47 protein-coding genes (2 of these 47 only partly in view) are annotated in these 57,671 nt (G+C 70.3%); 22 read left to right on the top strand and 25 right to left on the bottom strand.

Features of this window, described 5'->3' with window-relative positions; genetic code table 11:
- Positions 1 to 887, bottom strand: the 5' portion of a protein-coding gene (locus AB0B61_RS26010; protein WP_358436616.1) for a hypothetical protein. 328 nt of this gene lie to the left of the window's left edge; 887 of the gene's 1,215 nt are visible here — the first part of the coding sequence; it begins with the start codon at positions 885 to 887; the stop codon falls past the left edge of the window.
- 67 nt (positions 888 to 954) lie between these two features.
- Here AB0B61_RS26010 and AB0B61_RS26005 point away from each other — a divergent pair, with 67 nt between their 5' ends.
- Positions 955 to 2,238 (top strand): citrate synthase, encoded by a 1,284-nt coding sequence (locus tag AB0B61_RS26005; RefSeq protein WP_358436613.1) that lies wholly within the window; start codon positions 955 to 957, stop codon positions 2,236 to 2,238.
- A 181-nt stretch (positions 2,239 to 2,419) separates the two neighbouring features.
- Here AB0B61_RS26005 and AB0B61_RS26000 read toward each other — a convergent pair whose 3' ends face one another.
- The 3 genes from AB0B61_RS26000 to AB0B61_RS25990 form a co-directional block, all read right to left on the bottom strand.
- On the bottom strand, positions 2,420 to 5,695 hold the full coding sequence (locus AB0B61_RS26000; RefSeq protein WP_358436610.1) for a chromosome partitioning protein ParA: 3,276 nt from the start codon (positions 5,693 to 5,695) through the stop codon (positions 2,420 to 2,422).
- Between the two features lie 273 nt (positions 5,696 to 5,968).
- Positions 5,969 to 7,330: a hypothetical protein gene (locus AB0B61_RS25995; protein ID WP_358436607.1), complete on the bottom strand. Its 1,362-nt coding sequence runs from the start codon at positions 7,328 to 7,330 to the stop codon at positions 5,969 to 5,971.
- 311 nt (positions 7,331 to 7,641) lie between these two features.
- A complete protein-coding gene (locus tag AB0B61_RS25990) occupies positions 7,642 to 8,838 on the bottom strand; it encodes a hypothetical protein (protein WP_358436604.1) in 1,197 nt (398 codons plus the stop codon).
- A 244-nt stretch (positions 8,839 to 9,082) separates the two neighbouring features.
- On the opposite strand from AB0B61_RS25990, the gene AB0B61_RS25985 reads away from it, so the two are divergent.
- From AB0B61_RS25985 to AB0B61_RS25970, 4 genes are read left to right on the top strand one after another with little or no spacing between them, the layout of a single operon-like run.
- A complete protein-coding gene (locus tag AB0B61_RS25985; RefSeq protein WP_358436601.1) occupies positions 9,083 to 11,197 on the top strand; it encodes a hypothetical protein in 2,115 nt (704 codons plus the stop codon).
- Positions 11,198 to 11,212: 15 nt separating this feature from the next.
- On the top strand, positions 11,213 to 12,190 hold the full coding sequence (locus AB0B61_RS25980; protein ID WP_358436598.1) for a MoxR family ATPase: 978 nt from the start codon (positions 11,213 to 11,215) through the stop codon (positions 12,188 to 12,190).
- Position 12,191: 1 nt separating this feature from the next.
- On the top strand, positions 12,192 to 13,268 hold the full coding sequence (locus AB0B61_RS25975; RefSeq protein ID WP_358436595.1) for a DUF58 domain-containing protein: 1,077 nt from the start codon (positions 12,192 to 12,194) through the stop codon (positions 13,266 to 13,268).
- Between the two features lie 56 nt (positions 13,269 to 13,324).
- Entirely contained in the window at positions 13,325 to 15,424 is a 2,100-nt protein-coding gene (locus AB0B61_RS25970; protein WP_358436592.1) for a DUF3488 and transglutaminase-like domain-containing protein, read from the top strand.
- 90 nt (positions 15,425 to 15,514) lie between these two features.
- On the opposite strand, the gene AB0B61_RS25965 is transcribed toward AB0B61_RS25970, so the two are convergent.
- A complete protein-coding gene (locus AB0B61_RS25965) occupies positions 15,515 to 15,763 on the bottom strand; it encodes a hypothetical protein (RefSeq protein ID WP_358436590.1) in 249 nt (82 codons plus the stop codon).
- Between the two features lie 118 nt (positions 15,764 to 15,881).
- Between AB0B61_RS25965 and AB0B61_RS25960 the strand changes: the two genes are divergently transcribed.
- Genes AB0B61_RS25960 through AB0B61_RS25940 form a run of 5 tightly spaced genes read left to right on the top strand, consistent with a single transcriptional unit; the run spans position 15,882 to position 19,368 of the window.
- Positions 15,882 to 17,429, top strand: a complete 1,548-nt coding sequence (locus tag AB0B61_RS25960; protein WP_358436587.1) for an aromatic/alkene/methane monooxygenase hydroxylase/oxygenase subunit alpha — start codon at positions 15,882 to 15,884, stop codon at positions 17,427 to 17,429.
- The gene (locus AB0B61_RS25955; RefSeq protein WP_358436585.1) at positions 17,429 to 17,680 is read left to right on the top strand and encodes a toluene-4-monooxygenase system B family protein; all 252 of its coding nucleotides are present in this window, start codon (positions 17,429 to 17,431) and stop codon (positions 17,678 to 17,680) included. Before AB0B61_RS25960 ends, AB0B61_RS25955 begins: the two co-directional genes overlap by 1 nt.
- Positions 17,670 to 18,029, top strand: coding sequence for a Rieske 2Fe-2S domain-containing protein (locus AB0B61_RS25950; RefSeq protein WP_358436582.1), 360 nt, complete (start codon positions 17,670 to 17,672; stop codon positions 18,027 to 18,029). Before AB0B61_RS25955 ends, AB0B61_RS25950 begins: the two co-directional genes overlap by 11 nt.
- An 11-nt stretch (positions 18,030 to 18,040) precedes the next feature.
- Positions 18,041 to 18,361 carry an MmoB/DmpM family protein gene (locus AB0B61_RS25945; protein WP_358436579.1) on the top strand — a complete coding sequence of 107 codons (321 nt, stop codon included), beginning with the start codon at positions 18,041 to 18,043 and terminating at the stop codon, positions 18,359 to 18,361.
- Between the two features lie 2 nt (positions 18,362 to 18,363).
- Positions 18,364 to 19,368 carry an aromatic/alkene monooxygenase hydroxylase subunit beta gene (locus tag AB0B61_RS25940; protein ID WP_358436576.1) on the top strand — a complete coding sequence of 335 codons (1,005 nt, stop codon included), beginning with the start codon at positions 18,364 to 18,366 and terminating at the stop codon, positions 19,366 to 19,368.
- Positions 19,369 to 19,374: 6 nt separating this feature from the next.
- On the opposite strand, the gene AB0B61_RS25935 is transcribed toward AB0B61_RS25940, so the two are convergent.
- Positions 19,375 to 21,213 (bottom strand): protein kinase, encoded by a 1,839-nt coding sequence (locus AB0B61_RS25935; RefSeq protein WP_358436573.1) that lies wholly within the window; start codon positions 21,211 to 21,213, stop codon positions 19,375 to 19,377.
- 45 nt (positions 21,214 to 21,258) lie between these two features.
- Positions 21,259 to 21,957, bottom strand: a complete 699-nt coding sequence (locus AB0B61_RS25930) for a M50 family metallopeptidase (RefSeq protein ID WP_358436570.1) — start codon at positions 21,955 to 21,957, stop codon at positions 21,259 to 21,261.
- A 249-nt stretch (positions 21,958 to 22,206) separates the two neighbouring features.
- Here AB0B61_RS25930 and AB0B61_RS25925 point away from each other — a divergent pair, with 249 nt between their 5' ends.
- Positions 22,207 to 22,683 (top strand): nuclear transport factor 2 family protein, encoded by a 477-nt coding sequence (locus tag AB0B61_RS25925; protein ID WP_358436567.1) that lies wholly within the window; start codon positions 22,207 to 22,209, stop codon positions 22,681 to 22,683.
- Positions 22,684 to 22,736: 53 nt separating this feature from the next.
- The gene (gene corA, locus AB0B61_RS25920; protein ID WP_358436564.1) at positions 22,737 to 23,855 is read left to right on the top strand and encodes a magnesium/cobalt transporter CorA; all 1,119 of its coding nucleotides are present in this window, start codon (positions 22,737 to 22,739) and stop codon (positions 23,853 to 23,855) included.
- A 24-nt stretch (positions 23,856 to 23,879) separates the two neighbouring features.
- Here the strand turns inward: corA and AB0B61_RS25915 are convergent, their stop codons facing one another.
- From AB0B61_RS25915 to AB0B61_RS25880, 8 genes are all read right to left on the bottom strand, one after another.
- On the bottom strand, positions 23,880 to 24,350 hold the full coding sequence (locus tag AB0B61_RS25915) for a nuclear transport factor 2 family protein (protein WP_358436561.1): 471 nt from the start codon (positions 24,348 to 24,350) through the stop codon (positions 23,880 to 23,882).
- 59 nt (positions 24,351 to 24,409) lie between these two features.
- Positions 24,410 to 25,567: an SGNH/GDSL hydrolase family protein gene (locus AB0B61_RS25910; RefSeq protein WP_358436559.1), complete on the bottom strand. Its 1,158-nt coding sequence runs from the start codon at positions 25,565 to 25,567 to the stop codon at positions 24,410 to 24,412.
- On the bottom strand, positions 25,564 to 26,352 hold the full coding sequence (locus AB0B61_RS25905; RefSeq protein ID WP_358436556.1) for an SDR family NAD(P)-dependent oxidoreductase: 789 nt from the start codon (positions 26,350 to 26,352) through the stop codon (positions 25,564 to 25,566). Before AB0B61_RS25905 ends, AB0B61_RS25910 begins: the two co-directional genes overlap by 4 nt.
- Positions 26,353 to 26,472: 120 nt before the next feature.
- The gene (locus tag AB0B61_RS25900; protein WP_358436553.1) at positions 26,473 to 28,056 is read right to left on the bottom strand and encodes a heparinase II/III family protein; all 1,584 of its coding nucleotides are present in this window, start codon (positions 28,054 to 28,056) and stop codon (positions 26,473 to 26,475) included.
- Positions 28,057 to 28,162: 106 nt separating this feature from the next.
- The gene (locus AB0B61_RS25895) at positions 28,163 to 29,020 is read right to left on the bottom strand and encodes a CU044_5270 family protein (RefSeq protein WP_358436550.1); all 858 of its coding nucleotides are present in this window, start codon (positions 29,018 to 29,020) and stop codon (positions 28,163 to 28,165) included.
- Positions 29,013 to 29,633, bottom strand: a complete 621-nt coding sequence (locus AB0B61_RS25890; protein ID WP_358436547.1) for an RNA polymerase sigma factor — start codon at positions 29,631 to 29,633, stop codon at positions 29,013 to 29,015. The genes AB0B61_RS25895 and AB0B61_RS25890 overlap by 8 nt, the downstream gene beginning before the upstream one ends.
- A 402-nt stretch (positions 29,634 to 30,035) precedes the next feature.
- Positions 30,036 to 32,375, bottom strand: a complete 2,340-nt coding sequence (locus AB0B61_RS25885; RefSeq protein ID WP_358436544.1) for an endonuclease/exonuclease/phosphatase family protein — start codon at positions 32,373 to 32,375, stop codon at positions 30,036 to 30,038.
- A gap of 591 nt (positions 32,376 to 32,966) precedes the next feature.
- Positions 32,967 to 33,656 (bottom strand): winged helix-turn-helix domain-containing protein, encoded by a 690-nt coding sequence (locus AB0B61_RS25880; RefSeq protein WP_358436541.1) that lies wholly within the window; start codon positions 33,654 to 33,656, stop codon positions 32,967 to 32,969.
- A gap of 117 nt (positions 33,657 to 33,773) precedes the next feature.
- Here AB0B61_RS25880 and AB0B61_RS25875 point away from each other — a divergent pair, with 117 nt between their 5' ends.
- Both AB0B61_RS25875 and AB0B61_RS25870 read left to right on the top strand, forming a co-directional pair.
- Entirely contained in the window at positions 33,774 to 34,445 is a 672-nt protein-coding gene (locus AB0B61_RS25875; RefSeq protein ID WP_358436538.1) for an MFS transporter, read from the top strand.
- Positions 34,446 to 34,460: 15 nt separating this feature from the next.
- Positions 34,461 to 36,122, top strand: coding sequence for an LLM class flavin-dependent oxidoreductase (locus AB0B61_RS25870; protein WP_358436535.1), 1,662 nt, complete (start codon positions 34,461 to 34,463; stop codon positions 36,120 to 36,122).
- A 1-nt stretch (position 36,123) separates the two neighbouring features.
- Here the strand turns inward: AB0B61_RS25870 and AB0B61_RS25865 are convergent, their stop codons facing one another.
- Positions 36,124 to 38,343, bottom strand: a complete 2,220-nt coding sequence (locus AB0B61_RS25865; protein ID WP_358436532.1) for a thiamine pyrophosphate-dependent enzyme — start codon at positions 38,341 to 38,343, stop codon at positions 36,124 to 36,126.
- A 198-nt stretch (positions 38,344 to 38,541) separates the two neighbouring features.
- On the opposite strand from AB0B61_RS25865, the gene AB0B61_RS25860 reads away from it, so the two are divergent.
- Positions 38,542 to 39,891, top strand: a complete 1,350-nt coding sequence (locus AB0B61_RS25860) for a hypothetical protein (RefSeq protein ID WP_358436530.1) — start codon at positions 38,542 to 38,544, stop codon at positions 39,889 to 39,891.
- A gap of 63 nt (positions 39,892 to 39,954) precedes the next feature.
- On the opposite strand, the gene AB0B61_RS25855 is transcribed toward AB0B61_RS25860, so the two are convergent.
- From AB0B61_RS25855 to AB0B61_RS25835, 5 genes are all read right to left on the bottom strand, one after another.
- The gene (locus AB0B61_RS25855) at positions 39,955 to 40,446 is read right to left on the bottom strand and encodes a hypothetical protein (protein WP_358436527.1); all 492 of its coding nucleotides are present in this window, start codon (positions 40,444 to 40,446) and stop codon (positions 39,955 to 39,957) included.
- Positions 40,447 to 40,622: 176 nt separating this feature from the next.
- Positions 40,623 to 41,477: an ABC transporter permease gene (locus tag AB0B61_RS25850; RefSeq protein ID WP_358436525.1), complete on the bottom strand. Its 855-nt coding sequence runs from the start codon at positions 41,475 to 41,477 to the stop codon at positions 40,623 to 40,625.
- Between the two features lie 74 nt (positions 41,478 to 41,551).
- Entirely contained in the window at positions 41,552 to 42,532 is a 981-nt protein-coding gene (locus AB0B61_RS25845) for an ATP-binding cassette domain-containing protein (protein ID WP_358436522.1), read from the bottom strand.
- 3 nt (positions 42,533 to 42,535) lie between these two features.
- Positions 42,536 to 42,973 carry a PadR family transcriptional regulator gene (locus tag AB0B61_RS25840; RefSeq protein WP_358436520.1) on the bottom strand — a complete coding sequence of 146 codons (438 nt, stop codon included), beginning with the start codon at positions 42,971 to 42,973 and terminating at the stop codon, positions 42,536 to 42,538.
- A 201-nt stretch (positions 42,974 to 43,174) separates the two neighbouring features.
- A complete protein-coding gene (locus AB0B61_RS25835) occupies positions 43,175 to 43,759 on the bottom strand; it encodes a TetR/AcrR family transcriptional regulator (RefSeq protein WP_358436517.1) in 585 nt (194 codons plus the stop codon).
- A gap of 64 nt (positions 43,760 to 43,823) precedes the next feature.
- Here AB0B61_RS25835 and AB0B61_RS25830 point away from each other — a divergent pair, with 64 nt between their 5' ends.
- From AB0B61_RS25830 to AB0B61_RS25815, 4 genes are read left to right on the top strand one after another with little or no spacing between them, the layout of a single operon-like run.
- A complete protein-coding gene (locus AB0B61_RS25830; protein ID WP_358436514.1) occupies positions 43,824 to 45,392 on the top strand; it encodes a carboxyl transferase domain-containing protein in 1,569 nt (522 codons plus the stop codon).
- A 20-nt stretch (positions 45,393 to 45,412) separates the two neighbouring features.
- Positions 45,413 to 47,419 (top strand): biotin carboxylase N-terminal domain-containing protein, encoded by a 2,007-nt coding sequence (locus tag AB0B61_RS25825; RefSeq protein WP_358437069.1) that lies wholly within the window; start codon positions 45,413 to 45,415, stop codon positions 47,417 to 47,419.
- A complete protein-coding gene (locus AB0B61_RS25820) occupies positions 47,419 to 48,330 on the top strand; it encodes a hydroxymethylglutaryl-CoA lyase (protein ID WP_357642855.1) in 912 nt (303 codons plus the stop codon). The genes AB0B61_RS25825 and AB0B61_RS25820 overlap by 1 nt, the downstream gene beginning before the upstream one ends.
- Positions 48,331 to 48,336: 6 nt before the next feature.
- On the top strand, positions 48,337 to 49,473 hold the full coding sequence (locus AB0B61_RS25815; protein ID WP_358436511.1) for an acyl-CoA dehydrogenase family protein: 1,137 nt from the start codon (positions 48,337 to 48,339) through the stop codon (positions 49,471 to 49,473).
- Here AB0B61_RS25815 and AB0B61_RS25810 read toward each other — a convergent pair.
- Genes AB0B61_RS25810 through AB0B61_RS25795 form a run of 4 tightly spaced genes read right to left on the bottom strand, consistent with a single transcriptional unit; the run spans position 49,470 to position 54,997 of the window.
- Positions 49,470 to 50,240: a hypothetical protein gene (locus tag AB0B61_RS25810; RefSeq protein WP_358436509.1), complete on the bottom strand. Its 771-nt coding sequence runs from the start codon at positions 50,238 to 50,240 to the stop codon at positions 49,470 to 49,472. The genes AB0B61_RS25815 and AB0B61_RS25810 overlap by 4 nt on opposite strands.
- The gene (locus AB0B61_RS25805) at positions 50,237 to 51,802 is read right to left on the bottom strand and encodes a serine/threonine-protein kinase (RefSeq protein WP_358436507.1); all 1,566 of its coding nucleotides are present in this window, start codon (positions 51,800 to 51,802) and stop codon (positions 50,237 to 50,239) included. The genes AB0B61_RS25810 and AB0B61_RS25805 overlap by 4 nt, the downstream gene beginning before the upstream one ends.
- Before the next feature lie 2 nt (positions 51,803 to 51,804).
- A complete protein-coding gene (locus AB0B61_RS25800; RefSeq protein ID WP_358436505.1) occupies positions 51,805 to 53,406 on the bottom strand; it encodes a serine/threonine-protein kinase in 1,602 nt (533 codons plus the stop codon).
- A gap of 4 nt (positions 53,407 to 53,410) precedes the next feature.
- The gene (locus AB0B61_RS25795; protein WP_358436502.1) at positions 53,411 to 54,997 is read right to left on the bottom strand and encodes a serine/threonine-protein kinase; all 1,587 of its coding nucleotides are present in this window, start codon (positions 54,995 to 54,997) and stop codon (positions 53,411 to 53,413) included.
- An 87-nt stretch (positions 54,998 to 55,084) separates the two neighbouring features.
- On the opposite strand from AB0B61_RS25795, the gene AB0B61_RS25790 reads away from it, so the two are divergent.
- The 3 genes from AB0B61_RS25790 to AB0B61_RS25780 all read left to right on the top strand — a co-directional run.
- Complete coding sequence (locus AB0B61_RS25790; RefSeq protein WP_358436499.1) at positions 55,085 to 56,002, top strand: hypothetical protein; 918 nt, start codon at positions 55,085 to 55,087, stop codon at positions 56,000 to 56,002.
- Between the two features lie 109 nt (positions 56,003 to 56,111).
- Entirely contained in the window at positions 56,112 to 56,546 is a 435-nt protein-coding gene (locus tag AB0B61_RS25785; RefSeq protein ID WP_225289643.1) for a GNAT family N-acetyltransferase, read from the top strand.
- A 136-nt stretch (positions 56,547 to 56,682) separates the two neighbouring features.
- Positions 56,683 to 57,671 carry the 5' portion of a carboxylesterase family protein gene (locus tag AB0B61_RS25780; protein WP_358436497.1) on the top strand. Its footprint extends 742 nt past the window's final position, so the window shows 989 of its 1,731 coding nt (coding positions 1-989); it begins with the start codon at positions 56,683 to 56,685; its stop codon lies beyond the right edge, outside the window.

The following is a 57,671-nucleotide window of genomic DNA, read 5'->3' as shown; positions in this document are numbered from 1 at the left end:
GCGTTGCGTCCCACCCCCACCTGGTTGTACGGCAGGGGCTGCCCGAGCGCGTAACTCGCCCACAGCCCGAACCTGCGCGCCCATGACAGGTCGATGGCGTCCCCGATCTCCGCCTCCAGTCCGAAGCCGTGCTCGAAGGCGAGGATCGTGGACAGCAGGTCGGCGTTGCCGGAACGCTCGCCGATGCCGTTCACGCAGGTGTTGATCCACGCGTCCTGCCCGGCCTCCAGATCGCCGAGCGCGCCCGAGATGGAGTTGGCCACGGCCAGGCCGAGGTCGTTGTGGCAGTGCGTCTCGACGGGCATCCCGACGGCCGAGGCCAGCTTGGCGAAGCGTTCGCGGATCCGGTCGGGGGTGTCGCCGCCGATCGTGTCGCAGTAGCGGACCCGGTCGGCGCCCGCCTCCTTGGCCGCCAGCGCGAACTCCAGCAAGAACCCGTCATCCGTCCGCGACCCGTCCTCCGCGTTGACGCCCACGGTCAGCGCGCCCGCCGCCTTGGCCGCCCGCACGGCCGCCGTCATCTCGCGCATGATCGCGCCGCGGTCGAGGCGGCCGCGGAACTTGTTCTGGATCATGTAGTCCGATGTGGAGATGGACAGGTTGTAGTGCTTCAGGCCGAGCGGCGCCGCCTTCTCCACGTCCTCCGACACGCCGCGGCACCAGCCCGACAGCCGCAGCTCGCCGAACGCGCCCGCCTCGGCCAGCGCCGTCTGCGCCCGTACGTAGGGCACCTCATGGAACAGGAAGGGGAAACCGATCTCGGACTGAGCCACCCCGAGCTTGGCCAGATAGAAGTTGACCATGGTCTTGCCGAACTTCGACAGGCCGGTGCGCGCGGTCTGCACGCCGTCTCGGTTGGTCACATCAAGGAAGTGAACTTTGGGCATGTCCACACGTTGACATGTTCGCTCAATGTGTATCAATATTGATTTTCATCAATATAGGAGGCTTGGCGTGGAGTGGATCGACGCGGCGACGGCAGCCGAACGGCTCGGCGTGAAGCCCGCCACCCTCTACGCGTATGTGAGCCGGGGCGTGCTCAAGCGACGTCACAGCGAGGACCGGCGCAGCCTGTTCGACGCGGCGGAGATCGAGCAGCTGGCCCGTCGCGGACGGCCACGCAGCCAGCCGCCGGAGCTGGTCATCGAGTCCGGCATCACCGCGCTCGGCCTCGACCGCCCGTACTACCGCGGCCGCGACGCCCTCACCCTGGCCCGAACCGCCGACTTCGAAACGGTGGCCGAGTGGCTGTGGACGGGCGACCCTGACGTCTTCGCCTCGGTCCGGGGAGCGCGGGGGCGGGTGCGCGGTCCGGGGACGTCGGGCGGCGCGGTGGGGGATCGGGTGCGTGATTCCGAGGCGTCGGGCGGCGCGGCGCGGGGTTGGGCGCGTGATCCGGAGACGTCACAGGCCGCAATCGCGGCTCAGCGCAGCCTCCCCGAGGGTCTGCCGCTCCTGGACCGCCTTCAGGTGATCACCACGGTCCTCGGCGCCGCCGACTCCCTCCGCTACCAGCTCGATCCCGCCTCAGTCGCCGCCACCGGCCGTCGCCTCATCTCCGGCCTTGTCGACGCCCTGCCGGCGCTCCACACCCCCGGCGGCGAGTCGATCGCCGAGCGGCTCTGGTCCCATCTGTGCCCGGAGCCCGCGACCCCCGCCCTCCTGGCCGCGCTGCGGGCCGCGCTCGTGCTGCTCGCCGACCACGAGCTGGCCCCCTCCACGCTGGCCGCCCGGGTCGCCGCCTCCGCCCGCGCCGACCCGTACGCCGTGGTGCTGACCGGCCTGGGCGTGCTCGGCGGCCCCCTGCACGGCGGCGCGTCAAACGCGGCCGAACGGCTCCTGGCCGAGGTGCACGAACCCGGCCAGGCCCCGCGCGCGATCGCCGATCGGGTACGCCGGGGCGAGCGCATCCCCGGCTTCGGCCACAGCGTCTACAAGAACGGCGACGCCCGCGGCAGCCTCCTGCTCGACCTGGTGAAGCAGGCCGCGCCGGACCACGAACGCATCGCCGTGGTCCTGGCCGTACTGACTGAAGTCCGTCGGCGCCGCCTGCCCGAGCAGAACGTCGACTTCGCGCTCGCCACCCTCGCCGCAGTCGCCGGGATGGTGCCCGGATCCGGCGAGGCGATCTTCGCGGTGGCCAGAACCGCCGGGTGGCTGGCCCACGCGATGGAGGAATACGCCAAGGGCTCCCTGCTCCGCCTCCGCGCCTCGTACGTCGGCCCGCTGATCAGCTGACAGCCCCCCGCGGACGGGGCCTGTCCGCTGATCAGGTAACGGCCCGCGCATATGGGGCGCGTCCGCTGATCAAGTCCGGTCCGCACGCATGGGGCGCTCCCGTATCGGCCGCAACATGACCCGTACGGGAGCTGATGCAGACCCGGATGGGGCGGCTCGCACCCATGGGCGGGTCCGCCGATCAGGCGCTCCTGTCCACGTAGGCGGCCAATGCCCGCACGCGTTCCGCATGCTCGTCGTGCCCGACGATCACCGGTGGCTCGTTGTACGGCATCGCGTCCGACGAGCGCCTGAGCTTGATGTACTGCCCGCAGGCGTCGATCGCGTACGGCTCCATGTCGTCCTGGAGCGCCCCGATCACCGTGATCCCGTACGTCTCGCCGATCCGCCGGAACAGCGCCACCGCCTCCCGCCGGTGCTCCTTGCCCAGGTTGCGGCCCAGCTCGTCGAGCACCAGGCACAGATGCCCGCCCCCGGACGACGCGATCGCCGCCGCGCACACCAGCTTGACCGCCTTCTCGTCCATGAGCGCGGTGTTGGCCCGCCGGTTGTACGGGACGAAGCCCTGGCCCTCGCCGCGCCGCCACTTGGGCGTGACGCGCCATTGCCAGCGCTGCTCCGGATCCGCGGGCGCCGGTGGCACCGGGAACTCCAGCGTCGCCCCGTACCCTCCGTAGGACGTGTCGAGCTGCTCGAACTCCTCGGCGACCCGCGTGAGCCGGGACTTGATCGCCGCCGTCAGCGCCGCCCGGTGTACGGCCGTCGATCTGGCCGCCTCCTCCGCCCCCTTGTCGGCCGCGGCCAGGTCGCGCTGCCTCGACACGACCTGCGCCTCGATCTGACGCCGCTGGTGCTTCTCGTATTCTTCCTGTCCGCGCAGGTAGGAGGCCAGCGAGCCGCACACCGCCGCGAACGTCGCCTGCTCCCGCGCCGTGCTCCCCCCACGCTCGGACAGCAGGAACCGCAGCTCCTCCGGGATCTCCGCGTCCTCCTCCGGGAACGTGTCGCGCAGCGATTGGTCGAAGTGGCGTTCGGCGACGCGCCACCATTCCTCGGCGGTACGCGATCGCTCGCCCTCGGGCAGCGCCTTGAGCCACTCCCGCGCTCCCTCGGCGGTGCCGCCCCAGTCGGCGGCCAGCGCCTCGACCTTGAGCGCCTCCCGTTCGCCGCTCACTCTCGTCTCGTCCTGGCGCGACCGGGCCCGTTCGCTCTCGTGCCGCTGCCGCCGCCCCTCCAGGCGTTCGATCTCCATGTCCTTCGTGCGGGCCCGGAAGTCGAGCGCGGCGGCCTGCCGCTCGGCCTCCGCGACCGCGGGTGCCAGCTCCTCCAGCGCCGTCGTCAGCTCGCCCAGCCGCGCCCGCCGCCCGGCCAGCTTCGCCTCCAGCTCGGCGAGCCGCACCCCCGCTTGCGCCCCCTCCAGCCGCCGCTGTCCCTCCGCGACACCTTCCTCCCCATCGCGTACGGTCTGCGCCGCCGTCTCCTGGGTGTCCTTGGCCCGGTTGAGCCGGTGCTCGGCGGCCTTGATCCGCGCCTCCCGGCCGGTCGCCTCCCCGTCGAACGCCCCCACCACGCTCACCCCGGCGGCACTCACCAGAACAGAACCGGGCAGCTCAGCCAGGGCCGCGGCGGCCGCGTCGAGCTGGCCGGCGTCGACGATCACGGCGTGCTCGTGCGGCCACCCCCGCAACTCCTCCAGCCCGAGCCCGGCCCCACCACTGCCAGCGTTCGTGACTGCTCCGCCGGTGGCCCCGGCGGCTGTTCCGCCGGCCGCCCCACGGGCTGCCCCACTGGCTGCGCCATCGGCCGCTTGACCAGGGGCCCTTGCGGCTTGATCGGCGGCCCGCGCGGCTGCCTTGGGGGATGGGCGACCAGCGGATCCGGCCTGATCACCATGAGCGTGGGAGTAGTCGCGGGCTTGTTCGGCCACGTCCAGTGCGTCCAGGAGACCCGTCGCCACGACGCCCGCCGCGGCCAGCGCGTTGAGCTGGGCAGCGGCCGGGCCGCCCTCGGCGTCGTCCAGCGCGGCCTGGGCAGAGGCCACCTCGCGATCGGCCACGCCCAACGCCTTCAGCGCCTCGTTCAGCCGAAGCCGCGCCTCCCGCAGCTCCCGCTCGGCCGTGGGCACATCGCGGCCGTCCGAGAACCGGCGTGTCTCCTCCAGCGCCGGGATCAGGCCGCGCAACTCGTCGGCGGAGTTCTCCGCCACGGCCCGGTCGGCGTCGAGCTTGGCGGCCCGCGCCTGCATCGCGGCCAGCTCCTTGCGCGCCTCAGACACCCGCCGGTCGAGCGTGTCGTCCTTCAGCGTGGTGATCTCGGCCTTCACCATGGAGAGCGCCTCGGCCGCCGTCTCGCCCGCGGCCCGGTGCCGTTCGAGCTCGGCGACCAGCAGCTCGTCCTTGGCCGCCGCGTCGTCCAGCTTGCGGGCCTGACGCCCACGCCAGCACCGCAGCGCGTCGGCCAGCCGGATCCGGGCCTGATCGCGCCGGTCGAACGTGGTCAGCAACGCCCTCGACTCCGCCTCGAACTCGGCCAGCCGATCGGCCGCCTGCGCCGCCCGTACGCGTTTGGCGTGCTCGTCCCGGCGAGCCTCGCGCTCCTGCTCGAGCTCGGCGTCGAGGCCGGTCAGGGCCGCGATGGCCTCGAACACGCGCTCCGGCGAGATCTCGTTGAGCGGCTGGGAGAGCAGGTTGGTGGCGACCTTGCTCCGGACCGAGGTCGACAGGAACGACACGCAGCGGATGCGGTCGCCGTAGAGCACCTTGGTCAGGTCGCGGGCCACCACGTCGCGGCGCCCGGCGGACTTGGGCAGCGTCGCCCACATCTCGTCGGCGCGCACCATGCGCTCGGCTTCGGACGCGGCGGAGGCCAGGTGCACGCCGTCGCGCCAGCGGATCTCCAGGTGGGGCGCCTCCTGGTTGACTTTGAGCCACACGGTGACGGCCCCGCCGGACGTGTCGGGCACGGAGAACAACTCACCGTCATCCGGCACGGCCGGCTCCGCGTCCACGCTGATCTGCTCCGGCTCGGTGGCTTGGTCCGTGGTGGGGGTGCCAAGCGCCGGTGCGGCGGTCTCATCTGAGGTGAGGGCGTCGGGAACTGGGCCGGTGGCTCGTAGGGGCAGGTCGAAGGACGCGCCGGGCTGGCCGAAGACGCCGACGATGTAGCCGTGGTCGGCGCTGGCCCACTGGCGGGCGCCCGCGCCACTGGCCAGCTCGGCGTTGAACAGCAGCTCCGACACCGCCTTCGCGCCCGAGGCGAAACGCCACTGCTCATCACCCAGCAGCGCCGTGATCGACGCGATGAACGACGACTTGCCCGCGCCGTTGGAGTCCTTGGGCCCGGCTCCGGCGACGACGATGAGCGTGCCGGGGACGGTCGGCACCGGATGGGTCGAGAGCCGTGAGATGTTGACCGCCTGCATGGCGATCAACACCCGGTCCCCGACGACGTTCTCCACCTGCGACACCTGTGACCCCCGTAGTCCTTCCGTTTCACCGCGCCGCCCCGGTTGGGACTGACGCTTGCTGTCTGTTCGCCACGCCGACCCAGGCGGGGCCGACACTTGCCGCTTGTTCACCGTGCCGCCCGGGCGGGGGCTGCCGCTGTCTGTTCGCCCCCGCCCGGCCGAGGACTGACGCTTGGTACCGGTTCACCGCGCTACCCCGACCGGGGCTGACGCTTGGTGCCTGTCGGGGCCAGATGGCTATCCGGCCTTGGCAGGTCCGGGTGGCTACCCCGCCGATCTCCGCGCGCGTACGGCCGCGGCCAGCGGGCTGTGCGGTCCGGCCGCCAGGATCAGCTCCTCCTGCAACCGTCGCCGCGCTGCCGGGGTGAGCCGGTGAAACTGCGGTCCCGGCGCGTAGCCGCCGGCCTCCTCGCCCGCTTTGACCTGGGTCAGCAGCCCGGCATGTCGCAGCATCCGCAGCGCCGCCTCCAGCTCGCCGATCGGCAGCTGGGTGTGGCGGCGCAGCTCGTCGACGGGAGTGGGATGCGGCGACAGCCAGGTGTCGTCGGGCAGCAACCCCTCCGCCCGCGGGATCGCCACCGAATGCACCAGCACCAGCGTCAACACCGCCCGTTCACTCTCACCAAGCCCCGCCGCCGACCCGGCCGCTGCCGTGGTCGCGGGTGTCGGCTCGGCTCGGTAGGCGTCGTCGTAGCCCGAGGTCCATCGCTCGCGGTGCTGGATCAACGTCCGGCCTCGTCGGGCGAGCATCTCGCCCAGCGTGTGGCGGAGCGCGGGATCGCGAAGCCCGCCGAACCGGGCCTCCGGCACCGGCTCGGCGCCATGCTCCACCGCCATGAACGCCGCCACCAGCTCGGCCCGCCGCCGCTCGTCATAGCCACCCAGCAGCTCATCGAACTCCGCCGCACCACCCTCGACCCGGCCCGCCACTGCCGCCATCGCCGGATCCTGCGCCTGCACCCGCGCCTCGGACGGCTGCTGCGCGATGGGTGGTTCCTGCTCGGCAGGCGGTTGCTGTACGACCAGCGGCCCCTGCGCGGCGGGGGGTTGTTCCGCCGTGGGCGGTTCCTGCAGCCCGTGGGGTTCTTGGGTGGCGGCCGTGGCGGCTGCCACGATGTCGGCGTCCGCGACCACCGTGAGGTCCCGTTGCTCCGGCGTGGGAATGCGCCGGACCAGCTCCTTCAGCTGGGCGTGCGACTCGACCGGCCACAGGGCGCAGCGGGGGCCCAGCGAGACCACGCCGTCGGACATGACGATCCACGCCGAGTCGTGCAGCCGGCGCAGCGCCCCGATGGCCCAGTTGCGCATCAGGTCGTCGGCCCGGCCGATCAGCGCCCGGTAGGTGTCGAGGATCAGCTCGGCCGGCGCCGGAGTGCCCGGCCATGGGTCGACGGAAAGGTCGCTCCAGCAGCACTTGAGCGTCGCCGCCAGCACCCGCCGGGTCTCGCCCGAACGTTCGACCGGGACCGGGGGCACCTGGTATTCGTCGAGCAGCGACGGGGTGGCCGCGTCGGGCCACACCGGCAGGGCCTGACCGGTGGAGTCGGGGCGCGTGAGCCGTAGCATCCCGGGAGGCGCGGCGACACCGGCCCCCAGCCGCAGCGGCCCGCCCGACCGCGCCCGCACGTGAGCGACCGCGTCGTCCCCCAGTGCGCGCCGTGAACCGGCGCCTCCCGAAGTGCGGCCTCCACCGGACCTTGCCGAAGTGCGGCCCGCAGCGGAGCTCTCCGATGTGCGACCGGCGGTGGCGCCTTCCGAAGGCCCATCTGCACCGGTGCCCTCCGAAGAGCCGCCCCCGCCGACGCCCGTCGAAGTGCCGTCCCCGCCGGCGTCCGCCGAAGAGCGTTCCGCAGCGGGGCCCCCAGAAAAGCCGCGCGTGCTGGCGGGCTCCGAGGAGGGAAGGTCCGGGCCGGCGGCTTCTGACGAGAGTTGGGCCATCAGGTGCGCTCCAGGTAGCCGTGGGACAGCCAGGCCGGTTCGCCTCCTGGCGAGATCGTCAGGTCGTCGGCCCACACGAGCCGATAAGGCAGCTCAGGCCGCAGATCGACCGTCGTCAGGTCGGCCAGCAGACGACGGGCCGAGGGCCAGTCGGACCGGAGTATGTCGGCCAGTGCCACCCGCGACGACGCCCCCAGCAGCGACTCCGCCACCTCGGTCAGCCGCTCGATCGCCGCGTTGGGCGTGGAGTCGAGCGAGCCTTCGGGGCCCGTGTCGGCGAGGGTGGAGCGCGGGGGAGTGGGCTGGGCCGGAGCCGGCCGGGGTGCCTCGTCGACCGCGCGGGCGATCGCCGCCGGGTCGTGCCAGGGCGCCGGCGCGTCGAACACGAAGCCGTCGAGCACCGCCGCGAGCCGCTCGCGCGAGGCGGTCTGCGAGAACGTGCGCCACGTCTCGGTGGGCAGCAGCGTCAGGTTGCGGGTCGTGCCCGCCGAGTCGGCCAGGCGGCCCGCCGCCCGCCGGGAGGCGTCGCTGTAGGCGTAGATGGCCGCCCGCAGGTCGGTGCAGACCCGGTCGAGCGCGGGCCAGCGGGTCAGGATCGTGCCGTGCAGGCCCTGCGCCCGGCGCGCGATCTCCTCGGTGCCCCACAGCTTGGGCGCCTGCTCACGCAGCTCCTCGATCGTGCCCATGGTGAGCGTGATCAGCTCCAGCGCCCACAGCCGGAACGCCCTGGCCAGGTTGGCGGCGCTCTGCCTGGCCTCCTCCATCGTGGTGCGCGGGTCGGCGACGTTGAGGTCTTCGAGCGCGAGCAGCCGGTGCATCTCCGACTGGCCGCCGTCGTCCATCATCCGCCTGATGAACATCAGCCCGACCACGCTGGTGAACGACGCCCGATAGCGCAGCTGGTTGGGCTTGGGGAACACCTCGCGGATCGCGCCCAACCCCTTGAGCACGCGCAGCCGGTTGTCGAACTGGTCGCCGGGGTAGGCGCGGCAGGCGAAGCGCATCTGCTCGTGCGTCAGCCACTCCTCGCCCGCCTCCGCGAACGCCGCGAACAGCGTCTCGGCGATGTCGACCAGGGCCGGGTCGTCGACGACCGCGCCGCTGTCGCGGGCCAGCGCCGCGAACATCCGGCGATAGGTCGACAGCACCGCCTCCTCCGAGAGGGCGGCGTCGAGGGTCAAGGGCTGTTCGGACACGGGCACTAAGGTACGGCTTCGCACCGACAATCTCGGCCCGACCGCACGGGCTTACCTGCGAGTAGTGCTCGATCTGACGTACTTACCTGCGAGAAGTGCCCGACGTCGCGTGCTTACCTGCGAGTAGTCACGCCGCACGCTAGGGTGATCCAGGGTAATACGGGGGCAAACGTTCAGTAATCGTACGTACGGGGTGAGTGACGCCTTGCGTATCCGCGAACTTCGCGGAGACCGTGCCACTGCTGTGATCGCCGGTGCGGTGGCCGTGATCCTGGTCGCCTTGGCGGCCGTCTTCGGCGTGGGCGTCTCCAGCGCCACGCCCAAGCTGGCCGACGTCGGCGCCTGGCTCTGGACCAAGGCCCGGGGCAAGATCGTGCACGTCAACGGCTTGTCCGGCGAGGTCGACGGCTACCTCGGCAAGAAGTCGGCCCAGCGGCTGCGCGTCGTCCAGGACGGCTCGAACGTCCTGCTCGTCGACGACGGCAGCGGCTACGTCAGCCGGATCGAGCCCGGCCAGCTCAGCGTCGCGCAGACCCGTAACTTCGGCACGGCCGGCCTGCAACTCGTCGTCTCGGGCGCCGTCGGCTACGCGGTGGACCCGGAGGGCAAGGTCCAGCAGATCGACCCCGCCACACTCAACTCGGTCGGCGCGCCGCTGTCGCTGCCGGGCCCGCTCGGCCCGGCCCGCATCGACGGTGGCGGGCGGCTCTGGGTGCCGGTGACGGCCAAGGGCGAGGTCGTACCGGTGACCAAGGGTGTCGCCGCGAGCGCCGTCAAGGTCGGCGAGCCGGGCGAGGAGCTGGCCGTCACGATCGCGGGCGGCCTGCCGGTGATCGTCAACACCCGCGCCGCGACCGCCACGATCGTCGGCGCGGACGGCGGCGTGGGCGAGATCACGCTGCCCAAGGAGGTCGCCCAGGCGGCCAAGGGCGGCGTGCTGGCGCCGGCCTCGACCGAGGGCTCGCTGGTGCCGCTGCTCACGCCCGGCGACTCCGGGCTCCTCGTGGTCGTCGACACGGAGTCGAATTCGGTGCTCAACACCAAGTTCGCGGTGAAGGACCCGGCCGCGCTCGGCGTGCCGCAGGTGCTCGGCTCGAAGGTGTACGTCCCGGACCGCAGCACGGGCGGCCTGATCGTGTGGGACAGCGCGGCGGGCGGTCAGCCCACCAAGCTCCAGGTGGCCCAGGGACCCGGCCCGGTCGACGTGTTCGTCAAGGACGGCCTGCTCTGGGCGAACGACGAGAACGGCGACAAGGCCGTCGTCGTCGACACCGAAGGCCGCAAGCACGACGTCGACAAGGACGACTCGGACGTACCGGGACCCACCAACACCCCCAAGCCCAAGCAGACGCCACGGCCCGAGCCGACGAACACCGACCCCAGGCCCGACCCGACCAGAACGGACGAACCGCGGCCGACCCAGACGGACGCCCCGGAGCCGTCGCACAAGCCCAGCAGAACCCCGACGCCGACACCGACGCCGACGCCCTCCTCGGCCACCCGCAGCCCTACTCCCACCCCCACGCCCACGCCCAGCGCGCCCACCAAACCGGGCGCCGTCAGCGCCAAGTCGGGCCCCGGCCACGTCAGCGTGAACTTCAGCCCGTCCAGCGGCGGCAAGGTCGACCGCTACACGCTGAAGGTGTCCGGCGGCGACGGCAGGACCACGCCGCAGTCGGTGGACGCCGACGGGCCGTTCCAGTTCGAGTTCTCCGGGGGGAGCTGCGGCGCCGAGTACACCTTCACGGTCGTCGCCCACTGGTCGGGCGGCCAGGTGGAGTCGGAGCCCAGCGCCGGGGTCAAGCCCTGCGTGGCCCCCGGCAAACCGGCCAACTTCGCCGCCAAGCCCAAGAACCGCGGCGCCGAGCTGACCTGGGACGCCCCGGAGAGCGGCGGCGAAGGCATCACGTACGTGCTCTCCGGCGCGGTGAACAACGACAGCGTCAAGGGCACGTCGTTCACCGCCGAAGGGCTCAAGAACAACCAGAAGCACGAGTTCAAGCTCAAGGCCAAGAACGACGCGGGGGAGAGCCAGGACGCCGCCACGGCGGACGTGGACCTGGCCTATCCAAAACAGCAGTACCAGAACGCCAGCAACGACGAGACCAACACGCTCATCCGGCCGGGCCCGTCCGCCAATGGCGAGGCCGGAAGGATCCCACAGGGCCAGTACATCACGCTGACAGTGATCTGCCAGGCCAAGGGCTCGCCCTACACCGACAAGTCCACCGGCAAGTCCAGCGATATCTGGAACCGGATCGAGTCGTCGGCGGGCAACGGCTACCTCAACGACACGCTGGTGGCCACACCGGACGGGGGCGGCTTCCCGGAGGCTCCGCTCTTCGAATGCACCGACTGAGATAGGGGACCTCAGTTGTACAACGAGCAGACGCAGCAACCGCAGCAGCTTGCGGCACAGTTCGCCCAGCGCTTCCAGATGCTGGCCCAGAACATCGAGCGCATCATCCGCGGCAAGCACGAAGCCATCGAGCTGGCCCTGATCTGCCTGTTCTCCGAAGGACACCTGCTGATCGAGGACGTGCCGGGCACCGGCAAGACCACGCTCGCCAGGTCCATCGCCGCCAGTGTCGACGCCGAGTGGCGGCGCATCCAGTTCACGCCCGACCTGCTGCCCAGCGACATCACCGGCGTGTCCATCTTCAACCAGGCGCACCAGAAGTTCGAGTTCCACCAGGGGCCGGTGTTCGCCAACATCGTGCTCGCCGACGAGATCAACCGCGCCTCCCCGAAGACCCAGTCCGCGCTGCTGGAGGTCATGGAGGAGCGCCGGGTCACGGTCGACGCCGAGCCGCACCCCGTACCCAGGCCGTTCCTGGTGGTCGCCACGCAGAACCCCGTCGACATGGACGGCACGTACCCGCTGCCGGAGGCGCAGCTCGACCGGTTCCTCATGCGGATCTCCGTCGGCTACCCCGACCACGTGTCGGAGGTCGAGGTGCTCAAGGGCATGCCCACCGGGCCGCAGGTCGAGCGGCTGCCCGTGGTGGCCCGTGCGGCGGACGTGGCCGGGATGATCGAGTTCGCCACCCGCATCCACGTCGCCGACCCCGTCTACGACTACATCGTCGCCCTGTGCGGCGCCACGCGCACCAACCCGCACCTGCGGCTCGGCGCCTCCCCGCGCGGCAGCCTCGCGCTGCTGCGGGCCGCCCGCGTCAAGGCCGCCGCCGCCGGCCGCCACTACGTCGTGCCGGAGGACGTCAAGGCCCTGGCCGTCCCGGTCATCGCGCACCGGCTGATCCTCACCCCGGAGGCCGAACTACGCGAGGTCACCGCGGCGCACGTGCTCGGCGAGCTCCTCGCCGGGATGCCGGTGCCGCAGGCGGCCTAAGGTGCTGACACCGCTGGGCTGGGGGACGCTCGCCGGTTGCGTGATCCTGTACGCGGCCGGGCTCGCGCTCGGCTACCCGGAGCCCGTCGTGCTGGCCACCGGCGGGGTGCTCGCGCTGGCCGCCGCCCTCGTCTGGACCGCCCCCAGACCGAGGCTGGAGGTACACCGCGAGGTCACTCCGCTCAAGGTGCCGCGCGGGGACGCGGCCGTCGCGGTCCTTCACGTACGCAATCTCGGCCGCCGGGGCCTGTCAGGCCTGCGCGCGCAGGACCGGATCGGTACGGCCGAGCACACGGTGGACCTGCCCCGCCTGCCCAGAAACGCCGCCAGGACGGTGTCGTACCCGCTGCCCACCGGCGTGCGCGGTGAGATCCCCGTCGGCCCGCTCCTGCTCGTCCGCGCCGACCCGTTCGGCCTGACCCGCAGGATCAGGCGGTACGGCGAGACGGCCACGCTCCTGGTCCGCCCCCGCACGGTCGCGCTGCCGGTGCCCCCGTCGGGCAAGGCCCACCACCTGGAGGGCCCCACCAGCGACAACGCCCCCAGCGGCACGGTCACCTTCCACACCCTGCGCGAGTACGTCGTCGGCGACGACCTGCGCCACGTCCACTGGAAGTCCAGCGCGCGCACCGGCACGCTCATGGTGCGCCAGCTCATCGACGCCAGCCTGCCCACCACGACGGTCGTGCTCGACACCCGCGACCTCACCGAACTGGCCGTGGACGCCGCCGCCTCGGCCGCCGTCGCCGCCGCCCGGTCCGGCTTCCCCGTGCGGGTGCTCACGGGCGACGGTCCGCTCGCCGACACCAAGACCGACCCCGAGCTGCTGCTGGACCGCCTCGCCCTGGTTGGGTCCGGTACGTCCGGCGTCGGCGAGGCGGTGCGGCTGGCCCGCGGCGGCTCGCTGGTCGTCATCACCGGCGACCCCGCCGAGGCCGCCCGAGCGGCGGGGGCGCGACGGCGGTTCGACCGCATCATCTGCGTATATGTCGGGACAGGTCCGCTCAGTGCGCCCGGCGTGACGGTCGTCCCCATCGCGGACCTGGCCGCGCTGCCGCCGGCCTGGGGCAGGCGATGAACCGCCGCCGGACCGAACCGAGCGGCGGCCCCCGGCCGGAGCCAGGCCCTCCTCCGATGCCCGCACCTCCGCACAGCGGCGGTCCACCGGTCGCCGAGACCAGGCGTGCGGGCGGGCCGGTGTGGCGGTGGTCAGGGGGATTGGCGCTGGTGGCGGCCGTCACCGGCGTCGGTGGGTGGGGGTTCCATCGCGTCTTCCCCGGGACCGAGTTGCTCCTGGCCGTCGTGCCCGCCGCGACCGTCCCCGCCCTGGTGGCCGCGCTCTGCCGGCGGCGGCCCCTGTGGCTGGCGCTGGTGCTCGACCTGGTCCTGTGGTTCGCCGGGACCGTGCCGCTGTACAAGGGCATCGCGCCCGGCCTGTTCGGCGACCTGGCCGACTCGTGGCGGGCGCTGCTCACCACGCTCCTGCCCGCCCAGCCGGAGCCGCGGCTGCTGATCCTCGTGCACACGCTCGTCTGGGCCGCCGCCGTGGTCGGCGCCGAGACGCTGACGCGCACCAGGACCCGGGTGGCCGCCGCGGTGCCCGGACTCGTGGTATGCGGGGTGGCGCTGCTGTTCGGGGTGGACGGTGAGGGATCGAACCTGCCCGTCGCCGCCGCCCTCGTGGTGCTCATCGCGGCCCTGGCCCTGCTCCGGGACGACCGGCCGGCGCTGTGGCTGCTGGCGGGCATCCCGGCCGCTGCCGCGCTGGCCGCCGTCGCCCTGGTCGCCGGGCCGCTGCTGCCCATCGCCGCCGAGCCGTACAACCCGCGCGACGACGCCGAACTCCCGCCCCCGGTACGCGTCGACAGCGTCAGCCCGCTCGACCGCGTGTCCGCCTGGCTGCAGATCCCCGACCGGGACCTGTTCACCGTCAAGGCGGCCAAGCCACTCAACTGGCGGCTGGCCGTACTCGACCGCTATGACGGCGTCCGCTGGACCTCCGGCGCCCGCTTCCAGCCGACGGGCGGCCGGGTGCCCGCGGGGGACTGGACGGGCAAGGCGCAGACCGTACGCCAGACGATCACGTTCAGCGGCCTGCCCGGCACCTGGCTGCCCGGCGCCGAACGTCCCGTCGAGGTCGACGGCGTGCGCGGCCTGGCCGTCGATCCCGGGAGCGGGGCGCTGCTGGCCGCGAGCCGCCCGGCCAAGGGATTCACGTACGAGGTGACCTCGCGGGTGGCGGAGCCCTCGAAGGCCGACCTGCTCGCGGCCACGCCGGTCGACGATCCGGCGCTGACCGCGTTCCCGGCCGGGCCTCAGGAAGAGCTGTTCCGCAAGCTCGCCCAGCAGGCCACCAAGGGCGCGGACGTGCCGATCAAGCAGGCGTACCGGCTGCAGAGCTACCTGCGCACCAGCGCCACCTACGACGTCACCGCGCCGCCGGGGCATTCGCTCAAGGGCCTGGAGTTCTTCCTGGAGACCACGCACAGGGGGACCTCGGAGCAGTTCGCGTCGACGTTCGCGCTGATGGCCAGGACGCTCGGGCTGCCGTCGAGGGTCGTGGTGGGGTTCCGGCCGGGGCAGGCGTCCGACGGGATTTACCACGTTAAATCCGGCCACGTCATGGCGTGGGCGGAGATCAAGTTCGACAAGCTCGGCTGGCGGCCGTTCTACCCCACGCCCGGCCGAGGCGGCGCGAAGGACGACCATGACGTGGTGTCCTCCGCGCTCAAGGAGAGCGAGGAACTGGAGGGCGAGTTCACCCAGGGCACGGTGAACAAGCCGAAGGCCGATCAGAAGCCCACTGCGGGTGGCGGTCGCAAGCCCTCGGCCGGGCCGCCGCTGTGGGTGATCGTCCCGGCGGTGGGGGCGGGGATCCTGGTGGTGTACGCGGGTGCGGCGATGGCGCTGCCATGGTGGCGCAGGCGGGCCCGCAGGAACGTGACGGGCGCGGAGCGGCGAGTGCTCGGCGCCTGGTCGCAGACCTGCGACGACCTCGGCCTGAAGGGGGAGCAGGCACTGACCGCCGAGGACGTGGTGGCCCGGCACCCAGCCGACATATCCACCCATCTACGACCACTCGCCGATATTTCCAACTTCGTCCGCTACGCTCCCGACGCTGTCGCCCACGACGCCGCCGACGCGGCCTGGCGCCACAGCGACGCCGTCCGCCAGGCCGTACGCGCCAGAACGCCGCTCAAGACCCGCCTCCGCAAGCGACTGCTCCTACGTTGACCCTCCGGAAACCCTGAGGTCACCTGAGGAAGCGGGTGCTGCTGGATCTCGCCATGGGAACGACGGCAGCACCCGTGTCGGGAGAACGCCTCAGTTCACGTACGCCCACAGGTCGTAGGTGTAGAACATCGGGTTCTCGGGCTGGTGGGTGCTGCACCACCAGGTCTGCCAGCGCCCGTTCTCCTGGCCCGACCGGCCGAAGCTGACGCAGATGTCATAGGGCAGGTTGGTGTAGACGACTTGGAGCGTGGACGAGGCGTGCGCTGGCGCGCTCATGGCCGGGATCGGCGCCAGAGCGGTGACCGCGAGAAACGACAAGGCGGTGAGTCGGCGACGCACCAGTTCTCCCCTCATGAAGGGCGGAAATCGCGAAGAGCGATCACCGTGAATTGGACGACAAGGACCGCACCGCCGCAAGATCCGCCCCCGCCTGTCCCCGACGACCAGCGCGGATGCCATGAAAGCTTCATCCGGGGAACGCTGGATCATGACCGGGGAGCACGCGAAGACAAGACTTTCACGTAGCGACTGGTACGACCTATCACGCGACACCAATTGGACGTTCCGCTATGTCACCGAAGAAGCGGCATTCCCGGAGGAGTTATCCGGCTCGCACCGAGTTTCCGGTGAGGCATGGACGCGGTGGGACGAGCCGTACAAGATCAGCTACCGCGAGTACGTCCACAACCAGGTCACCAAGGACGCCACCACCTACTCGCTGAAGAACACGATCAGCCGCTCCAAGCTGTTCGACCAGCTGGATCCCGGCTGGAAGTCGGTGATCCTCGCGCACTACGGGGCCATCACGATGCCGGAATACCTGGCCGCCATCGGGGAGGCGCGCATGGCCCGATTCGGCAGGTCGGCGGCCTGGCGCAACACGGCGACCTTCGGCGCGCTGGACGAGATGCGGCACGGGCAGATCCAGGCGTTCTTCCCGTACGGGCTGCTGGACAAGGAGCCGCGCGCCGACTGGGCGTTGAAGTCGTTCCACACGGACAACTGGGTAGTGCTCGCCGTCCGGCATCTTTTCGACGACATGTTCGTCGCCAACGACGCGGTCTCCATCGCGCTGCAACTCACCTTCACGCTGGAGACGGGCTTCACGAACCTGCAGTTCCTCGGTATGGCGGCCGACGCGATGGACGTCGGCGATCTGGAATTCGGGGCGCTGATCTCCAGTATCCAGACCGATGAGGCGCGCCATTCCCAGCAGGGCGAGCCGACCATCAAGGTGCTCATCGACAACGGGCACAAGGAATGGGGACAGTTTCTGATCGACCACATGTTCTGGCGTTCCTGGCGAGCGTTCGCGGTGCTCACGGGACTGTCGATGGATTACTACACGCCGCTGGAGAGCCGGCGGATGTCGTTCAAGGAATTCATCGAGGACTGGGTCGTCAAGCAGTTCGCCGAGCAGTTCCGCGACTTCGGCCTGGAATACCCCTGGTACTGGGACCAGTTCATCAACGAAATCACCTGGTACCACCACGCCATCCATCTCGGCGTCTGGAACTATCGGCCCACCGTGTGGTGGAACCCGGACGCGGGTGTCTCCGCCGAGGAACGCGAGTGGCTGGAGGAGAAGTACCCGGGCTGGAACAGCACGTTCGGCCGCAACTGGGACGTCATCCAGGACAATCTGCGGAGCGGGAACATCGCGGCGACCTTCCCCGAGACGCTGCCGATCATGTGCAACCTCTGCCAGATCCCGGTCGTCCGCGCCGCGGGTGTCATGGCGGGCGCGCTCGACTCGGCCGCCCCGCTGCGGCACACCCACAACGGCCGGACGTACCTGTTCTGCTCGGAGCCGTGCAAGTGGATCTTCACCCAACGGCCGGAACGGTTCGCCGGGCACAAGTCGCTCATCGACCGTTTCCTGGCCGGCGAGATCTCCCCGCCCGATCTGAGCGGAGCCCTCGCCTACATGGGGCTGTCCGAAGCCGAGCAGGGACGCGACGCCACCGACTACGCCTGGGCGCTCGGCCCGGTGAGGGGGATCTGATGGCGTTGCTACCGCTGAGCGCGCATTTCGAGAACGACGTGGTCGCGCTGCTCATCCCCGTCGACGATCAGGACACGGCGCGGGTCGTCGGCCAGAAGATCGCCGAGCACGTCGTCGGTCACCGGGTGGCGGCCAGATCGGCCCCGATCCGCGTTCGCTATGAGGGCCGGGTGCTGCCGCCCGAGCAGCGCATCGGCGAGGTGGGCCTGGGGCCGCTCGATCACGTGGAAGCGTTCTTCGATGAATCCTGAGGAACCCTCCTGGACGGGCGTCTGCACCCTCGACGAGCTCTGGGAGGGCGACATCGCCGAGGTCACGGTGGGGGAGGACCAGGTGCTGCTGGTCCATCTGCCGGGCGGCGAGTTGCGGGCCTACCAGGGTATGTGCCCGCATTCGGAGGTTCCGCTGGCGGACGGCGAGTTCGACGGCGAGGTGCTCACCTGCTCGGGCCACGGGTGGGAGTTCGATCTGACGACCGGCCGGGGAAACAACCCGGACACCTGCCGGCTGTACGCCTTCCCGGTTCGCCTGGACGGCGAGCGGATCTACGTAGCCGTGCCGGCCGACGGCCGGCGTCACCACAACCGATGCCGCGGATGAGGAGCACAGTCGTGGCCGATGTCCACAGACAAGATGACCGCAGACAACTGGTGGGACCCGTGGCCAGGGGATTCGACCCCGAGGTCGTGGACGCGCTGGTGACCGCGCTGGAGAAGGACAATCCGGGCAAGGAGCTCCTCGTCGAGGACCACGGCGGATACGTGCGCATCCACGCTCCCCATCTGCTGCGCCTGACCCGCGCCAGCCTGGAAGAAGCCGCGGGACATCCGTTCCCGCTGGCCGGTCTGGAACCCGCGATCGCGAGCTTCGCGGGCCGCATGCGCTACATCGGTGACGACGAACTCGTCTGGTACCTGACCAGGGAGGATTGACCATGGCCACGACCCGGCGGCGCACCTGGAGCCTGTTCGACGGCGAACGCCGCAGACCCACCGAGTACGACATCGTCACCCGCGGCTTCCACTACCACTTCGGCCGGCAACCGGCCCCGTTCGACCTCGACCCCGGCAGCGCGATCAACCAGTGGTACCTGCGGCACCGGGAGGGATCGCCCCTGCAGGCCCCCGACTGGGAGGGCTTCCGCGACCCCGCCCAGCTCAACTACCGGCGCTACATCGCCCTGCAGCACGAACGCGAAATCTACGCCGAGGGCGTCGTCGACAGCTTCGAGGCCGACGACCACGACGCGCGCCTCGACCCCGCCTGGGTCGCCGTGCTGGGCCGCCTGTACCTCCCGGCCCGTTTCGCCTTGCACGTCCTGCAGATCACCAGCGAGTACGTCGGCCAGCTCGCCCCGAGCACCGCCATCATGAACGCGGCACTGTTCCAGGGCGCCGACGAACTACGCGCGCTGCAATGGATCGCCTACCGGGCCAAGTCGCTGTCGCTCACGCACGGCGCCGAACTCGCCGACGGGGCGACGGCCCGCGCCATCTGGGAGGACGACCCGGCCTGGCAGCCCGCTCGGGAGACCTTGGAGACGCTCTTGCTCGCCTACGACTGGGGCGAGGCGTTCACCGCACTCAACCTCGTCGTCAAACCCGCCTTCGACGCCCTGCTCAAGCAGCGCTTCGCCGATCTCGCCCTGGCCAACGGCGACGGCCTGACCATGCGACTCCTGCGCGACTCCGGGGTCGACACCGCCCGCAGCCAGGACTGGAGTTCGGCGCTGGCCCGGTACGCCATCGCCGCCCGCCCGGAGAACCTGAAGACCCTCACGGAATGGGAGGACACCTGGCGACCTCGTGCCATGGCCACGGTCGAGGGCCTGGCCACGCTGTTCGCCGCGGCACCGAAGCCCGCCGATCCCGGCGAGACGGTGACCGCGGCGACCGAGCGATTCCGCTCGGCCATCCGCACCGGCCAGAGCGAACCGTGACGAGACCTAGCCGTTCTTGGCGACCGCGCCCCTGACGCAGACCGGCTTGGACCAGGCGACCTTGCTCGTCTTCGAGATCTGCAGCGGGATGCCCACCAGGAAGCAGTAGCCGGTGTCCGGGTCCAGGCCGGACACGCGGGCCGAGGTGGTGCCTGGCTGGAGGGCGGTGATCGCCTGCTCGCCCTGCCTGGCCGGGGAGCGCTGGACCACGACCGGGTAGCGGGCCGACTCCTTGGGCAGTGCCCACCGTAGCTCCACCAGCGTGCTGCGGTCGGCCACCACGCGTACCCGGCGTGGGGCCAGCGCGGCCAGGGCGTCCTTGTCGATGTTCTCGGACGGCTTGGCGGTGGTCGACGGGGACTGGGACCGCTGCGGGTCGGCCTGGGTGGCTTCGTTCTGCCTCGACAGGTATACGGCGAACCCGGCGCCCGCGAGTGCCACGATCGTGGCGGCGGCGCCGATCGCCATCACCCGGGTCCTCGTACTGCCAGACGTCCCCGTACCGCCAGACGGAGGCCCGCTCGACGCGTGCGCGGGACCGCCCGGCTGGAGTCCCTGGGATGCCGGATAGGCGCTGGGTGGATAGGTCGGTTGCGATGGGGATGCGGCGCCGAACGAGGAGCCGGTCTGCGCTGGGTGCGCCGGTGGGATCGTGGCGGGAGTGCTACTGAACTGGGAGCCGGTCGCTTGCGGTCCGCCGAACTGCGGGCCCGACGGCTGGGGCCCAGCGGGGTAGCCGGACGGTTGCGGTGCGAAAGGGCTCTGATCGAGCTGTTGAGGTCCCGAGGGCTGCGGCGCGAAAGGGCTGTAACCGGTCGGCTGCGGGCCGCCCGCCTGGCCCGCCGGGTTGGGCGCGTGGGCACCGGTCACCGGTCCGGCCAAGTGCGCGCCGGCACCCGTACCGGGCAAGTGCGCGCCCGTCGAGGGGCCGGGCGCCGGGGGCTCGGCGCTGTCCGCTCGCCGGGGAGTCGTCGAAGGCACGGGCCCGGCATCCTGCCCGACCAGGTCCGTCACCGGTAGTCCCAGCTCCGTCTGCACCTGCCGCAGCCGCTGCGCGAACTCGCGCGCCGAGCCGTACCGTACCTCCGGCTGCTTCGCCATCGCCCGCAGCACCGTCTCGAACACCACCGGTGGCACGTCGGCGCGGTTGATCGGCGGCGGATCCGCGCTCAGCACCCGATACATCAGCGGCGCGATCGACGGGTCCGTCGGGCTGTGGAAGGCGGGCTGCCCGGCGAGCAGGTGGTAGAGCGTCGAGCCGAGCGAGTAGATGTCGCTCGAGGCGGAGTGCGGCTGCCCGGTCAGCACCTCCGGCGCCGCGTGCAACGGCGTGAACGCCTGCGCCGTGGCCGAGATCTCCGCCGAGTCGACGACCCTGGCCACGCCGAAGTCGGCCACGGCCGGCTCGCCGTACCGGGAGATGAGGATGTTCTGCGGTTTGATGTCGCCGTGCAGCACCCCCGCCTCGTGTACGGCGGCCAGCGCCCCGGCCAGCTTCACGCCCGCGCGCAGCACGTCGGGCACCTGCAGCGGCCCCTCCTTGCGGACCTTGTCGCGCAGCGAGCCGTTCTCGAAGAAGTCCATGGCGATGTACGGCTTGCCGGAACGCGTCACGCCGGTGTCGAACACGGTGACCACGTTCGGATGGCCGGTGAGCCGGCCGGTGAGCTGGAGTTCGCGCTGGAACCTGCGCATGGTCCGCTGGTCGACCCGGTCCACGGACAGGACTTTCAGCGCCACGATCCGATCGAGGCGCTCCTGGTAGGCACGGTAGACGATGGCGAACCCGCCCTGGCCGGCCTGATCGAGTACCCGGTAGCCGGGCGCGTCCTCGACTGGCAGCACAGTACTCCCCCCTGTCACGGGCGAGTTTAATGTGATTTTTCCTGACTAGAGCGGATTCATGAGATAGGCGCCGGCCACCACGGAGGCGCCCGCCACGAGCAGGAAGAAGAACACATAGAAGCCGCCGGGCAGGATGGTCAGCCGGGCGAGCTGGTCGGCGTCGGAGTCACGCGCCTGCCGCCTGCGCCGCTTGCGCTGTAACTCGATGATCGGCCGCACCCCGCCGAACAGCAGGAACCAGACCGCCACCAGGGCCACGACCTGCTGCACGTTGTCCGGCGCGTACATCGACAGGGCGAACACCGCGCCACCCGTCGCGAGCAGGATCAGCGCGCCGTACAGGTTGCGGATCAGCAGCAGCATGCAGACCAGGAACAGCAGTACGGTCCACATCAGCAACGTGATGCGTCCCTGCTCGGTCAACCACGCGGCGGCCAGTCCGAGCAACGACGGCGCCAGGTAGCCCGCCAGCGCGGTCAGCACCATGCCGGGACCGGTGGGCCGGCCTCTGGTCAGCGTTACGCCGGAGGTGTCGGAATGCAGGCGAATGCCTTCGAGCTTCCGCCGGGTGACCAGCGCCATCAGCGCGTGGCCGCCTTCGTGGGCGATCGTGATCAGGCCCCTGGACAGTTGCCAGGACATGCCGAAACTGACGATCGCGAGCGCGACGAGTGCCGAGACCACCACGACCCACGGGTCGGGGGCAGGCTGAACCTCGATCAGGTGAGCCCAGAGCTTGTCCATCGAGGTAGACCCTATCCAGGTAAAGACTCGCTCGTGCTCGCGGAACGAGATTCTGCCGCCGTATGCCTTTTCTTGAGAAGTTGCGACCAGCTCTGCTTGATCTGGTTCCTGTGGGGAAGGTGGTGCCCGCACAGATTTCCCGACAATTCCCCACTCGTACGCGCACTGGCTGGCCGCTCTTCACCCGTTCGATCTGGGGGACGACTGGCCAGGGGCCGTATGCTGGCATAACGGTACAACCATGATCTGATGGGCAAGGTGAACGACCAGCACGTGGCGCTGATCCGCGCTTTCTACGAGGCACTCGGCCGCGCCGACTACCCGGCGATGGAGAGCTGCTACCACCCGGAGGTCAGCTTCGGCGACCCGGTCTTCCAAGAGGTGGAGGGGCGGCGCCGGGTGATGGCGATGTGGCGGTTGCAGCTGGGCGCGAGTGACGGGCTGAAGGCGGAGTTCAGCGACGTGACGGCCGACGACTTCACCGGCACGGCGCGCTGGACCTCCCGCTACACCTTCTCCGGTACGGGTCGCGAAGTGGTCAACGAGATCGACGCGCTGTTCAGGTTCGAGGACGGCCTGATCGTCAGGCACCACGACGACTTCGACTTCAAACGCTGGTCCCGGATGGCGCTGGGCAGGCCGCACGGCCTGCTGTTCGGCTGGACGCCCATGTGGCGCAAGTCGATCAGGGACCGGGCGACGCGGGCGCTCGACGACCTCGAGTAGAGCCTTCTGTGAGTAGAGCCTTTGCGAATAGAGACTGCGGCTAAGGGGCGGAAATGGCACGGATGAAGGGGTTCGGACGCGGCGGCAGCGCCCGCGAGCCGGCGCCTGAGCACTCGATGGACCCGCGCGCCGGCGAAGAGGCCCCGTATCAGCCCACCGTCATCGACAACGCGATCTACCAGGACGGCAAGCGGGTCGACAACCCCGCCTCGCTGGCCGACGCCTTCGAACGCCTCAAGGAAATGCCGGACAGCCTCGCCTGGATCGGCCTCTACCGGCCGAAGGACTGGGAGCTGGCCAAGCTGGCCGAGGAGTTCCAGCTGCACCCGCTGGCCATCGAGGACGCCATCGTGGGCTCCCAGCGGCCCAAGGCCGACCGCTACGGCGACATGCTGTTCGTCGTCCTGCGCGCCGCCCGCTACCTCGACGAGGTCGAGGAGGTCGCGTTCGGCGAGCTGCACGTCTTCGTCGGGCCCAACTTCGTGATCACCGTACGGCACGCGGAAGCGCCCGATCTGCAGGCCGTACGCAAGCGCATGGAGTCGGACCCCGACCTGCTCCGCCAGGGCCCGCAGGCGGTGCTGTACGCCATCCTCGACGCCGTGGTCGACGGCTACGCGCCGGTGGTCGCCGGGCTGCAGAAGGACATCGAGGAGATCGAGGCCCAGGTGTTCGGCGGCGACCCGTCCGTCTCCCGGCGCGTCTACGAGCTGTCGGGCGAGGTCATCGAGTTCCAGCGGGCCACCACGCCGCTGGTACGGATGATCGACGGGTTCATCGCCGGGGCGACCAAGTACGGCGTCAACGAGGAGCTGCAGAGCTACCTGCGTGACGTGGCCGACCACGCCATCACGGTCAACGAGCGCGTGGCCTCCTTCCGGCAGATGCTCCAGGACATCCTGCTGGTCAACTCGACGCTGGTGACGCAGGCGCAGAACGAGGAGATCGCCCGGATGACGGAGGCCAGCATCCGGCAGGGCGAGGAGGTCAAGAAGATCTCCGCCTGGGCGGCCATCCTGTTCGCCCCGACCTTGGTCGGCACCATTTACGGGATGAACTTCGACTTCATGCCCGAGACGCACTGGGTGTTCGGCTACCCGTTCGCGATGCTGCTGATGGGCCTGGTCTGCCTGATCCTCTACACGGTCTTCAAGCGCCGCGACTGGCTCTGAGCGATTCGGCGGCGTGACGGGTCGTCAGCGGCTCGCTGATGCCGGAGCGCGCACCGGGCCCTCCGTTGCCTGAGCGCTGAGGGCGTGCGCGACCGTGAGGCTGTCCTCGTAAATGTGGTAGCGGGTGATGAGCCCGTCCTCGACGGTGAGGTGCAGCGCGAACGGTGAGGCGTAAGCGGTGCCGCTGCTCCGTACCGTCTGCACGATCTCCCCCAGGACGACGGCGTCCGCCCCGTCCACCAGGATTCGCGCCACCGACGTGCCGTTCAGCTCGGGCACGTGATGGGCCTCCAGCGTCCGGAAATGGTCCGCCACGTCGGCTCGGCTCGAGCGCGGCCGGATCCACGGCACCGCCGGGTGCCCCTCGGCGGGCCAGGAGAGCAGCCAGTCGATCGGCTCGGCGAACAACTCGGCGACACGGTCATGATCGCCCTCGGCGATACGCCGCATCAGCGCTTCCACAACGTCACGGGTGGCATCGGCGTTAGGAGTCATGCCGCAAGCTTGTCCGAGCCTGGCGCGGCCTGTCGATTACCTCCGAGATAAGCGGATCCCTAAAGGAGGCCGCGCACCGGCCGGTCGGAGAGTATGGCTCTGGCGACGACGTCGGCCATGGCCTCGGCTCCCGCGTCGTTGGGATGGACGTGATCGCCGCTGTCGTATTCGGACCGCAGGACAGCCGGCGCCGCTGGGTCGCGCAGCGCGTGATCCAAGTCTGCGACGACGTCGAAGTGGGCGCGGATCCACTCGTTGACGCGCTGCCGTGTCCGTTCCCCCTCGGGGGTGTCGAATCCGGGGCTGACACCGTTCGCTCCACCGAAGGGTGTCAGGGTCGCGACGACCGTCGTCAGCCCCGCTAGCGCGGCTCGCTGGGTGATCGAGCCGAGCCCGTCGATGATCTCGTCCGCCGGTACGGCGGGCAGGCCCAGCATGCCCGGGATGCCGATGTCGTTGAGGCCCAGCTCCACGACGACGTGCGTCACCCCCGGCGCGGCGAGCACGTCGCGCTCGAATCGGGCGATGCCGCGTTCGCCGAAGACGTCACTGAGCAGTCTGTTGCCGGCGATGCCGAGGTTGAGCACCGAGATGTCGGCGAGTTTGCCGGCCAACAGGTCGGGATAACGACGGTGGGTGCCGTGGGCGGTGCCCACTCCGTCGGTGAGTGAGTCGCCGAAGGCCGCGACCACCTGGCGTCCCTCGGGCGCCTCGATGTCGATGCCGCCCAGGTGAAACCGGGATTCCACCTCTTCGGCAGCCGTCAGGCGCGTCCGGGAGACGGCGTCGCCCGCTACCACGTAACCGGTCTGCAGGGCGAAGGGATGGTAGGTGGCCGGCCCGGCGTCTGAGGCGTGATACGTGCTGACCGCCAGGTCGCTCTGGCCTGCTGTGACAAAGCCGACGGGATCGCTCACGGCTTCGGCCCCGGCGTCGATCGTCACATGCGCTGTCCCCCCGAACGTGACCGCGGTGTCGGTGCCCGCGGTGATCGAGGATCGCGTGTCGTGCGCGGCCACGCTGGTCCGGGCGATGGTGAGGGGTTGCTTGCCGTACTGGTTGCTGAGACGTATCCGTAGACGATCACCGGCCCCGCGGACGCGCACGACCTGACGCAGGGTCTGGTCACGAAAGGTACGCGAGGGGTGGATGAGCGTCATCGACTCGTACGCGCTGACCGGGGCCGACCTGAAGGCCGCCGTCCATGTGGTGGTCATGCGTTCAACCCTCCAAGCAGGTGGCGGGTGACGTCGCTGAGCCTCGCGGCGGCCTCGGACGAGAATGACGGGTGGTCCAGGCTGATCGGCTTGCTCCGCATGAAGGCGCTGAGCGGGGCGGCGGGCGGGGCGTCGATGCGGGCGATGATGGGTTTGACGCCTTCGGCGACCGGCGCGCCGTGCCTTTTGAGCTGCTCGACGTGGGCGGCGGTCGCGGCGTCGTACTCACCGCGGAAGGCGGTGGACACGGGTCCAGGGTTGATCAGGACATATCGGGTACGGCCGCTCGGCCGCTCGGCGGCGAAGGCGGTGCCGAGCAGGTCGTTGGCACGCCCGGCCTGCATCTGGGCCGCCACCCCGTCATAGCCGCGCTCCAGCATCAGGTCGTCCCAGTGGACGCGGCCCATGGGGACGCCCGGGCCGGACACATTGATGATGACCCCGGGATCGGTCAGGCCGTGGCTGAGGAGATAGCGGCTCAGGTACTCCAGCGCGAAGGTGGCCTCGATTCCCTCGGCGGTGACGAACCGGGAGGAGCGGAAGTACCTGGCGCACAGCACGAGTGCGTCAACGGCCGGGTAGGCGGCGTTGATCTCGTCGATGACCCGACTGTTCTCGCTGACCAGGCTCAGGTCCGCGGCGATGAGACAGGCGCCGGGGAGGGCTTTGTCCTTGTCGCGGCCGACGATGACGACAGTGTCGCCGCGGCGCAGGTAGGTGCGGGCGAGCTCTTTGCCCATCCCGTCCGTGCCGCCTGTGATCACCAAGGTTTTCAAAGGGAGCATTGCTGAACTCATGGGTTCAACATAGTTATCCGAATCGTTCATATGCAACTCAAAGGTTCAGATTTTTGAACCAGTAGGTATAGAAGGTGCATGATCGACAAGCGGCAAGCGATCGCCTGATCAGCGCAGCGGGCACAGCGTCGACCCGCCGAACGTGACCGGGCCGCCGGGCGTACGCACCGTGATCAGGTCGCCCGCCGCCGAGACCGCCGGGTCCTCGCTGCCCGGCACGATCACGGTGAGCAGCCGGGAAGCCTCCGGGGACGACACTGTCACGGTCTCCGCCGTCCGGAGGTACCCCGGTGAGACCGTGCCCGGCCGTACCGTCTGCCCGCCCACCGGCCTGCCGTCGGCCGTGAGCTGCAGGAGCGTCACGCGGCGGGCATCGTCACCCAGCACCACGACGCCGTCGCGCTGCTCGACCAGCCGCAGCGACGGGTCGAAGTGCCACAGGTCGCGCACCGCGTGCCTCTCCGGCACCGAGTCCAGTACGGCCATCAGGTCCGCTCCATGGCTGACCAGGACCTCGCGGGTACGGCGCACGCCATACGCCCGGTCGCTGAGCCGGTACGACTGCCGCGACGGCCCGATGTCCGACGCCTCCAGGCGCGTGGCCGTACCCGCTCGGAAGCCCGCGCCCACCACGGAGGGCACGTTGTGCGCCTCGGGTGACTTGGTCCACTCCACGTAGTCCGTCTTCTCGTAGGAGTGGAAACCGGCCTCGACCAGCACCGGGCGACCCTGCGCGTGATAGGTGACGCCCAGATGGTCCTCGTGCCCGTGCAGCCGCCGCCCCGGCCCGAACCTGATCGAGTAGAACGCCGAGTCCGGGTCGTCCCACGCGGTCCGGCCGAAGACGTACCCGCCGTCGAAGATGCGCACCGTCGCCCCGTCGTGCGCGAACCCGGCCGCCCGCGTGTCCGCCGGGCTGTCCCCGAGGGCCGCCAGGAAGCCGTCGGGCTGCGTGGCATGGGCCACGTACGCTTCGAGGGCGGTCCGGCGCGCCGCCAGCCGGTTCGGAACCCCGGCCCCGCTCTCCTCGATCGCCCGTAAGGCCACCCCGAGCCGCCGGTGCACGTACAGCCCGTACCTCGGCGCCTGTTCGTGCAGGACGCCCTGCTCGTCGATGGCGAGGTCGGCCGAGGCGAGCATCCGGCGGATGGCCAGGTCACGCCACCCGTTCCTGCCCAGTCGGCAGCCCACCACCAGCAGCGCGATGTCCTGGTCCAGGCCGTGGTTGTGGCCCTGCCGGTAGAGCGCCGGGTCGGACAGGATCTCGCCGTGCTCGGCGAGGCTGTCCAGCAGGGGGCGGCTGTCGACGTGGGCGCTGAGGCACACCAGCACGGGGGCGCGCAGCGCGACGGCGTGCTCGGCCCAGGCCCAGGGGCTGATGTCGGCATGGTCGCGCGGGTTCTTGTGGATCCAGTCGCCGGCCAGGGCCTCGGCCCGGTCGAGGTAGGCCCGCTCGCCAGAACGCTCGTACTCGGCGACCAGGCGGCCCATCCAGCGCAGGGTGTGCAGGTTCAGCGCCCAGGAGCGGTTGCCGTGCGGGTTCAGCCGCCAGTCGACGTCCTGGCCGAGGTCCACCGGGGGCAGGCCGACGAAGGTCACCCGCCCGGCCATCACCTCCGGCACCTTGATGTTGGGGAACTGGTGGGCCAGGCAGATGGCCCGGCCGGGCGTCGTACGGGCACGCCAGAACACGTGGTGACTCCTGATTTCGGGCACGCGAAACCCACGCGCGGCCGAGCCGGGCAGGGGATCCGCGCGGTAGTGAGGTCAGGGCACGGACGGGCCCCGACTTATGGGGTTATGGACGGGTGCTTGCGGAGTCCTCCGGACCCTTGTCGGTCCAACCGGCGCCCAGGACCACCTCGGACGTCTGCGGGCCGCTCGCCCCCGTGGTGTTGGAGCTGGCCAGCACCTGCGAACTGGTCACATCGATGATCAGCGTCCGCTGGACCGGCCGATCGCCGCCAAGGGCGAAGGTGAACGCGTCACCGGTACGCCCCCGCTGATCCGTCTTCCGCCCCAGATACCGGACGTTCGGCAGGTCACCGAGCAGCCGGTAGGCCGCCGCCCGGACGGCAGGCGGCGACGGCTTGCTCCACAGCAGCCCGCTGAGCGCGTCCGCCAGGACATCGTCGCCGGACCCGGCGGGCAGCATCCCGATCACCCACGCCTTCAGCGCGGCCGGGTCGGACGGCAGCCGCTGGATCTGCTCGACCGTCAGATCCTTGCCCGCCATGCTGAACGGCGCCCGGCCCGAGACCGCGACGACCTTCGCGGGCCGGCCCGTCACCCGCTCGCCCGTCCACGCCTTCCCGTCGGAGGTCGCCCAGAGGTCGGTGACCTTCGTGCCGTTGTGGAGCTTCTCGATGTGCCAGTACGTCCCCTTGCCGGCTGGACCCGACGCCGCCGTGGTCGCCGCGGCCAGCAGGATCGACCGCCCGGAGACCGTCGAGTCGGGCGTACGGGGCGAAGCGAGCGCCACCACGGCCGCCACGGCGACCGCCGCCGCGGCGAGGCCGCCCACGACCCCCCTCCAGGGAAGCCACGACGTACGCGAGGAGCGCTCGGCGGCCAGCCGCTCGCGGACCCGCGCCTTGAGCGCCGGGTCGGTCGGCGGCTCGCCGTACAGTTCGCGGATCGACGACAGCTCATCCATGGTCGGCCTCCTCGGGGACGAGCATCGGATTGGTGTCGCCCAGGGAGCCGCGCAGCTTCTTCCTGGCCCGGCTCAGCCGGGAGCCGACCGTGCCGTACGGGATGCCGAGCGCCGTGGCGATCTCCTCATGGCTCAGCCCGGCCAGCGCGACGAGCAGGATGACGTCGCGATCGCGCTGATCCAGCGCCGCCAAGGCGGAGGCCAGGCTCGGTTGCAGGCTCTGGGCGCTGACCCGCGCGGTCACCCGGTCCTCGTGTCCCGGCGCGTCGCGGTCGGGGCCGTACCGTCCCAGTGCGCGCAGCGTCCGCGCCTCCAGACGGCGATGCTTGCCGATGAGCTTCGTCGCGATGCCGAACAGCCAGGCCCGCACGGTCGCGCGCGCCGGATCGTACTGCGCGCGCTTCCTGAACGCGATGAGGAAGGTGTCGGAGACGACGTCCTCGGCGTGGTCCGCGCCGAGGCGCTGGGCGACATAGCCGTGGATGTCGCTGAAACAGGCGTCGAACACCGCCCCGAACACCTCGGCGTCGACGAGCGACCCCTGCACGACCTCACTCCGGTCGACCGAGCCCCGGGCGGCGTGGCCGGAGATCCAGGACAGTGCCGTCACCACGGCCGCCCCTTCACGATGCTTGCCCCGTCATGTGCCACCCTTCGAACGATCAGCGGATATCTCTTATCCCCCGATCCGCCCGATCGCTTTCACGCCCGCTCAGGGCAGATACCCATCCTGCCCGGACGAGTTCCTTCCGTACGACCCGCGCCTCCGCCCTCCCATCCCCGGCGACCAGTGCCGCGGCGAAGGCGGTCCCCATGACGGCGTGATATGGCGTGGTGGCATCTGGCCCGCTACACGCCCAGCCGCCCGTACGCCCTGCACCACCAGGAACGAGACCCGTGCCCCCTCCAGGCAGGCGTTCATCCGCGTGCCCTGGCCCTTCGTGAACATGAACATGGACACGCGGACGGCGCGCTCACCGTCGCCACATGACCCAATGACCTGTTGAAGAGCGTCTCAGGGATGAGTGAGGGTGACGCTGGCCGGGCGGTGATCGGTCGCGCGGTGGTCCCGTGCGGATCCGTCGCCGGAGATCTGGGCGCCCCAGGCGTCATGTTCGATGCGACCGGATCCTGGCACCTTGGTCAGCGATGCCCCGCCTGCCCCGCCGTTCGTCAGGGCGGGTGAGAGGAGGATGTGGTCCAGCAGCATGTGCCGGTGCGGCTCGTTGGTAACGAAATCGTCGAACACGGCGCTGTAGCGCTTGCCCTCAGCCACATCGGCCTGGGCATGGCCGAACAGTCGCTCGGGCCGATACGGCGAGCCGACGAGGATGTCGGTGACGTTGTGCGCGAGGTACAACTCCTCGAAGTAGTCCTGGCCGGGGCCGTCGTTCAGGTCTCCGAGCACGATGAACGCCGAGGCCGGATCGGCGTCCAAACGCCGCTCCATGGCTCCGCGGATCCGCATCGCCTCAGTGGCGATCCGCCGCCGGTTCCGCAACGAGGCGCGGATGAAATCCGGGCGTCGGGCAGGGTCCTGCCACAACGCACGGCCCTGGTTGATGAAGTTCGACTTCAGATGCGCGACCACCACCTCCAACCGGGTACCGGAGACATCGGCGGTGCAGCACAGCGGGTTCCTGGTGAACGCGTACTCGTCGAGCACCGCGTCGCCGTCGACGTCGGCCAGCCACGGCTCGATGAACGGCGCCGCGTCCGTCGAAGGAGTGAGAGTGACCGCGGCACGATCGGGTTTGAACAACAGGGCCAGCTTCTGACTTCCACCGGAATCGCCCAGCACGAAGTCGTATGTGGCGCTTCCGTCAACAGTCAGATAATCGTCGATGAACAGCGCGAGTTCCGCTGCTCGGCTCGGCGCCTCCACCAGCGCGACGATGTCCGCGTCGATGTCGGAGATCAGCCTGCCCAAGCGGCCGGCGGCCTCCGCGGTGACTCCCTGCTCGCCATCGCGGGAGAATGTCGGCTTGAACGCCGCCGACTGCGCGTCAAGGGTGAACCAGTCGTTCATCCACTCGCCGTTGACCGTCGCGACCTTGAGTGTGGCCATGACTTCGTCCCTCCATTCATCGAACGCATGATGATCGGGGCCGGTGACGTGAGCGGAGTCCCGATCACACGGGTGACCTCGGGGTGAGCGAGATACTCCTCGATGTCGTGGGCCCGGCTTGGGGGGTTGGCGACGGGGGCGCTGGGCCCCGCCGGTGAGCAGGCGCTGGTAGACGCTGTCCATACCGAGCGGGCTGCCAGCGGTGAGGAGTAGTTCGACCTCGACCCTCGGGTCGAGCCGGGTGAGCAGGTCCACGGCGACCACCGTGCCCAGGCTGTGGCTGAGCAGCACCAACTGGCCGGTCTGCGGCATCGTCTGGAGCACGCAGTCCAGCACCGACTCCCGGATCCGCTGGTCGTCGAGGTAGGCGGCCACATCCGCGAAGGTCGCAGCTATGAGCAGCCGATCCAGGTTGGTGGTGTTGGCCAGCCAGCTCAACCCCTGGTGTACGGCATCGCCCAGCCCTTCCCTCCGGACCAGCCGTTCGGCGGGCATACCTGCCAGGTCCGCCGCCTCAATGATCATCTGCTCGTACAGCTGACGCGTGGCGCCGGATCCCGGCGCGGCCGCATCGACCGGATCGTCGACCATCTCCCGCGGTGAGCGGGGGAGGGCTTCTCCCCGTGTTCGCATGGCCTGGACGAGCTGCTGCGCGTAGAAGGGGAACCAGACGTCGGCCGGTGCGATCGTGGCCAGTCCCGCTCGGGTGAGCCCGCCGTTCAACCCGGCGGTCCAGTACCGGCGTAGTTGCTCCGGGTCATGTCCCTGCTGGGCACGGCCGTGAAGGAAGACCACATGCCTGGACCCGCCGAACGCGCCCGGGCTGGCGGCCAGGCCGACGTCGGTCCGTACGGCTGATTCGACGGGTAGCCCGTCGACCGAAGGGGCGGGAGGCGAGACTGTACCGGTGACGGCCGTCCGCACGGCGGTCCTGTCCTGGAGCCCGGCCTCCGGCCCCATCTCGGCCAGGAGCGCCAGATGAGCGTCGTCGAGCGTCAGCTTCGCCAGATGCTTGAGGATGACGCAGATGCGCACGCCCTCGTTGGAGACCCAGTCGATGGCGTCGTCGCCGTCTCCCTCGTGCCAGATCTGCCCGTCGTGCCGCAGGATCCGTCCCTGGTCGTCGGTCTTGGGCACGCAGCTCCAGGCCTGCAGCTCTTTGGCCACCCCGAGGATGCGTTCGTACATCCTGGTCCGGTCCAGGCTCTCGCCCCGGGTGGCCTCCATCGCTGCCTCGACCAGGACCCCGTTGCGCTGGATGAGGCGGGCGGTGCGGGCCGCGAGCATCTCTGGCGAGTCGGGGAACGCCTCACCCCGCTCTTGCCTTCGCGATGCTCCATGACGATCGGAGCCGCTCCAGCGATACCGTTTGGCGGCGGCTTTGGTATGCCTGACTTTATTTTCCTGCACTGCTGTTGATATATCCATAGCGGTCCGCCGCTCTGAGCTCCAACGATTCCACTAGAAGGCGCACATCGGGTAAATATGCATGTCGTGGATGGCTGAAGTCCAGGCGGCGGTGGATCAATTGACTGTCCTCTATCTAGTTTTCTACATTCGGCGATATTTCGATCAGAGACCTTTGCGGAAAGGTGGAGGTCGTGGCGGTTTGCTCAGTCGGAGCAGCTCAACGGCCACCTGACGCCTTTGGCCGTGGCGTCGGCGGCGGACTATCGAAGCACGCTCCGGCCACGGCAGCATTGGGGGGAATTTCACGAAAGAGCAGCCAAAGGTGGGGGTGCAGGGGAGGAATCCGCTCGCGGGCGCGTTTGGTAGTCTGCCGACCTCATTGCCCGCTGCGAGGCGACGGACGTGGATCAAATGCGCGATCAGCGGATATCTCTTATCCCCGATCCGCCCGATCGCTTTCACGCCCGCTCAGGGCAAGCTCCCATCCTGCCGTTCTCCGGACAGCAGTGCCTCAGCGACGGCCGTACGGGCATAGAGCACATATCTCCCGGTACGGTGCGCGCTGGCCAGCCTGGCCTTGCGGAGCGCGGTGAGGTGCTGGTTCGCGCCCGGCTCTGACAGATCGAGGCGGGCGGCCAGTTCCCTGGTCGAGGCGGGCTGGTCGAGTTCGGCCAGCAGTCGGGCGCGGGTCCGGCCGAGCACGGCGGCCAGCGCCTGTGGCGGGTCGCTCTCGCGGTGCTCCCAGAGCGTCGCGACGCCCCGCGGCGGGTAGCGGATCGTGGGCTGCCAAGGCGGGGTCGTGATGGAGAAGACCCGCGGCCAGGTGAACACCGACGGCACGAGCAACAGCCCCAGCCCGCCCAGCGGACGCACCCCCTCGCAGGCCGTCTTCGGCAGGCGCAGGGTCTCTCCCTCCCACGTCACGGCCGTGTCGAGGTCGCTGAGCATGTGCCGCAGCCCACCCTCGGCCAGTGACCTGGCGCGATAGAGCACGTCGCCTTCGAGTAGAGCGCTGATCCGGGGCCAGTAAGGCGCGATGGCCGCGTCCCAGTAGCCGCGGATCTCCTCGGCCACGCTGGCGACGACCTCCCACAGAGGAGAAACGGCGAAACGGACATGGGCCGCATCCTGCGCGGTGAATGTCAGTTCAAGCCCCATTCGATTCAGCCTCTGCTTAATCAATAGCGATCAGATCCCCTATCCCATCATCTAGGTGGCATAACAGCTGTTGCCGAGACACCGCTCCTGCGTGATCCCTCCTTCAGAAACCTTTTCGTGGCGTCGGCGGTCAGCCAGTTCGGCACCCAGGTCGGCTATGTGGCGATGCCGCTGCTCGCGGTGACCGCTCTCGGCGCGGGGCCGGGCGAAGTGGGACTGCTCAGCGGACTCGCCACGATCACCGTGCTCGTGCTGGGCCTGCCCGCCGGGGCATGGGTGGACCGGGTCAGGCGCCGCCCGGTGATGATCGCGACGGACCTCGTTCGGGGTGCGCTCCTGATGTCGGTGCCGGTCGCGTGGTGGCTGGGCGCGCTCACGATGACCCAGTTGTACGGCGTCGCCATCGCGACGGGAGTCGGCACGCTCTTCTTCGACGTGGCCGCCCAGAGCACGGTGCCGCACCTGGTGGGCCGTGACCGGCTCACTGCCGCCAACTCGGTGCTCGTGGGTACGAACGCGGCGATGGATGTGGGTGGTAGGAGCACTTCCGGGGTGCTGGTGACCCTCGCGGGCGCGCCGGTGGCGATCCTGCTCGACGCGCTCACCTACGTGTCGGCGGCCTGCTGGCGGGCCTGCTCGGTGAGGTCTGGGGTACGGGGACGGCGATGTGGGCAGGCGCGTCGATCATGGCGTTGGCTGGATACCGATCTGGCTCAGCCCACTGCGCCGCGAGATCTGACCCGGGACTCGGCGATGTCGCCGCCGTATGGTGGGAAGCATCGTCTCTGAGACCGGAGGCTTGAGGTGCGGTTCGGAATCTTCTACGAGCATCAGCTGCCCCGCCCCTGGGAGCCGGACAGTGAGCAGCGCCTGTACGCCGACGCTCTGGAGCAGGTCGAGATCGCCGACCGGGTCGGGTTCGACTACGTCTGGGAGGTCGAGCACCACTACCTGGAGGAGTACTCACACTCGTCCGCCCCGGAGGTGTTCCTCGCCGCCGCCTCCCAGCGCACCAGGAACATCCGGCTCGGCCACGGCATCGTGCAGGTGCCGCCGCCGGTCAACCACCCCGCCAGGGTCGCCGAACGCGTCGCCACGCTCGACCTGGTCTCGGGTGGCCGGGTCGATTTCGGCACCGGGGAGGCCAGTTCGGCGGCCGAGCTGGGTGGGTTCGGCGTGGACCGGGAGCGGAAGCGGGCCATGTGGCAGGATTCGCTGGACGCGATCACCCGGATGTTCGTCGAGGAGCCGTTCGCCGGGTGGCACTCGCCGTACCTGCGGATGCCGCCACGCAACGTGATCCCGAAGACCGTGCAGAAGCCGCACCCGCCCCTGTGGGTGGCCTGCTCGCGGCGCGAGACGATCCAGCTGGCGGCGCGGAACGGGATCGGGGCGCTGTCGTTCGCGTTCGTGCATCCGGAGGAGGCGGAGAAGTGGTCGCGGGACTACTACCGGCTGCTGGAGTCGGCGGAGTGCGTGCCGGCGGGGTTCGCGGTCAACGCCAGCCTGGCGGTCGTGCTGCCGATGATGTGCCACGAGGATCCCGCCGAGGCCCGGCACCGGGGCGCCCAGGGGGCGGCGTTCTTCGCCTACGCTCTGGCGCATTATTACGGGCCGTCGAAACACACTCCCGGCCACAGCAGCATTTGGGGAAATTTCACGAAAGAGCAGCCAAAGGTGGGGGCGCAGGGGAGGGATCCGCTCGCGGGCGCATTGGGCAGTCCGCCGCAACTCATCGACCTCATTAGCCGCTACGAGGCGGCGGGCGTGGATCAAATGATCTTCGTACTCCAGGCCGGTCCCAATCGCCATGAGCACATTTGCGAAAGCCTTGAATTGTTCGGGAAAAAGGTTCTGCCCGCATTCACCGAAGGCCGCGAAGAGCGCGAGCGCGCCAAGTCCGCCCGGCTCGCTCCGGCCATCGAAGCCGCCTTGTCCAGGCGTTCGCCGGCCAGGACGCTCTCCCAGCCGTACGTGATCGACGAGGACGCCGAACTGTCCCGCGTCACCCACCGCCCGCCGCCCACCCCGGCGGACGTCCTCGCCGCGGCCCGCAAGCGAGCCCGCCTCACGGGCCAGCACCTTCTGTCCCGCTTCGTCGCGGGTCGCTCCGACGAGGACCTGACTCGGCGGCTGAGTCCCGGCCGCCAGCGGCTCCTCTTCAATCTCATGGCCCGATCCTTCAGGCCGGACAGGGCCTTCGGCTTCCAGGGCGCCCTCGAATTCCGTCTCCAACCCAGCGCCACCTGGACCATCGCCATCCGAGGCCGCCGGGCCCGCGCCTTCCCCGGCCCGGCCCGCGCCCCGTCCATCACGCTCACCCTCCCGGCCGCGGACCTGCTCCGCATCGTCGCGGGCACGGCGAACCCGGCCGCCCTGCTGATGTCGGGCCGCCTCCAGATAACGGGCGACGTGACCCTGGCCTCCCGGGTGGGAGAGATGTTCGGCGGCGCTTCGCCGTACTAAGTCACCCAAGCAACTTCCGTGCCGCCTGCTCGATCTCCTCCTCGGACATCAGCACGTGAGAGGCCGCCTCGCCCAGCGGGATGAAGCTGTCCGCCGACGTCACCCGCCCCACCTGCCCGGAGAAGCCCGCGTCCATCAGCTCGGCCACGATCCCCTCCGACACCCCGCCCGTGTGGCGGGTCTCGTCGGCGATCAGCACCTTGCCCGTCAGCTCCGCCGCCCGTACCAGGTCCTCCACCGGTAGTGGCGCCAGCCAGCGCAGGTCCAGCACCCGGCAGCCGTAGCCCTCCTGCGTGAGGCGTACGGCGGCGCGCAGGCTCATCCGCAGCCCGTTGCCGAAGGTGACGATCGTGAGGTCGCGGCCGTCGCCATAGGACCGCGCCCGCCCGATCGGGACGTGCGTCTCCGGCCAGCGCGACGGCGGCGCGTAGGGCGCCAGCCAGCCCGCGTCACCCTCCTCGAACAGGTCACGCGTGTGATACAGCGCGATCGGCTCCAGGTAGACGCACACGGAACCCTCCGTGCGGGCCGCCGCCAGACAGGTGCGCAGCATCGCCGCCGCGTCGTCGGGCCGCGACGGCGAGGCGATGACCAGGCCGGGGATGTCGCGCAGGGCCCCGACCGCGTTGTCGTTGTGGAAGTGGCCGCCGAACCCCTTCTGGTAGGCGTAGCTCGCCACCCGCACCACCAGCGGATTGAGATAGGCGCCCTGCGAGAAGAACGACAGCGTCGACGCCTCGCCCCTGAGCTGGTCGAGCGCGTTGTGCAGGTACGCCAGATACTGGATCTCCGGCACGGGCAGCAGCTTCGACACCCCCGACCCGAGCGCGAGCCCCAGGATGGACTGCTCGTCGAGGTGCGTGTCGAACACCCGCCCGCCGCCGAAGCGCTTCTGCAGCCCCCGGGTGACGCCATAGACGCCGCCCTTCTTGGCGACGTCCTCGCCGAAGACCATCATCTCCGGGTAGACGGCGAGCGCGTCGGTCAGCGTGCGGTTGATGGCCTGGGAGAGCGTCAGCGGCTTCTCGGCCTCGGGCAGGGAGCCGGCGAAGGCGCGTTCTCTGACCGACGCCTCGGCCGCCACCGGGCTGATCCTGGCGATCATCTCGGGCCGGCGGGGCGCGAGCGGCTCCATGATCTCCTTGGCCGAGCCGAGGCGCGGGCTGCGGGTGGTCTCCAGGGCGATCCGGAGCACGTGCTCGCGTGACGACTCGTACTGCATGAGCAGCTCGTCGGGCGTGACCAGCCCCGCCTCGACCAGCAGCTGGGCGGTGGCCAGGAGCGGGTCGCGCTCCATGTCGGCGCGGATCTCCCGCTGGGTGCGGTAGGCGGACTCGACGTCGGACCCGGCGTGGCCCATGAGTCGGACCGTGCTCAGGTGCAGGAACGCGGGGGAGCGGTTGGCGCGTACGTGCTGGACCGCCTGGACCGCCGTGTCGTAGGCGTCGGCCAGGTCACAGCCATCGGCGGCGAAGTATTCGATGCCCGGACGCCGCGCGCTCGCCGCCACCCAGCCCTTGGGCGTGCGGACGCTGATGCCGATGCCGTTGTCCTCGCACACGAACAGGATCGGCAGCGCCTGCCCCTGATGCGTGGCGTAGGCGGCGGTGTTGAACCCGGTCAGCGCCGTGGCGTGGTTGACCGAGGCGTCGCCGAAGCTGCACACGGTGATCGCGTCGTCCGCCCACGGTGTGTGAACGCCCAGCGCGCGGCCCCGCTCGATGGCGAAGGCGACGCCCACCGCGCGCGGCAGGTGGCTGGCGATCGTCGAGGTCTGCGGGATGATCGCCAGGTCGGGATGGCCGAACACCTTGTGCCGGCCGCCCGCGATCGGTTCGTCGGCCGCGGCGGCCAGCCCCATGAGCACGTCGCGGATGCCCTGCTCGGGCAGCCGCCCGGCCTGCTCGGACCTGGTCAGGTAAAAGGCGCCGGAGCGGTAGTGCAGCAGGGCGGGATCGCCGGGCCGCAGCGCGGCGGCGACCGCCGCGTTGCCCTCGTGCCCGGCCGAGCCGATCGTGTAGAAGGACTGCTCCTGCGCGCGCAGCCAGCGGGCCGCGATGTCGAGCAGGCGGCTGTCGAGCTGGCGCTGGAAGAGGGTGCGGCACTGCTCACCGGTCAGCGACGTGCCCTCGCGGACGGGCCGGGCGGGATCACGGGCCGCGCCCTCCTTCAGCGTCGCAATGGCTTGGGTGAAATGAGTCTCAACAGTGTCGCGCGCCACAAGGCGATTATGTCGCCCCGATCCCGGGTTCGTCTGCCCGTCGGGAGTGACATGTTGTGGACCGGTCCGATTGACTCCGATCTATAACAAGTTGTCAGATTTCGCAACTTTCTGGCCAACCTGAATGTCTACTGGGAAAGATAAGCGTGGCACCCTCAATGCCGCGTTGAGCACCAGGGGATCCAGAAAGGAACCCGCATGTTACAACGCATCCGTGTCGCCGCCGTCGCGCTCGCGACGGCCGCCGGGCTTCTCGCCCTGGCACCATCGGCGTCGGCCGCGGCCAAGGCCCCCGCCATCTCCAACGTGGACCTCAGCCCGGGCTCCCCGGTTGTGGCCTTCGACAAGCCGGTCACGGTGACGTTCACGTTCACCACCAAGGACGCAGGCAAGGCCGAACTCCAGCTCAAGCCGCCCGGCCTGAGCGTCGGCACGCCCATCGATCTCAAGTCGGCGCCGTTCGGCGGGTGGACGAAGTGGACCGGCACGAAGAGCTTCGAGGCGAAGGACGCCGGCAAGTGGAGCTTCCTCGCCATCGCCCACGGTGACGGCGACAAGTCGGTCAGCGGCACGTTCGACGTCCAGAAGGCTCTCGTCACCAAGATCGTGGACTTCGGTGCCAGCCCCGGCCAGGTGCACCGCGGCGACACGATCAAGGTCTCCGGCCGGCTCCTGGCCGACGGCAAGGGATACGCCGGTGTGGTGGCGATCACCTTCCGTGAGCGGAGCGCCGACGCCTACCGCCGGGTCACCACGGTCACCAGCGGCCGCGAGGGCTGGTTCAGCACCACGGTTCGCGCCGATGCCACCGGCTGGTGGCGGGCCGAGTTCGGCGGGACCAAGGAAGCCAGGGCATCGGTCAGCGACAGCGACCGGGTCGACGTCCGGATCAGGCACAATCCCGACAGCAGGATCGTCGGTTTCGATGCCGCCCCCGCGCCCGCCGACAAGGGCGCCCGGCTGAACTTCACCGGCTCCCTGCAGGTCGAGCGCTGGCAGGCCCTGCCCGGCCGGCGGGTCTCGATCTACTTCAAGCAGGACGGCTCGCGCCGCTGGGAGTACGTCACCAGCGACGTGACGAACCGCGACGGCCGCTTCTGGGCCATCGCGACCGCGCAGTCCTCGGGCTGGTGGCGGGCCGCGTTCGCGGGGGCGAGAGGCGTCAAGGGCTCGGTCTCCGACGCCGCCTGGGTCAAGGTCGTCGAGCCCACCCCGCCGCCGACGGCGGACAAGTCGGCCAGCCGCGTGATCAAGTTCAACGCCTACCCGGAGCCGGTCAAGCGCGGCAGGTACCTGAAGGCCAGGGGCGTGCTGCAGATCGACGACAGCGGATCCTGGGAGGGGTACGCGGGCAAGGTCGCGCTGTACTTCAAGCCGGTCGGCTCGCACAAGTGGCAGTACGTGAAGACCGCGCGGTCCGGCGACAGCGGCAAGCTGTACGTCAGGGTCAAGGCGTGGAAGTCGGGCTCGTGGAAGTTCGTGTTCGGCGGGGACGACGATTTCTACGGAGACAGCAGCCGTAGCGACTATGTCCGCGTGAAGCGGTAACCGGTTCGGAACGGCAGGGTTGAGGCCCGGGGACGCGGTTGCCCCGGGCCTCAACTGTCGGTGCTACGACTCGGGGGCCTTCGCGCCGAGGCTGATGAGCATCGACTTGAGCTCACCGAACCCGGTCTTGAGCTCACCCACATCGGTCTTGAGCTCACCCACATCGGTCTTGAGCTCACCCACATCGGTCTTGAGCTCACCGACTCCCGTCTTGAGCTCACTGACATCGGTCTTGAGCTCACTGACATCGGTCTTGAGTTCGGCTATGTCCTTGTCGACGGCCTCGAACCGACGGGCCATGGACAACTCGAGGTTGTCGAGCCTGGTGTTCTGCTGATCGAGGCGATGATTGACCTTTGCGATGTCTTGGTTGACCCGGTCGAAGCCATCCAATGTGTCGCTATTGAGCGTGTAGATCTTCTCGTCGAGCTGGTTCGCCCGGTTGTCGATCTTCTGGTTGAGCTCTTTGGTCCGCTTGTCGATCTTGTCGAGGATGTTCTTGCCCATGGCGTCTGCACGCTCATGGTGGGCGTTGAACCGTTCGGCGACCGTCATGTCAGGCACACCGCTAACTGTACGTCTCTCGAGTACGGAGACCCGGCCCTCGAGCTCAATCACTGCCGCGTGCAAGTCCAACTCTGGCGCTCCTTTGAAGGGGGGATTGCGCTTGCATCGGAGAAGTTACCCTCCGTGACTGGAGCGTCGCAGCCAGATGCGAAAACCTGTGCGACCTACTCCGCCCGCCTGAACTGCGCGATCCCCACCCCCAGCAGAACCGCCCCCAGCAACGCCACGACCCCCAGCTCCACCCCCACCGGCACCTGGAAGTCGAACCACCGGACCCCGGGATTGAGCACCGCGTTCACCTGCGCGGGCACGTCGAGGTGGGCGAACACCGCGTGCCGCATCGGGTCCACCGCGTACGTCATCGGGTTGATCACCGTCAGCAGGTGCAGCCACGACGGCAGGTTGGCCAGCGGGAACATCGCCCCCGACAGGAACAGCATCGGCATGATCGCCATCTGCATGAGCCCGAAGAAGGTCTGCATGTTCCGCATCCGGGCGGCCAGCATCACCCCGAACGCCGTGATCGTGAACGCCGCGAGGAACATCTCCGCCAGCATCGTCACGATCAGTGACGGCGAGTACGGTACGCCGACCAGCCCGGCCATCGCCAGGATGATGACGCCCTGCCCGGTGGCCACCACGGCCCCGCCCAGGCACTTGCCGACCACGATCGCCCCGCGCGAGACCGGGGCGACGAGCATCTCGCGCAGGAAGCCGAACTCGCGGTCCCACACGATGGACCCGGCCGAGAACATGCCGGTCATGATCACGGTCATCGAGATCATGCCGGGATACATGAAGGTGCGGTAGTCGATGCCCGGGATGGCGCCGCGCACCAGTGAGCCGAGCCCGGTGCCCATCACGAACAGCCACAGCACCGGCTGCAGCAGCATCGACAGCATGCGGGTGCGGTCGTTGACGAACCGCAGCAGCTCCCGGTGCAGCACCACCTTGATCGCCCGGAGGTCGTGCCCGGCGCCTCGCACCGGCACTCGGACGCCGATCGCCTCTGTCGCCATCCCTACCACCTCGCCATCGCGTTCATCCGTGCCATCGCATTGATCCGCGCCACCCCGTTTGATCCTGGCCATGACTACCGCCTCGCCATCGCTCTCATCCACGTCCGGCCGCCCGACTCGCCGCCCTCCTCGGCGTCGCGGATCGTGGAACCGGTGTAGTTCATGAACACGTCGTCGAGTGAGGGCCGTGAGACGCTCACCGACCTGATCGGCATGCCCAGTTCGGCGAACAGCCGGGGCACGAACTCCTCGCCCGACGCCACGGCGAACGTCACCGCGCCCTCGTGCACGGCCGCCTCCAGGCCGAACTCCTCGCGCAGCGCCTGGATCGCGGCGGCGTCGTCGCCGGTGTGGATCTGTACCCGGTCCTTGCCGACGCTGGCCTTCAGCGCCTCCGGCGAGTCGATGACGACGACCTCGCCGTGGTCGATGATCGCGATCCGGTCGCAGTACTCGGCCTCGTCCATGTAGTGGGTGGTCATGAAGATGGTGATGTCCTCCAGGCGCCGGAGCTGGTTGATGTAGCCCCAGATGGCCGAGCGGGTCTGCGGGTCGAGGCCGACCGTGGGCTCGTCCAGGAACAGCACCCGGGGTGAGTGCAGGAGCCCGCGGGCGATCTCCAGCCGCCGCTTCATGCCGCCGGAGAACGTCATGACCTTGGCGTCCTTGCGGTCCCAGAGCGCGACCATCTCCATGACCTGCCGGATCCGGTCGCCGACGACGCTCTTCGGCACGCCGTACAGCTCGGCGTGGAAGCGCAGGTTCTGCTCGGCGCTCAGGTAGCCGTCGAGCGTCGGGTCCTGGAAGACCAGGCCGATGTTCCGGCGTACCTCGTCGCGCTGGCGCACCACGTCGTACCCGGCGACCGTCGCGCTGCCGCCGGTCGGGTTGACCAGCGTGCAGAGCATGCTGATCGTGGTGGTCTTCCCGGCTCCGTTCGGGCCGAGGAAGCCGAAGACCTCGCCGGGGGCGACGTCGAAGTCGACGCCCTTGACCGCCTCGATCTTCCCGTAGTCCTTCTTCAGTCCGTGTACGGCCACCGCCGCGTCTGTCATCGCTCAGTCCTCCGCGAGGATCTGGAAAACGGACTTGCGCGTCTGCCTGAGGAGCTTCTTGGCCCGGGCGACCTGCTGGTCGTTGGCCGTCCGCGCCAGGTGACTGAACGCCTCGTTGAGCTGCGCCCACAGCAGCCGCAGCTCGTGCCGGTCCTCGGGTACGGAGCGCGCCACCTCGTCCCAGGGCGGCTCGCCGTCGAGGTGCCGTACGGCCCGCTCCCGGCCCTGCTCGGTCAGGCTGAAGAGCCGGGAGCCGCCGGTGTCGTCGCCGGTGACCAGGCCCTCGTCCTCCAACTGCTGGAGCGCCGGATAGACCGAGCCGGGACTGGGCCGCCACACTCCGCGGCTGCGCTCCTCTATGTCCTGGATCATCTGGTAGCCGTTCTTCGGCCCTTCGGCGAGCAGGCTCAGCAGCGCGGCCCTGACGTCTCCCCGCCGCACGCGCGGAGCGCCGCCCTCCCAGCCCATCGGTAGCGCACCAGGCGGACCAGGCGGGTCCGGGGGGAGTGGTGGCGGTGGGGCTCCGGGTGGCCCTTCCCACAGGTGTGGATCACGCATCACGCCTCCAACTATCGAGATAGCGTGACGATATATCTAGATAGTTGGCGCGAATAGGCCCATATTTGGCGTCGTGGCAGTTTGTTAGTGAGCGTTAACCGAGGCCGTGATGGCGGCCCGGGCCATCGCGTGCAGAAGCAGACGCATGGCGCGCGATGGCAGCTCGCCGGCGCTGTGCGGCGTGGAGTTGAGCAGCCCGAAGACGGCGTGCGTGGCGGCCCGCAGGCGCGGGGGCGGGCACGACGGGTGCAGCTCGGCCAGCACGGTGACCCATTCCTCCACGTACAGCCGCTGCAGCCGCCTGATCTGCCGCCGCTCCGGCTCGGGCACGTTGCCCAGCTCCCTGTCGTGCACGGTGATCAGCGCGGGCTGTTCGAGCGCGAAGGTGATCTGCACGTTCAGGAGCGCGTCGAGCGTCTCCTCGGGGCCGCCGGGCGAGGTGACCGCCGCGGCGGCCGATTCGCGCAGCCGCGAGCTGATGCCCAGCAGCATCTCGGCGAGCAGCGCCTCCTTGCCGCTGAAGTGGCGATAGAGCGCCGGGCCCGAGACGCCGACGGCGCCGCCGATGTCCTCGATCGAGACGCCGTGGAAGCCGCGCGCGGCGAACAGGTTCGCGGCCGCGCCGAGGATCTCCAGGCGCCGGCTGCCCCGGCTCCGCGTCGTCGTCACGTCTCACATGGTAGACGGTTACGTTAATGATGACTAACATCAGCCTCATAGCGGAGGGGGATACATGAGCGACTGGCCGGTGCTGAACTCGGCCGCGGACCCCGGAAGCGAGGCGTTCAAGCACAACGCCGAGCTCAACGAGCGGCTCGCCGCCGACCTGCTGGAGCGCCTCGCCGCAGCCGCCGCGGGCGGTCCCGAGCGGTCACGGCAGCGCCACGTGGAGCGCGGCAAGCTGCTGCCGCGCGACCGCGTCGACGGCCTGCTCGACCCCGGCTCCCGCTTCCTGGAGCTGTCGCCGCTGGCCGCCAACGGCCTCTACGACGACCAGGCGCCGGCCGCCGGGATCATCACCGGCGTCGGCCGGATCGCCGGGCGTGAGTGCGTGGTCGTGGCCAACGACGCCACCGTGAAGGGCGGCACGTACTACCCGATCACTGTCAAGAAGCACCTGCGCGCGCAGGAGGTGGCGCTGCACAACCACCTGCCGTGCGTGTACCTGGTCGACTCGGGCGGCGCGTTCCTCCCCAAACAGGACGAGGTCTTCCCCGACCGGGAGCACTTCGGCCGCATCTTCTACAACCAGGCCACCATGTCCGCGCGCGGCATCCCGCAGATCGCCGCCGTGCTGGGATCGTGTACGGCGGGCGGCGCGTACGTCCCGGCCATGAGCGACGAGGCCGTCATCGTGCGCGACCAGGGCACCATCTTCCTTGGTGGCCCGCCGCTGGTGAAGGCGGCCACCGGCGAGGAGGTCACGGCCGAGGAGCTGGGCGGCGGCGACCTGCACGCCCGCGTCAGCGGCGTCACCGACCACCTGGCCGACGACGACGCGCACGCGCTGGCCATCGTCCGCGACATCGTCTCCACGCTGGCCCCGAGAGCCGAGCGGCCCTGGGACCGGGTCGAGCCCGAGGAGCCCCGCCACGACCCGCGCGACCTCTACGGCATCGTGCCCGCCGACACCCGCCGGCCGTACGAGGTGCGGGAGATCATCGCGCGACTCGTCGACGGCTCGCGGTTCCTGGAGTTCAAGGCCGAGTACGGCGCGACGCTGGTCACCGGCTTCGCCCACCTGCACGGGCACCCGGTGGGGATCGTCGCGAACAACGGCATCCTGTTCAGCGAGTCCGCGCTGAAGGGGGCGCACTTCATCGAGTTGTGCGACCGCAGGCGCATCCCGCTGGTGTTCCTGCAGAACATCAGCGGATTCATGGTCGGCAAGGCGTACGAGGCGGGCGGCATCGCCAAGCACGGCGCCAAGATGGTCACCGCGGTCTCCTGCGCCAGGGTGCCGAAGTTCACCGTGGTGATCGGCGGGTCCTTCGGCGCGGGCAACTACGCGATGGCCGGGCGGGCGTACTCTCCCAGGTTCCTGTGGATGTGGCCGAACGCCCGCATCTCGGTCATGGGCGGCGAGCAGGCCGCGAACGTGCTCACCACCGTCGGCAACGCCGACGCGGCGGCCATCAGGGCCCAGTACGAGCACCAGGGCAATCCCTACTACTCCACGGCCCGGCTGTGGGACGACGGCGTGATCGACCCGCTCGACACCCGTACGGTCCTCGGCCTGGCACTCTCCGCGGCGGCCAACGCCCCGCTCGACCCCGTCGGCTACGGCGTCTTCCGGATGTGACCACGTTGACCACGCTGCCCATGTTCACCCGGGTTCTCATCGCCAACCGGGGCGAGATCGCCGTCCGGGTCATCCGCACGCTGCGCGCGCTCGGCATCACGTCGGTGGCCGTGCACACGGCCTCGGACGCGGACGCCCGCCATGTCCGCGAGGCCGACACAGCCCTCCAGATCCCGAAATATCTGGATATGGAGGCGATGGTGGCGGCGGCCGAGGCGTCCGGGGCGCAGGCCGTACATCCGGGTTACGGGTTCCTCGCGGAGAACGCCGAGTTCGCCCGCCGCTGCGCCGAGGCGGGGCTGGTCTTCGTCGGCCCGCCGCCCGAGGCCATCGACGCCATGGGGGACAAGATCCGCGCCAAGGCGACCGTCTCGGCCGCCGGGGTCCCGGTCGTGCCGGGCGGCGCCGAGCCCGGCGACTCGCTGCTGTCCTGGACGGACTTCCCCGCCCTGATCAAGCCGTCGGCGGGCGGGGGCGGCAAGGGCATGGTGCTGGTCCGTTCGGCCGCCGAGCTGCCCGACGCGCTGGAGTCGGCCCGCCGTACGGCCCGCTCCGCGTTCGGCGACGAGACCCTGCTGATCGAGCGCTACGTCGAGAACCCCCGCCACATCGAGATCCAGGTCCTGGCCGACACCCACGGCAACGTCGTCCACCTGGGCGAACGCGAGTGCAGCCTGCAACGCCGCCACCAGAAGATCATCGAGGAGGCCCCGTCCCCGTTCGTCGACGCCGCGATGCGCGAGCGGATGGGTGCCGCGGCGGTGGAGGCCGCCCGCGCGGTGGGTTACGTGAGCGCGGGCACGGTCGAGTTCATCGTCGACGGGACGACCGGCGAGTACCACTTCATGGAGATGAACACCCGCCTCCAGGTGGAACACCCGGTCACCGAACTGGTCACGGGCCTCGACCTGGTGGAGCTCCAGCTGCGGGTCGCGGCGGGTGAGCCGCTGCCCTTCACCCAGGACGAGGTACGGCTTAGCGGCCACGCCGTCGAGGCCCGCGTCTACGCCGAGGACCCGGCGCGCGGCTTCCTGCCCACGGGCGGCCGGGTGCTGCGCCTGGCGGAGCCCGGCGGCTTCCGGGTGGGCTCGGGGCTCGCCGAGGGCGGCGTCCGGGTCGACTCGGGGCTGGTCGAGGGCGGTGTCGTGGGCAGCGAGTTCGACCCGATGCTGGCCAAGGTCGTCGCGTGGGCGCCCACGCGGGAGGCGGCCTTCCGTCGGCTCGACAAAGCGCTCGCCGAGACGGTCGTGCTCGGGGTGATCACGAACGTGCCGTTCCTGCGGGCGCTCGCGGCGCACCCGGAGGTGCGGGCGGGCGAGCTCGACACCGGGTTGGTCGAGCGGGTCCTGCCCGCGCTGGTCCCGGCCGCCGGACCGCCCGACGAGGTGCTGGCCGCCGCCGCGCTGGCCTTCCACACCGTGCCTCAGGGCACGGATCCGTGGGAGGTCGCGGACGGCTGGCGGGTCGGCGAGCGCGCGTGGACCGCTTGGCGGCTGGAGTCACGGGACGGCGTCCACACGATCCAGGTACGCGGCCTGCCCGAAAAATCAGCAGAAATCCGCATAAAGCCCCCAGGTGATGCCGAGGTGGCCGTCCCGGCCAGGCTCTTGGTCGACGGCGCCAAGCTGACCGTCACCCTGGCCGGCCGTACCCACCACTTCACCCACGCCCGCCACGACGACACCCTCTGGCTGGGCAGGGACGGACAGTCCTGGGCGCTGACCCGCCACCGCATCGGCGACCCCGGCGACCGCCCCGGCGCCGCGCACGCGGGCGACGGCGTGGTCAGAAGCCCCATGCCCGGCACCGTCCTGGTCGTCAAGGCCCAGCCGGGCGACCAGGTGAGCGCCGGCCAGCCGCTCCTCATCGTGGAGGCCATGAAGATGGAACACACCGTCACCGCCCCCTGCGACGGACGGGTCACGGAGCTGCCCGTACAGGCGGGCCAGCCGGTCGACATGGACGCCGTCCTGGCCGTCGTCACGGCGGTCTCGTCGGAGTCGCCGGACTCGGCGGGGGAGTCCTGATGCGCAGGCCGTACCCGATGGAGGGCCTTCCGCACCAGGTGACCGTCTACGAGGTGGGCCCGCGCGACGGCCTGCAGAACGAGTCCGCGATCGTCCCGGTCGAGGTCAAGGCCGAGTTCATCGACCGGCTCGCCGACGCGGGACACCGGGTCATCGAGGCCACCAGCTTCGTCCACCCCACCTGGGTGCCGCAGCTCGCCGACGCGGAAGAGCTGCTCACCAGACTCGACCGCCGACCGGGCGTGCGCTACCCGGTGCTCGTCCCGAACGCGCGCGGCCTGGACCGGGCGCTGGCCCACGACGTCGAGGAGATCGCCGTCTTCGCCAGCGCCACCGAGACGTTCGCCGCCAAGAACCTGAACCGGAGCCTGGAGAGCCAGTTCGACATGTTCGAGCCGGTCGTGGCCAGGGCGATCGACAACGGCGTCAAGGTCCGCGCGTACGTCTCGATGTGCTTCGGCGACCCGTGGGAGGGCCCGACGCCGATCGCGCAGGTCGTCGCGGTCGGTGAGCGGCTGCTCGGCCTGGGCTGCCACGAACTGTCGCTCGGCGACACCATCGGCGTCGGCACCCCGGGCCACGTGACCGCGCTGATCGAGTCGTTCCGCGATCCCGACCGGCTGGCCGTGCACTTCCACGACACCTACGGCCAGGCCCTGGCCAACACGCTGGCCGCGCTCCGCTCGGGCGTGACCGTCGTCGACGCCTCGACCGGCGGCATCGGCGGCTGCCCCTACGCCGAGTCGGCCACCGGCAACCTCGCCACCGAGGACCTCGTGTGGATGCTGCACGGGCTCGGCATCGACACCGGCCTCGATCTCGACAAGCTCGTCTCCACGAGCACCTGGCTGGCCGAGCGGCTCGGCCGCCCCAGTCCGTCCCGCGTCGTCCAGGCCCTCGCGAAAGGCTGACCCGCCATGCTGACCGACGAGTACGAAGAGCTGCGCAAGACCGTCGAGGCCTTCGCCCGCGACGTGGTGGCGCCGGTGATCGGCGACTACTACGAGCGGGAGGAGTTCCCGTACGACATCGTGCGCCGGATGGGCGCCATGGGCCTGTTCGGCCTGCCCTTCCCCGAGGAGTACGGCGGCATGGGCGGCGACTACTTCGCGCTCTGCCTGGCTCTGGAGGAGCTGGCGCGCGCCGACTCCAGCGTGGCGATCACGCTGGAGGCCGCGGTGTCACTGGGCGCCATGCCGATCTACCGATTCGGTACGCCCGAGCAGCGGGCGACCTGGCTCCCGGCGATGGCGGCGGGCGAGACCCTCGGCGCGTTCGGCCTGACGGAGCCCGGCGGCGGCTCCGATGTGCCCGGCGGCATGCGCACCACGGCCACGCTCGACGGCGCCGAGTGGGTGATCAACGGTACCAAGGCCTTCATCACCAATTCGGGCACCGACCTCACCGGCGTGGTCGGCGTCGCCGCGCTGACCGGCGAGCGGGAGATCTCCACCATCCTCGTGCCGTCCGGGACGCCCGGTTTCACGGTCTCGAAGAAGTACTCCAAGGTCGGCTGGAACGCCTCCGACACCAGGGAATTGTCCTTCTCCGACTGCCGCGTCCCCGCCGCGAACCTGCTCGGCGAGCGCGGCCGCGGCTACGCCCAGTTCCTGCAGACGCTCGACGAGGGCCGCATCGCCATCGCCGCCCTCGGCGTCGGCCTGGCCCAGGGCTGCGTGGACGAATGCCTGCGCTACGTCAGGGACAGACGCGCGTTCGGTCACCCGATCGGCCACTACCAGGCCATCCAGTTCAAGATCGCCGACATGGAGGCCCGCACCCACACCGCCCGCCTGGCCTACTACCACGCGGCCGAGAAGATGCTGGCCGGCGTGCCGTTCAAGAAGGAGGCGGCGATCGCCAAGCTCGTCTCCTCCAACGCCGCCATGGACAACTCCCGCGAGGCGACGCAGGTCTTCGGCGGCTACGGGTTCATGAACGAGTTCCCGGTGGGCCGCTTCTACCGCGACGCCAAGATCCTGGAGATCGGCGAGGGCACCAGCGAGGTGCAGCGCATGCTGATCGCCCGCCAGCTCGGCCTGGGCGACCTCTAGTTGGAGGTGCCGAGCTTCTCTGCGACCGATCTGGCCGCGTCCAGGGCGCCCTTGGCCAGCTTGCCCGCCGGGTCCTCGGTGACGCGGCGCTGGTAGGTCACCTGGATCACCGCGTTGCTGACCCGGACGCCGGCGGTCGCGATGGTCGGCCCCGTGCCCGTGTCGCCGGGCAGCGTGTAGAGGGTGGTCCAGGAGGCGTCGCCGACGGGCGGGTCGGCGGGGGCGGAGGTCTTGGCCAGAAGTACGGCGTCCTGGCGCTGCGCCACGAACTGCTCGTGCGCCGCCGCCACGTCACCCGGGAAGACCTTCACGTACACCTGAAGCCGGAACTGCATGTTGCCCGGCATCCCCGACCCGGGCGCGAGCGTCGACCACTCGCACTCCTCGGCCTTGATCTGCGACTTGTCCGGGAACAACGTCAGCTTCTTGACCAGGTCCTCGTCCGTGACCGTACAGGGGTCGACGGCCTTGGTGAACGTGGCGGCCCCGGTCGGCGCGGGCTCGCTCGTGGTGGTCTGCTCGCTGGGCGAAGGCTCGGTGGGCGAAGGCTCGGCCGCCCGCGTGCTCTCGACGGGTACGGGTACGGATACGGCCGCCGTCTTGTCGGGCTGCCGGGTGAGCAGGAACAGGACGGTGAACAGCATGAGCACGACCACGGCCGCCGCCCCGCTCAGGATCGCCGGCGTCACCCGCAGCCCGGGGCGGGACTGCTGGGTGGGAGCGGTGCGCGGTACGGCCGCGGTCGGGAAGTCATTTTGCTGGTTCATTGAGCCTTCTGGAGGGTGTCGGCCACCGCGCGGGCGGTCTTGAGAGCGGTGTCCCGAAGTTGGGGGGTCACCTTCGTTCGCTTCGGACTGCTGGCCTCCACCTGGATGATCACATTGCTGACCCGCATCCATATGGTGGTCGTCGAGGTGTGGGTGATGCCGGCCTCGTTGTCCTGGGCGGCCGCCTCGTCGCCCGCGCGCACCGTCCTGGTGCGCGAGATCGTCACCGTCTGCTGGCTGCCCGCCTTGGTGTCGCGGGACCGTACGGTCTGGGTGAAGGCGTGTTCGGCGGCCTTGACCGTGTCGGAGTACTTGACCTTGAGGTTGATGGACGTGCGGTCGAGGAGCCCGAGCGTGCCTACCGACCAGTAGCATTCGCTCTCGTCGTAGAGGGCGGACTGCTTGGAGTGGGAGCCGGGCAGGACGTCCTGCGCCTGGTCGTCGGTGAGCAGGGAGCACGCCTTCGGCGGCTGGCCGAACTGGCCGTCGCCCCTGGCAGGTGCGGTCGGGGGTGCCGTCGTCGGTGATGGGGCCGGTGATGGGGCCGTGGTCGAGGCGGGCTGGGCGACCGGGGTGGCCGACGTCGTGACGGTGGGAGAGCCGCCGGAGCTGTTGACGAGGACGACCGCGGTGATCGCGATGGCCGTACCCGCCACCAGGCCGCCCAGCACGAGCGGCGTACGGCGGCGCGGGCGGGCCCGGACCGGGATCGTGGCGGGCGCGCTCTCGCGCGGCCGTACGGGCAGCGGGACCGCCAACGACTCCAGGTGCGCCCTGATCGCCCGGGGGTGCGGCCGGGCGGCCGGGTTGCGGTCGAGCATCGCCAGGAGCAGGCCGCCGAGCGGGCCCGCGTTGACGGGCGGCAGCGGCGGCATCGTGAGCACGGCCGCGACGATCGCCATCGCCGAGTCGCGCTCGAACGGCGCCCGGCCCTCCGCGGCCAGGTACAGGGTGGCGCCGAGTGACCACAGGTCGGCCATCGGGCCCGCGGGCTCGCCGCGCAGGTGCTCGGGCGCGATGTAGCCGGGGGAGCCCGCGACGTCGCCGGCCTGCGCCGCGGCGGCGGCCGTACCCGCGCCGGGGACGTCGCCCGTGTGCGCGGCGATGCCGAAGTCGGTCAGCACGACCTCGCCGACATCGGTGATCATCACGTTGCCGGGCTTCACGTCCCGGTGCAGGATGCCGCGGTGGTGGGCGGCCTCCAGCGCGTCGAGCACGCGCAGGCCGATCGTGGCGACGTGGCCGGGCGGCAGCGGGCCGCGCGTCTTGACCAGATCGCCCAGTGACGCGCCCGCGAGCAGGTCCATGATGATCCAGGGCTGGCCGCCCTCGGAGATCACGTCGTGCACGGTGATGATCGACGGGTGGTTCAGCGCCGCCGCCGCCCTGGCCTCGCGCAGCGTGTCGATCAGCGCCCGCTGCCGGTCCTGGCCGACCGGCAGCCGTACCTCCTTGACCGCGACCTCGCGGTGCAGCAGCTCGTCACGCGCCCGCCACACCGTACCCGCGCCGCCCGCCCCGAGCGGGGCGAGCAGCTGGTAGCGTCCGGCGATCACGCGCATGGTCAGGAGGCCTTGGCGTCGAGGTTCGCGGCCAGGAACTTGGCCGCCCGCGCGGCCTTGTCCCGCAGCGCGGCGTCCTTGGCCACATCGTGCACGAAGCGGAACTCGCCCACCATGTTGCCGGTGCGGAAGAGCACGTGTACCTCGGCCTCCGCCTTGTTGTTGAACTTCACCCGGGAGATCTCGTACGCGATGGCCTCCTCGCCCGCGCCGGGGATCTCGAAGACCTCGCCCTGCTTCTCGCCCGAGCCGCCTCTGCCCGCCTTGTCCTCGGCTTCCTTCCGCGCCCCGGCGACGTGCTCCTGCGCGAGCGTGCTCTCGTAGCCGTCGCCCTGCGGCGCGTAGAGCCAGAGTGTCAGGAAGACGCTCAGCTCCTTGCCCGCCGGAGGGAGGCCCGTGGTGGACCAGGCGCATCTGAACGTCGGGTCGGTCGAGGACGTGATGAACGCGCCCACGAGCTGGGTGGCCTGCGCCCTGGTGAGCAGCTGGCAGGGCCGGGGGACCTTGGTGAACTTGCCGGCCGGCAGCGTGACGGCGGGCGAGGGACTGGCGGAAGCCGAAGCCGTGGGCGCCGCGCTCGTCGGGGCGGCCTTGCTCGGCGCCGGTTTCGTGGTCCGTGCCGCCGCCGACGGCGTGGCCTGCGACGGCGCGGCGGACGACCCCATGGTCAGGATGAGCGTGACCGCGACGACGAACGCCACGACCACGGCCGCCGCCGAGCCGTACGCGGCCGTGCGCGAGACCACCCACGCGGGCGCGGGCGTCCTGACGGTCGGCACCGCGTGGCCCGCCACCTGCTCCAGTCCCCGCCGCAGCGTGCGTACGTCGGGCCGGTGGGCGGGGTCCTTGGCCAGCAGGCCGAGCAGGAGCGGGGTGAGCGCGCCGGCCCGCTGCGCCGGCCTGGGCGGCTCGGTCATCACCGCGCCGAGCGTGGCGATCGCGGTGTTGCGCTGGAACGGCGGCACGCCCTCCACCGCCGTGTAGATCGTCGCGCCGAGCGAGAACAGGTCGGACGGCGGCCCCGGCGCGAGGCTCTCGGTGAGGCATTCGGGCGCGGTGAACCCCGCCGTGCCCACCGGCCCGCCGCCCGGCCGGCCCGCTTGGGGGGCGGCACCCGTCGGGGCGGCGATGCCGAAGTCGGACAGCAGGATGCGGCCGTCATCGGCGAGCAGCACGTTGCCCGGCTTGACGTCGCGGTGCAGCAGGCCGCGCGTGTGCGCCGAGGCCAGCGCCGACAGCACGAACAGCCCGATCGAGGCCGCCCACGGCGCCCCCATCGGCCCGCCGGTCTTGACGACCTGGTCGAGCGAGCGCCCGCGGACCAGCTCCATGACGATCCACGGCTGGCCGCCGTCGTCGATCACGTCGTGGATGCCGACCACCGCCGGGTGCCGGATCCCGGCCGCCGCGCGGGCCTCGTACAGCGTACGGTCGCGCAGCGCGGCCTGGTCGGCGGGGGAGAGGTTCGGCGGGAGCAGCACCTGCTTCACCGCCACCTCGCGGCCGATCATGGTGTCGTGCGCGCGCCAGACGATGCCCATGCCGCCGCGGCCGAGCTGTTCGAGCAGCTGGTAGCGGCCGCCCACGAGTCGCGGTTGGTTCATTGCCTCACTCCTGGCGGTTCAATGCCTCGGCCAGCCATCGCGCGGCGTCACGCGCCCCCTTGCGCAGGGCGGCGTTGTCGCCGATCTTGTTGACGTTGACGTAGCCGATCTGGACGTTCACGTTGCTGAGCCGGAAGACCACGGTGACGTTCTCGGCGTTGCCCTTCGGGCTGACGAACTCGTAGCCGTACGCCTCATCGCCGATGCCGTCGATGTCCTCGACATGGCGGCGCTGCTGTTTGATCCCCTTGGTGAGGCCGACCTCCGGCCAGGTCCACGTGATCTCCGCTCCCTCGTAGGCGTTGTTGCGCCGACCGATGTAGTCCTCCTCGGCGTCTTCCGGGGTCGTGCTCCACCTCTCGGGCCCGCCGATGTCGGCCAGCACCTCGACGGACAGTCCCTTGCCGCGGGTGGTCCACTCGCACATGTCGCCGTCGCGCTTGCCCTTGCCCGCGCCGGGCACGAGCTTGGCGATCCGCGCGGGGGTGAGCAGCGTGCACAGGTTCACGGCGGCGGTGAACTTGGGGGTCTTCGCCGGCTCGGGTTCCTTGCTGGGAGTGGGAGTGGGAGTGGGGGACGTGGTGTGCGGCTGCCGCGTCACGGTCTCCGCCACGGGTGTCGCGGGGGTGTCCGCGGGCCGCAGGGCCACGAACGCCACCGTACCCGCCACCACCGCCGCCGCGACCACCGCGGCGCCGACGATGAGCGGCAGCCGGTTCGCGCGCCCGGCCATCGGCTGCGTGACCGCCAGCGCCGGGCCGCCCTCCGCGACCCGCCGCAGCAACTGCTCGACCGCCTGCGGGGCCGGTCTCTGGGACGGGTCGCGGGCCAGCATCAGCATCAGGACCGGCCCGAGGTTCCCGGCGCGCCGCGGCGGCCTGGGCGGCAGGGTCAGGGCGTCACGCAGCACCGACATGGGGGAGGTGCCCACGTACGGGGCCTGGCCCTCCACGGCCGCGTAGAGCGTGGCGGCCAGCGACCACAGGTCCGACTCGGGCCCGCCGCGCTCGCCGCGCAGCCGCTCGGGGGCGATGAACCCGGGCGACCCGATCAGCAGCCCGGACTCGGTGATCGTCGCCTGGTCCTCCAGCCTGGCGATGCCGAAGTCGGTCAGCACCACCCGGCCGTCGTCGGTCAGGAACACGTTGGCGGGCTTGACGTCGCGATGTTGAATGCCGTGCGCGTGGGCGATCGACAGCGCCTCCAGCACCCGTAACCCGATCGCGGCGGTACGCTCCGGCGACCACGGGCCCTCGGCGGCCACCGCGTCCTTGAGGTCACGGCCTCTGAGCAGCTCCATGACGATCCACGGCCGCCCGTCCTCGGACAGTACGTCGTGAATGGTGATGATGCCCGGATGCCGCAGCTGGGCGGCCGCCATCGCCTCGCGCATGGCCCGCTGCAGCGCCTCCGCCCGCTCGGCCGGGGCGAGGGACTGCGGGAGCAGCACTTCCTTGATGGCGACCTGGCGGTCGAGCAGCTCATCGTGGGCCAGCCAGATGGTGCCCATGCCACCCTGACCGAGCGCCCGAAGCACCCGATAGCGGCCTGCGATTTTGGAATCCCCCAGACCAGGCACGTTGGAGACCATAGTGTGCAAGACTTTCGGTTCGCTATATTTCCATCCCGGACGCGTCAACAGCATCCCATTCGTAATGATCCGCGATGAGGGGTGGTCATGATCCAGGGCCCGCAGGCACCGCAGGCGCCGCCCGTTCCGCCGGCCTCGTACTGGCCGGACGGCGGTGGCGAGCGGCCTGTCTCGTCGAAGGCGCCCGGCTGGGCCAAGGGCGTGCTGGCGGGGGCCGCGGCGGTGGCGGTGCTGGGCGGGGCGCTCATCGCGGTACGCAACGTCGGCCAGGAGGCGCCTCCGGTCGCGCTGCCGTCGCCCTCGTTCGACCTGCCATCCACACTGCCGTCCCATTTGCCGTCCACGCTGCCGTCGTCGCTGCCCTCGTCGTCCGGGCTGCCCTCGGACGCGGCTTCGTCGGGTCCGGCCGAGACGCCCGCGGCCACCTCCACCTTCCCGCCGCTGAAGGCGGTGCCGGAGGTGTGCGACCTGCTGCCCGCGAGCCTGACCAGCCGGCTCGCGCCCAAGTCGCAGTCCGCGCCGGGCGTCCAGAAGGACGGGTACGGAGCGCTGCGCAAGGGCTGCGAGTGGACCCAGGCGGCCAAGAACATCAAGAACGGCACCCTGGAATCGCGGGCCGTTCACCTGGCCGTCAACGTCTGGCCCAGTGTCGAGGCCGCGAGGGACGACGCCGACTTCAACTTCGACTCGATGAAGGACATGGCGGGCACCAAGGAGGAGAACCCCGGCCTGCGGTTCCTGAGCACGTACGGGGAGATGAAGGACTTCGACGGCGTCGGCGACGAGACCCACGCCATGTACACCCAGAACCTCAAGGGCACCACCAACGTCTGGGTCTACATCGTGATGGGCAACACGACGATCAACGTCCGCTACTTCGGCACCGACAACAAGAACGGTGACATCCTGGCCCAGGGCAAGGACACCGAGCCGGTCGCCGAGGACGTCCTCATGAAGGGCGCCCAGGAGGTCGCCGAGCAGGCCGTCAAGGCGCTGACGAGCTGACCTGGCCGGGCTGACCCGCTGCCCTGAGCGGGCTGACGAGCCGACATGACTCGGCTGACGGGCTGACCTGAGTGGACGGCGGCCACGCCACGACTTAGGGTCGTACGACATGACGTCAGACGATCTCCACATCAGGAGAGCGGAGAAGGCCGACGCGGACGAGCTGTTCGCCTTGGCGATGGAGTTCGGGCTGACCTTCAGGCCCGAGCGGGAGGCCTTCGACGCGGCGCTGCCGCAGCTGCTGCGCGATGACGACGTCATGCTGATCGCGGCCGTGGTGGGTGGCCGGGTGCACGGTTATCTGCTGGGGTTCGTCCACCTGACGCTGTTCGCCAACGGGCCGGTCGCCTGGGTCGAGGAGGCGATGGTGCAGAGCGGGTCGCGCCGGCAGGGCATCGGCCGGGCGCTGCTGGTGGAGTTCGAGGCGTGGGCCCGCTCCCGGCAGGCCGGTTACGTGGCCATGGCCACGCGGCGGGCGCCTGAGTTCTACCACGCGCTGGGCTACGAGGCGTCGGCGACGATGTTCAGGAAGATCCTCCGCTAGCGCCGGCCGTGTCGCCACTGTCCCCGCGCCCTGCGTGAATGGGTAACGTTATCCAAATTTGGTGACGGACGCGGAAGCGCGCCCGCAACGGCATCAAACCATTGGGCGGTTCTACCGCTTGTCCTTCCCTTGACCGGTGACGACATCGACGTCTATGGTCGGGAAAATTGTGGAAAACGTTACTCATCCGCTCCGGGCTGTGCGCGCTGTCCGAAGGAGGAGCCTGATGGTGGGCTCGGGAATGAACCGCAGGGCGATGATCGGCACGTCATTATCCGTGGTCGCCGCCGTGATGAGTGCGGGATCCCCGGCACTCGCGCAGGGAGCTGGGAGAATGGACGAGGCGGCAACCCGTTACGGCAGGGTGCGCGGGAAACGCGAGGACGGCATCGTCAAGTTTCTGGGCGTGCCCTACGCCGCGCCGCCGCTGGGCGAGCTCCGGTTCAAGGCGCCGAAGCCGCCCAGGAGCTGGTCCGGCGTACGCGACGCGGTGAGTTTTCCCAACCCGGCCTTCCAGGCGGCGGGTGGCGAGATGGGCCCCACCGGCAACGGCCGGATGCCGGCACCCTCTGAAGACTGCCTTTATCTCAATATCTGGACCCCGGCCGCCGACTGCGAGCGGCGACCGGTGATGTTCTACAACCACGGCGGCGGCTACATGATCGGCTCCGGTTCCGCCACGGGACAGGACGGCACCCATCTGGCGCGGCTCTATGACGTGGTGGTGGTCGAGTCCAACCACCGGCTGGGCATGCTGGGCTATCTGTTCCTGGGCGATCTAGCCGGCGGCGACTACGCCGCCAACCAGGGGATGCTGGACATTCTCGCTGCGCTGCGCTGGACCAGGGAGAACATCGAGAATTTTGGCGGTGATCCCGACAACATCATGGTCTGGGGCGAGAGCGGTGGCGGCGCCAAGACCGCGGCCATCTACACGATGCCGGATGCCGTGTCGCTGTTCCACAAGGCCTCGATCGAAAGCGCCGCACCGCTGCGCCTTCCCACCCGCGAAGGCGCCACCGCCCGGGCCAGGCGCACGCTGGAGCTGTTGGGACTGACCACATCGGACATTCCCCAGCTGCATGAGATTCCGGCCGGGAGGCTGCTCGAGATCCAGCAGTCCGA

Origin of the sequence: Nonomuraea sp. NPDC049158, from assembly GCF_040648335.1 — a bacterium.
GTDB lineage: Bacteria > Actinomycetota > Actinomycetes > Streptosporangiales > Streptosporangiaceae > Nonomuraea.
The sequence above is the reverse complement of the archived record's forward strand: the minus strand, read 5'-3'. Positions and strand labels throughout refer to the sequence as shown.

Excerpts from the sequence above, each read along its gene's own strand:
- AB0B61_RS25970 (WP_358436592.1), top strand. The coding sequence starts at position 13,325 with ATGCCCGCACCTCCGCACAGCGGCGGTCCACCGGTCGCCGAGACCAGG.
- AB0B61_RS25960 (WP_358436587.1), top strand. The coding sequence starts at position 15,882 with ATGAAAGCTTCATCCGGGGAACGCTGGATCATGACCGGGGAGCACGCG.
- AB0B61_RS25955 (WP_358436585.1), top strand. The coding sequence starts at position 17,429 with ATGGCGTTGCTACCGCTGAGCGCGCATTTCGAGAACGACGTGGTCGCG.
- AB0B61_RS25950 (WP_358436582.1), top strand. The coding sequence starts at position 17,670 with ATGAATCCTGAGGAACCCTCCTGGACGGGCGTCTGCACCCTCGACGAG.
- AB0B61_RS25940 (WP_358436576.1), top strand. The coding sequence starts at position 18,364 with ATGGCCACGACCCGGCGGCGCACCTGGAGCCTGTTCGACGGCGAACGC.
- AB0B61_RS25930 (WP_358436570.1), bottom strand. The coding sequence starts at position 21,957 with ATGGACAAGCTCTGGGCTCACCTGATCGAGGTTCAGCCTGCCCCCGAC.
- AB0B61_RS25925 (WP_358436567.1), top strand. The coding sequence starts at position 22,207 with ATGGGCAAGGTGAACGACCAGCACGTGGCGCTGATCCGCGCTTTCTAC.
- corA (WP_358436564.1), top strand. The coding sequence starts at position 22,737 with ATGGCACGGATGAAGGGGTTCGGACGCGGCGGCAGCGCCCGCGAGCCG.
- AB0B61_RS25915 (WP_358436561.1), bottom strand. The coding sequence starts at position 24,350 with ATGACTCCTAACGCCGATGCCACCCGTGACGTTGTGGAAGCGCTGATG.
- AB0B61_RS25910 (WP_358436559.1), bottom strand. The coding sequence starts at position 25,567 with ATGACCACCACATGGACGGCGGCCTTCAGGTCGGCCCCGGTCAGCGCG.
- AB0B61_RS25905 (WP_358436556.1), bottom strand. The coding sequence starts at position 26,352 with ATGCTCCCTTTGAAAACCTTGGTGATCACAGGCGGCACGGACGGGATG.
- AB0B61_RS25895 (WP_358436550.1), bottom strand. The coding sequence starts at position 29,020 with ATGGATGAGCTGTCGTCGATCCGCGAACTGTACGGCGAGCCGCCGACC.
- AB0B61_RS25885 (WP_358436544.1), bottom strand. The coding sequence starts at position 32,375 with ATGCTCGCGGCCCGCACCGCCCGCCTCATCCAGCGCAACGGGGTCCTG.
- AB0B61_RS25880 (WP_358436541.1), bottom strand. The coding sequence starts at position 33,656 with ATGGGGCTTGAACTGACATTCACCGCGCAGGATGCGGCCCATGTCCGT.
- AB0B61_RS25860 (WP_358436530.1), top strand. The coding sequence starts at position 38,542 with ATGTTACAACGCATCCGTGTCGCCGCCGTCGCGCTCGCGACGGCCGCC.
- AB0B61_RS25855 (WP_358436527.1), bottom strand. The coding sequence starts at position 40,446 with ATGACGGTCGCCGAACGGTTCAACGCCCACCATGAGCGTGCAGACGCC.
- AB0B61_RS25850 (WP_358436525.1), bottom strand. The coding sequence starts at position 41,477 with ATGGCGACAGAGGCGATCGGCGTCCGAGTGCCGGTGCGAGGCGCCGGG.
- AB0B61_RS25845 (WP_358436522.1), bottom strand. The coding sequence starts at position 42,532 with ATGACAGACGCGGCGGTGGCCGTACACGGACTGAAGAAGGACTACGGG.
- AB0B61_RS25830 (WP_358436514.1), top strand. The coding sequence starts at position 43,824 with ATGAGCGACTGGCCGGTGCTGAACTCGGCCGCGGACCCCGGAAGCGAG.
- AB0B61_RS25825 (WP_358437069.1), top strand. The coding sequence starts at position 45,413 with ATGTTCACCCGGGTTCTCATCGCCAACCGGGGCGAGATCGCCGTCCGG.
- AB0B61_RS25820 (WP_357642855.1), top strand. The coding sequence starts at position 47,419 with ATGCGCAGGCCGTACCCGATGGAGGGCCTTCCGCACCAGGTGACCGTC.
- AB0B61_RS25815 (WP_358436511.1), top strand. The coding sequence starts at position 48,337 with ATGCTGACCGACGAGTACGAAGAGCTGCGCAAGACCGTCGAGGCCTTC.
- AB0B61_RS25810 (WP_358436509.1), bottom strand. The coding sequence starts at position 50,240 with ATGAACCAGCAAAATGACTTCCCGACCGCGGCCGTACCGCGCACCGCT.
- AB0B61_RS25805 (WP_358436507.1), bottom strand. The coding sequence starts at position 51,802 with ATGCGCGTGATCGCCGGACGCTACCAGCTGCTCGCCCCGCTCGGGGCG.
- AB0B61_RS25800 (WP_358436505.1), bottom strand. The coding sequence starts at position 53,406 with ATGAACCAACCGCGACTCGTGGGCGGCCGCTACCAGCTGCTCGAACAG.
- AB0B61_RS25795 (WP_358436502.1), bottom strand. The coding sequence starts at position 54,997 with ATGGTCTCCAACGTGCCTGGTCTGGGGGATTCCAAAATCGCAGGCCGC.
- AB0B61_RS25790 (WP_358436499.1), top strand. The coding sequence starts at position 55,085 with ATGATCCAGGGCCCGCAGGCACCGCAGGCGCCGCCCGTTCCGCCGGCC.
- AB0B61_RS25785 (WP_225289643.1), top strand. The coding sequence starts at position 56,112 with ATGACGTCAGACGATCTCCACATCAGGAGAGCGGAGAAGGCCGACGCG.